Origin of the sequence: Shewanella sp. BJSY2023SW001 (genome assembly GCF_047314685.1) — a bacterium.
GTDB lineage: Bacteria > Pseudomonadota > Gammaproteobacteria > Enterobacterales > Shewanellaceae > Shewanella > Shewanella indica.
This window is the reverse complement of record NZ_JBKORF010000017.1, coordinates 1-41568: the sequence shown is the minus strand read 5'-3', so window position 1 is coordinate 41568 and position 41568 is coordinate 1. Positions and strand designations below refer to the sequence as shown.

The following is a 41568-nucleotide window of genomic DNA, read 5'->3' as shown; positions in this document are numbered from 1 at the left end:
CCCCAGCGACCCGCGACGCAGCGGAAAACCCCTTGTGCTTATGATGCCAATTCGCTATCGCGCCAGACGCTCAGAGTCACATCCATGTGACTCTGACCCAGCTCAACATCCTGTCTCGCGTTCGTGAGCTCGTCGCTAGGCGACACTCGCCCCTTGTTCGACTGAGCTGCGTCAGCATCTGCCGGACAGGAGTCCCAATGCCGTGAAGGGCTGGACGCCCGTGAACGGCCATGCCTCGCTACGCGATTATCATCAACGCCCTGCGGCCGCTTCGAGCGGGAGTTGGTGCAATTCTGCAATCATAGCGTTGCTTGAAATTGCTTATATACCCACTAACATACGCCTATTTCCCTGGCACAAGCGGGACTGTGACCGTCGAAAACAAGGCCGAATTCTGTTCCCGACAAATTCGGCATTTCCTACGTCCATGTAGGTCAGATGTTTTCGTCGAGGCTACAAGGACGTATTAACGCCGAGTCACAGGATCGCCTGTGCATAAGCCTGCGGCAGGCAATGAGAAACATCCATCGCCGGAAACCCGGCAAGCGCCTAATGTGCAACTTTAGGCTGAAAACTATGGTATGGCGTAAAAACAAAGGCAGCGGAATGCTGCCTTTGGGATCAGAAAATTGAGCGGCCAACGGCCAGCCTGAGTTGCTCCAGCGCTGCCGTTCCGGCGAGTGAGTTGCCGCTGCGGTCAAGCTCAGGCGACCAGACACAGATGGACATGTCACCGGGGATCACCGCGATTATGCCACCACCGACTCCACTCTTGCCCGGCATGCCGACCCGGTAGGCAAACTCACCGGCGCCATCATAAAGCCCGGATGTAGCCAAAAGTGCATTGAGTCTGCGGCTCTGCAGCGGTGATATCAGCGCTTTGCCATCCAATGCCTTACCGCCTTGGACCAGATACATCATAGCCCGGGAAAGATCGGCGCAGCTCATTTTCAAGGCGCAGTAATGGAAATAGCTTCGCAGCACAGTATCCACATCATTGTTGAAGTTACCGAAGGACTTCATCAGATAGGCAATGGCAGCATTGCGGGCACTGTGCTGATACTCGGAATCGGCCACCACCTTGTCGTAGCAGATATGCGGATTACCCGCCAAACGGCGAACCACTTCCAGCATTCTGTGCTTGGGCGCTCCGAGGCGACTCTGCAGCAAGTCGGCGATGACCAGTGCCCCGGCATTGATAAAGGGATTACGGGGAATGCCGCGCTCCAACTCCACCTGCACTAAAGAATTAAATGAGTGACCCGACGGCTCTTTGCCTACCCGGCTCCAGATTTCGCTTTCTTCATAGAGTGTCAGCGCCAATGTCAGGCTGAACACTTTGGAAATACTTTGAATGGAAAAAGGCTCTAAATAATCCCCTGCCCCCACTGTGGTGCCGTCGGCCATGGTGATGGCAATCCCCAGCTTGTTGGCATTGACCCGGGCAAGGGCCGGAATATAATCCGCCACCTTACCCTGGCCAATCAGAGGGCGAACCCTGTCGAGCACCTGCTCAAGCAAGGCCTCGTCCGGGATTAGCTCCACCAAATGTCGTACAGCTCAGTGACTTCCAACTCGCTGATTGGCTGAGCTTCCCAGAATGCCTTGACTGCGCTTCTGTCATCTTCGGTGCACTTGCCAATTCTTTGGGTGGCAATAATGCCTTCCCACTCTCTGTGGCCACCACCGTGGAAGCCCAAGCCTCTAGGTTCTATAACTTCATCAATAAAACGGTCGACCAGGGGATCTATCTGTTCCTCCGACACAGAGTCGGCAAAGCGCCAACTAACGTCAAATCCCAACTCCTGGAATTCATCAACACGCAACTTCTTGCGCAAACGACGACTGCGAATAGCCATACTGCTTCTCCCTCAGGTGTAATTACTCTGTACGTTCGAACATCAGATCCCAAACACCGTGACCCAGGCGCTGGCCGCGGGCCTCGAACTTGGTCAACGGACGATAATCCGGCCGTGGCACTACAGTGCCATCGCTGGAAAGGTTGCGATAGCCGGGGGCGGCATTCATCACTTCCAGCATGTGTTCGCTGTAGTTTTCCCAATCGGTAGCCATGTGGAACACACCACCAATTTTCAGTTTACGGCGCACCAACTCGGCAAAGGCCGGCTGCACTATGCGGCGCTTGTGGTGGCGTTTCTTGTGCCATGGGTCGGGAAAAAACAGCTGCAGCCGCGCCAGAGAATTATCGGCAATGGCATGCTCCAGCACTTCCATGGCATCGTGATGGAATACTCTCAGGTTAGTGACTCCGGCTTCGCCGGCATCGGCAAGACAGGCGCCCACACCAGGCTTGTGCACTTCGATACCGATAAAGTTAAGCTCAGGGGCTTCCTTGGCCATGGTCACCAGTGAGGCGCCCATACCAAAACCTATCTCCAGCACTGTATCTGCCTCACGGGCAAAGACGGCGTTCAAATCCAGAGGCTCGGGAGAATAATCCAGCCCCATGCCGCCCCAATGCGCTTCCAAGGCCTGGGCCTGGCCCTTGGTGAGGCGACCCTCACGCAGCACAAAGCTTCTTACTTTGCGCAGATACTTGCCTTCTTCGTTAAACTCGGCCGTTGTGACTTCGCTCATTTTTGCCCCTAGAGAGGTGTGAAAAAGAAGGGCATTATCCAAAGTTCACCATACAGTGCAAGCCCTGATGCTGAAAAAGTATACCAACAATCCACAAGAACGAAATAAGTCAATCATTTGAGGGGATCAATCTCCTTGTTTCGCCCCTTGGCTGCGGCTACACTGCGCCGATGAACAAAACAGCCTCTTTCGCAGAACGTATCGTAAAATGGTACGACTTGAATGGTCGCAAGACTCTGCCATGGCAACAGCAAAAGACCCCATACAAAGTATGGATTTCTGAAATCATGTTGCAGCAGACCCAGGTCGCGACCGTTATCCCCTACTTCCAAAAATTCATTACCCGTTTCCCCGATGTCGTCAGCCTGGCCAATGCCGACATAGACGAAGTGCTGCATCTGTGGACAGGTCTGGGCTATTACGCCCGCGCCCGTAACCTACACAAGGCCGCCATCAAGGTGCGTGATGAGTTCCAAGGCGAGTTTCCAACCGACTTTGACTCGGTACTGGCACTGCCGGGCATTGGACGCTCAACCGCAGGTGCTGTGCTGTCGCTGTCTTTGGGGCAACATCACCCCATATTGGATGGCAATGTCAAACGGGTACTCGCCCGCCACGGCGCCATAGAAGGTTGGCCCGGGCAAAAGGATGTGGAAAACCAACTCTGGCAGCTGACCGAAGCGCTCACGCCCAAGGCCGAGATCCAAAAATACAACCAGGCGATGATGGATATAGGTGCCACCATATGCACCCGCTCCCGCCCCGCCTGTGACCAGTGCCCGGTCGCCCGCGACTGCAAGGCGCAGCTAATGGGGCGCCAGGGCGACTTCCCCGGCAAAAAGCCGAAGAAGGCGATTCCGGCCAAAGAAGCCTGGCTACTAGTGCTGGAACACGATGGCGAGATCTTGCTGCAGCAAAGGCCTCCCGCCGGGATCTGGGGCGGCCTCTGGTGTTTCCCCGAGTTTGGCAACAGACAAAACCTGCAGCAAGCCGCCAAAGCCTTGGGGCTTGCAGAGCACAGCATCACTGAGCTGCCCGGTTTTCGTCACACCTTCAGCCACTTTCACCTGGACGCCCAGCCTATGTTGCTGCGACTAAAGAGCAAAGTAGCCACAGACATGCTGCTGGACCAAGGTCACAGCGCCCAGAGTAAAGACAGGGTAATGGAACCCAAACCCTGTCTCTGGTATAACTTAAACCAACCTTCCCGGGTGGGACTGGCCGCTGCAACAGAGCGGGTATTGGCCAGCCTGGAACCGAGTCTGACCAAGGAGTAAACATGGCACGCACAGTTAACTGCGTCTATCTCAAGAAAGAAGCCGATGGCCTGGATTTCCAACTGTATCCCGGCGAACTCGGCAAGCGCATTTTCGACAACATCAGCAAAGAGGCCTGGGGCCTGTGGCAGAAAAAACAGACCATGCTGATCAACGAAAAGAAACTGAACATGATGAATGTCGATGATCGCAAACTGCTGGAAGAGCAGATGGTCGCCTTCCTGTTCGAAGGTCAGGAAGTACAGATTGAAGGCTATGTGCCACCGGCAGAAGATGAATAAGGCGCTATAGCTGTAGCGCATTGAGCGAAATGAGAAAAGGCCCTTATGGGCCTTTATCTTTTGCTGTCGCGACGAGATTTATCGGCCAGTTCGTGGCGAATTCAGGCACGAACACCATCCAGGGCTCACCGGCGATATACTCAATTAGCAATGAACTTGGGACCTTGCAGCATCTGTGCTTGTTGACCGCACTCTTGGTGCGGTTGTGTGAGATAAATGCCATAAACGAAACCGGGACAATGAACGTGTTGTCATTGTCCCGGTTTCGTTATTTGGCCCGGATTGGAAAGGTTTCGGGGTTAGTCTGATATGGGGCTAAGGCCACTAAGTTGTTCAGCAATAATGCGATCATACTGTTCCCTATCGTTTCGCACTTTTTCAATTTCCATCACTTTATTGGATAAGAACTCAAGCGGCTTAAAAAACTGATCTCCAACTATTCGGTCAGGTAGCGCGACTATTTTTCTCAGTTTCGATGATAGCTCATTTGCAGTAAGTGCTATTTTAGCAAATTCATATTGTCTAGCTTCGTAAAACTCATCAAAATCTGGTCTTTCCGCTCGATGTTCACGGATGCTATCTATTACCAGCAGTGCCTCTCGTATAGTTTCTGGCATCCATAAAATATCTTTCATCACATTTTGCGGCAGGCAGCGCCAATTAACTTCTGAACCAGGTAATTCAAGTTCAGGATAAGGCACTGATGGGCAGTAATCCCCATGCTCATCCTTCATGCCGTTGTCAGAGCATAGTTTAACGGCATTATCAAAAAAACGATCCAACTGCAGCGTTACCACCACAGCCAAATAATACTGTTCTTGTTTCTTCTGGTTGCGCTTACCCCACGTTCCATAGATAAGGTTAAGCACAAAACCAACAATGACGCCAAGCAGCCCAAATAGTTCCTTTTCCATGAAGATGATCCATTTCAATGTTTAAGTGATAGTTTAAACCCGGTTTAAATCATCCACAAAACCACAAACTGATCCATCCGAGTACCTTTGTGGCAGCTCTGATGGCTGAGCTCTTTAGAATGGCTCTGAGAACGTTAGTCTAAAATCCATAATGCTGACTCATTTTTCCCATCACTACAGACAGAAGTGAGCTAAGTGCTGTGTTCAACTATTTTAGCGGTGATCCTGGCCACGCGTTAGACCACGCAACTCGTATATATGTTTAAACATCTGCATCGCAGATGTGATGGGTGAACACACCTTTGAAAAACGATATCAACCACATAGAAGAAGGCATCAAACAGTAGTGCTACATCAAGATATCAGATTTAGAAGCCTTCCTCTCTAAGAAGCTTTAGTCTCACGATATTTCTTGACGGTGATAAAAGTGCTAAAGGCACAGAAAACAACAGGTTTTTTAGTGGACTGGGAATAGCGTACCTTTCCAGCGACAAGCACATGCGCGCCATCAAGCTCTTCATAATCAGACACATGGAAAGAATCCAGAAACTGCTGTTTGATGTCCCTGAATATCTTTATGCTGAGGCCCTTCCTTGAGTCACTTGCATTTAGCCATAAACCATTATCAGTATACTCATCCTTAGCATCAACGATTACCCCCCCAAAACAAACGCTCTCTACCATCTTCCATCTCCGGAGTTACATCATCAAAATGCACTACCAGATTACGGATAGTATCTTGTACTTTTATTCGGTTCGTTGTGGAATATAAGGTCACGGTTTTTTCTGAGCGCTGAAACTCAGGGAACCGCTTTAAATAAGATAATATTTGTCTTAGTGATCTGCTAGCACTTGATTCTCTTGATATAGCTCCACCACGTCCAACAGCTCCACCAGAGGGGGCCACGTCAAAACCTTCGTCAGGAAGCTGAGGAAGCGGGTCATAATCTAACTTTCCGCCCTTTTGCGTATCTAAGTTGATTCCATACTCTGTTACCAAAGGGATAGCATTTGGTGTTTCGGTACTACCGTCGGATTCATCTTCAACTAGAAAATAGGAAGTACGAAACTCGCATTCACCGTTGTGGTGGTGTGAATTAAAATGGGCGGCCTGGTTGCAGAGCGAAACCAGGCAACGTCCCCACAACCAATGCAAATCAAGCTTGTTTTTAAGTTTGCTCTTACATCTGTAGCCAACTCCGAAAACTTTTCAGCGGTGTAGGTTTGTTCGTTTTTTCCGCAAAGCACAACATCCATGTCACTACCTCTGTTCAGAATTTGGTCTGACTCAAAGGTACCAAAAAATTTCAAAAAAAACATCTATTTCAATTCAAGTGTATGCATGAAACATGTCACATTTCAGAATTTAATTGCTTCACATTGAGCATTCTAAAGGATGCCTTATCTAGGTCCTGGATAACCGGTAGTCTCCCCGAAAAATAACCGCAGCCAAAAGTAAAATTTTCTCGTACATTAGACGCAGGAGATTCGACATGAAAAAATCGCGATACACGGATAGTCAGATTATCGCCATTCTCAAGCAAGCTGATGTAGCAACAGTCCGAGGCGGCTAACTGAATCTTCATTATCTGAAACCGGGGGATGAAGCCTTATGTCACTCACTACAGCGAAGGCCACACCTGAATAAGCTCAAGTGTGGCCTGCAAGCTTATAAGAAGCTATTTACTCTGCCGCCGCCCCAGCAGGATAAAGCCCGCAGCCAACAGGGAAGAGATAAGGATATACACGGCTATGGTGGCCGAGGTCCCGGGCGGGATCAGCTTTATCAGCACACTGACCATAAGGCTTAAGTACAGGCTTTCCAGCGCATAATAGAGCGCCGTTGCCAAACCCGCCGAAGCGGAGAAGGCGAGCAGAGCGCCGTTGGCCGAGACTGCACAAGTCAAGGCAATATTGACTCCAATCAGATACATGGGAAGCATAAAGCCAAGCAAGGTAACGCCAAAGAGCCACTCGCACAGATAGAGGATAAGCCCACTGACAAATAGCCCCGCCAGCCCTCGAAACACTGTGCCGCTGATTCCCCAACGCCTAACCAAAGGCTTGACGAACCTGGTGGTCAGTACCATCACAATCGCCACCGAGCCGAACCAGAGGCTGAACTCGAGTTTACTCAGGCTCAAGGTATCCATCAGCACCGAGGGCGAGGTGGAAAAGTAGGCGAAGAAGGTTCCCATTGCCGTTGCATAAGCCAAGGTATAACCGATAAAAGTCTTGGACCCCAGGATGGTGAACAAGCTATTGAAACGAAACGGCTGGGTTTTGGCCGGCCGGGTTTCTGGCCATTTAAACACTGTGTGCACGGCAACCACGGCAGCGAATATTCCCAGGAAGTAAAATATGCCCTGCCAATGCCACTGCTTTTCTATCAAGGCGCCCAGAAACGGAGCCACTGCCGGTACACAAGCCAACACTGAACCCATGATGGCGTAAACGACTACGCCTTCTTCCCTTTCGGCAAATACATCTCTGACCGTGGCAAACGCCGCAACCAATAGTGCAGACGCGCTCAGCGACTGTAACAATCTCAGTCCCAGGAAGTAATCAAAGTTCGGACTTAAGGGAATAGCCAGGCTGGACAATGAGTACAAGACAGCGCCAATAACGACTATCGGCCTTCTGCCAAACTTGTCCGAGAGGGGGCCAAACAGCAATTGCCCAAGGCCTAGGAGTGCCATATACATGGTCAGCGTCAGCTGAACCTGCTCCCTTCCTACCTTGAAACTTGTGCCGATGTCATTCACTGCCGGAAGGTATAAGTCCATCCCCAGTGAAGCAAGCAGATCGAAAGGTACCAGAAGTACCAAAGAGTATAAGAATGAGTAATTCCAGATATTGTTTCTATTCATTTTTGCGTCCAATTATTGCTAAGAATCTATTCAAGCGATAATTGGACTGCCTTCACTGCTCTCTTCATAATCTAACCTCTATTTTGCGGCGCCTTCGCGCCCGCATGACTATAGCGCCATGTTTGAACTCTGCCAAAGAGCAGCAAACCGGCCGGCGCATATTGGCACAAATAATCTTGGTCTGCCACAGCCAAATAGCGAACGCCATGTCAGCTGTTTTCAGGCCGGGCGCACCTCTATCGATAGCGCTTCCTCGGCCGTTGGCGCCTCAAAATAGGCACTCACCTGCCGAAAGACGGTTTCATTGTCGAAGGCTGCCCGCTCCGGGCATTGAACTCTTCTGAGTGCCAGACGCTCGAGACACAACTCATCATCTGCCTCTAAATAGACCAGCAGATGCTGCGCTCCGGCCGCCTCGGCCAGGGCCTTGAATCCATGACGCTGCACTGCGGTATTAGCCGGGAAGTCCAGCACCACATCGACACCGCAACCGAGTAAGGCCTGAATATGTGCGCTCATAACAGGTTTGAGCCGGGCCGAAAACTTGAGATAGTCGCCAAAGTTTTGGATCTCTTGCGAGAAAAGAGCGGCAAGCCACTGATCTTCACTGATACAGACGGCGTGCCGCTCAGAAGCCAACTCTTGCGACAGAGTCGACTTGCCCGCGCCCATCTTGCCGCAGAAAAAGATCAAGGTACCCACTTGATTCATGCCTGTGTCTCCCTTTGAAACTGATAACGATTCTTTACCAATTGCCCCAACAGCAACTGTGATGACACCAGCTTCAAGTTCACAGAACCAGGCAAGGTATCAAATAGCCGGATCCCGCCCCCCAGCAACACAGGCACTGTGGTAATGGTCAGCTCATCGACCAGAGCGGCGGCAATAAAGGAGCGAATAAGAGCGCCGCCATCGAGATAGATGTTGTGGTACCCCTTTGCATGCAAGGTGCCGAGCATTTCAGTTGCCGAGCCGCAAATTAACTCGGCTTTGCCGGCAAAACCCTCCGGTAATTGCTTGAGACTATTGCTGGCAACAAATACAGGTTTATCGTAGGGCCAGGCATCGAAGGCGGCCACCACCTCAAAAGTGTTGCGCCCCATGAGCAGAGCATCGACCGAAGCCATAAACTCGGCAAATCCCAGATCGCTGCCCTCCGGGTTATCTATTGCCGCCAACCAATCAAGCTCACCATTGGGTCCGGCAATAAAACCATCCAGACTCTGGGCCATATACACCCTATTTTTCATCTAACTACTCCTTTAGCTCCGAACTCAATAACAGAAAGCCCTGTCGATTATTTTCCCTAAGACTCAAAACTGAGCCGATATGGCCTGTCGATTGCCTCCCGCAGATCCGCCAGAGAAAATACCCGCTGCAACTCGGCAAACTTTTCGCCACCAAAATAGACCTGCACCACGGGCAGACTGAAGATACTCATCTGGGCAGATAGCTGCTGGCCAGGGCCCTGACAATCGATATAGGCCGCCTGCAATAGTGGATACTCGTCGGCCAACATGGCGCTTATTCTGGGCTTCAACGCCTGACACACGCCGCAATGCTCGCCGCCGAACAGCAACAATACCGCGGGTTGGCTTTCGAGCAGTTGTTTAAGCTGCTCAAGGGTTTCGATATTCAACATGGTTTCAACTCACAACTCACCGGCGGCCCAAGTACCCGGGCTCTATTGTTTATATTGGCGCTCATTGTGCCATATCGGCGCTGACTTTCGGTGACTTTCGGTGACTTTCGCTGCCAGTTTACAAGCCAAAGAAAAAGGCGCCGACGGCGCCTTCTGTAAAAACTATTGTGGGTTACTGTTTAACCCCTTCAACCACCAGATCAAGTTTAACGTGAGTGGAAGCCGGGCCCAGATCGGTAGTAATCTTGTAATCCTTGAGGGCAAACTCGGTAGAGCCGACAAACCCGGCGCGGTAACCACCCCAAGGGTCCTGCCCTTCACCGATAGCCTTGGCATCTATGGTCAGCGGCTTGGTGACCCCATTGAGGGTAAAGTCACCGGTAATCGCCAATTCGCCATTGCCTTTGTCCTCCACCTTAGTGGACTTGAAGCTGGCCTTGGGATACTTGCCGGCATTGATGAAGTCGGCCGAACGCAAGTGCTTGTCCCGCTCGGCATGGTTTGAATCCAGGCTTTGGGTGTTGATGGTCACATTCACCTTGGCATCTGCCGGGTTGGCCTTGTCAAAGCTGAAGCTGCCTTCAAATTCGTTAAAACGCCCGACCACAAAGCTGTAGCCAAGATGGTTGACTCTAAAGTTGATAGAGGCATGGGCGCCCTGGGTATCAATCACATAGTCGGCGGCATTCACGGCGCAAGGCAATAACAGGGCGCTGCCTAGCAAACCGGCAAACAGGGTCTTTTTCATTTTGCTATCCTCTCTTGAGTTTAATCATCCTGACGAGTGTCTGATCTTTGTCGATAAAATGGTGTTTCAGCGCCGCCAAGGCATGCAGCACCACCAGGGCTATCAAGCTATAGGCGGCGTATTTATGTATCGCCCCGGCGATATCGGCCTGATTGTTAAACAGCTCACCGACACCCGGCAGCTCAAACCAGTCAAATACCGCGATACCCCGGCCATCGGCGGTGGAGATCAATATGCCGCTCAACATAATCAGCAGCAGCAACAGGTAGAGTCCCCAATGCGCCAAACGGGCCGCCTTCTGCAGTAAAGGCTTGTCCGGTATCGCCTGTGGCGACGGGCTCAGTAGTTTCCACAACAATCTGACCAAGGTAAGCGCCAACAGCAAAATGCCGATACTCTTGTGCAGATGTGGCCCCTTCTGATACCAGGCACTGTAATAGGTCAAATCAACCATCCAGTAGCCGAGCCCAAACAGGCCTATCACGGCAATAGCCGATAACCAGTGGTTCAAAATGCTGACAAGGCCGTAGCCCTGACGAGTGTTGGCAAGCATTTTCTATCCTTAAGCTATGTCTTAAGCACATCATATGGAAACTAAATGAAAACTAAAATCATTAAATATTGGCTATTTATTTCGAAATTTTAGAAAGAAGGACAAAAGGTGGACTTAAAGAGCCACAGTGCTGCGGGTAACACGGCAGATTGAGGCAAAGATAGTTTGATGCAATGGGCGGCCTGCTGGCTTTTCAAGCGATATCAGTTTGATTTCAGCTCAAAAAGCCCAATTCTGAGCATTAACTGAGCGAACACAGGATTTATGCCGAAAAAGCACTTGCAGGAAAAAATTCAGAACTATATTATACGCGCACTCCGAACGACACGGGCCTCAACCCCCGGTTCGAAGTAGATGACTGACACTCAGTTCAGTTGCCCGAATAGCTCAGTTGGTAGAGCAGCGGATTGAAAATCCGCGTGTCCCTGGTTCGATTCCGGGTTCGGGCACCACAATTTAGCCGGCATAGCTCAGTTGGTAGAGCAACTGACTTGTAATCAGTAGGTCCCGAGTTCGACTCTTGGTGCCGGCACCATGAAACAGCAAAAACGCCACTCACCGAGTGGCGTTTTTGTTTCTGTAACTGTCTACCGGCCCAACTCCTTGTCTCTAATCATTAATCTTCCCCATGTCGTAGTCATATATAGCTTAGAGCCATAGCAGAACCTGGTATTAAAGGCCTGTTCAAACAAACATCATTCGGAGTGCTTGTTTGAACAGGCCTGACGGTGAAGATTGACTCTGGATGCAGAGGCTATCCGCCCCATTGAAAGTCCATTTTCAGGTTCATCGCCAGTTTAAAACCAGGTCAGATTGCCGGTACCCTAAACCTCTGCCCTTGAATTTCCAGCACCACATCTCTTGGACGGATCTCAACAACCTTTAATATTCCTTTGATACTATCGCCCTCCTGCAATTCGGCACCGTCTACATTCAACCAACGCTTGGAAGGCTCTGAAGCGTATACATGGGCACTGATATCAAATTCAGGCACTTGCAGTTGCAGTCCGGCAGGCAAGCCTCCATAGGGAGGCACCTCTTCCTCAGTTTTGGGAATGGGGTCCAATTCAGGAGGCGATACAGGTTTTTCCGCCGAGTGTCGGTGCTCAACATCGGCTAATGCAGCCTGAAACTGAGCCACCAATTCATCCTGGCGGCGACTCTCGGCACTGGATAGTCCCACATCCTCAGCCGCATCATTGACCTGGCGCTTGAGTGACTCGAGCACTTCAAGTCCGCGGCGGTTGGGATTGGCTCCCAGGATAATCGGCTCCTCATCCGCTGCCTGTATCGCTTGCCGCTGATTTGCAAAAGATGAACTGCCAGACTGAACTTGCTCAAACTGCAGCTCTTTGGCCGCTTCAGCCACACTGGCAGCCAGCGTATCATTATGATTAAGCTCAGTACTCGCTAAAGCCTGACTCTGATTGGCTTCGCCCCTTTGGTTTAGATTTGTGCTACTCACAGCTTGGGCATTTTGAGGCTGTGTGCTCTGCGGCTGTATAGTTTGCGATTGGGTTAGTCGAGATTGAACCACTTGAGCCTGAGGTATAGGTTGAGCCAGAGGCAAAGCAACTTTTCCGGCTAAACGCACCTCAGCAGCCCTCTCGGCCGCTTGGTTTGGTTGCTTGTCTCTTTGAGGATTATCTTGTTTCCTGGCTTGCTGCTGGGCACCCTGTGGCGAGGCTTGCGCCTCAACTGAAGATGTCTCGGGAGACTGAATCTTTTTGCTGTTATCCAACATGTGCCAACCCCAAGCCAGCCCCCCTCCTGCCAGTACAGCGACTACCAATACTGCCAGCGGCTTGAAATAGGCTCTGCCAGATGAAGGTTGACGATATTGCGCCCTGGGGGTCAACACAGGATCCAACTGCTCTCCCATTTCCTGCTGTTTGGCCCGGGTCACCGCATCAAGAAGAATAGACATCAGCTCTCTCCCCCCGCATACAATCTGGGCCCTTGATGGCTCAGATACAGGTTGAGCTGAACCAAAGTCTGGCTACCGGCAATACCGTCCGGCTTCAAACCATGACGACGTTGAAACTGTTGCAACGACTGCTCCAACTCGCTGTCAAAATAGCTCATTAATCTGGCTTGGCGCCCATCTACCTGCGCCAGAGTATTTTCCAGCCACTGCACTTGAGCCAAGCCGGCACTGGGGCCTATCGCCTTGAGCGGATCTTTGGGGGCATCCCAGATAATTTCAAAAGTGCCGCTGAAATGACGGTTGAACCAATCAACACTGACCCAAAGTTGCTGTTCATTGAGTTGTAGCAGTAACTGTTCACCATCTTTAGTAACCAAAGTGCCGTAGAAAGGCTGCTGTTGTTCATCTTCCAGATAGACCACAGCCGGATAATTGAGCCGTAGCAAGGAGTTGAGATTACCCTGCTGCTGATAACAGGCAAGCCCCTGCTGCTCAGCGGCCTGACAAGCGCTGATGCCTGAATATGGCACCTTGTCCCAAAGCGCAAACAGCGCCGCGAAGGCAGTATCTATATTGCGGCTCTGATCTATGGCCTGCGTCAGGATCCGTTGTGCCCGGTTGACAGTGGGCTTATCTGCGCCAGCTGGATTGACAGAAGGATGGTTTACAGCAGCTGGATTACCGGAAACCTGAGTCTGCTTGGCATCTGTCCCTGAATGAAGTTGGCGTCCGGACTGATCTTGGGCCACAGCCTTCTCCGGCTGCGCCAGGAAATAGTAACCACCGGCAAATGCCAAAAGCAGCATAGCGGCAGCAGAAGCCGGTAACCAATAATTACGCTGTTTGATTTTCTCTCCCAGCACCTCTTCGGCGGCAGAGGCCACCATCTTGGCATCAATAGGCGTTCGCGACTGACCATAACCCGCCATCAGTGCTCGCTCACACAAGAGGTTGATAAGCCTTGGAATACCACCACTGAATTTATGCAGCGCCCGAATCGCGCCGCGATTGAACAGGGGTTCGCTACGTCCGGCAACCTGCAACCTGTGCTGCACATAGAAACCCACTTCCTCTTCAGTGAGCGGCAACAGATGGTACCGGGCGGTTATACGTTGCGCCAGTTGCCGCAACTCCTGACGCTTGAGCAGTTGCTGCAACTCGGGCTGACCTATGAGGATCACCTGCAACAATTTACGGGTATCAGTTTCCAGATTGGTAAGCAGACGCAGTTGCTCAAGCACTTCGGCCCGCAGATGCTGGGCCTCATCAATGATCAATACAGTGTTACGTCCGGCCTGATGGTTAGCCAGCAGAAAACCACTGATATGATCGGTCAACTGCTTAAGGGTAGGTGCCTCACCATAAGGAATTTTCAACTCATCACAAAGTGTGGCCAGCAGCTCAAGCTCGGTTAGAGATGGATTGAGGATAAAGGCAGTATCCGTGTTATCCGGTAGTTGCCGCAACAAACAACGGGAAACCGTGGTTTTCCCTGTGCCCACTTCGCCCGTCAGCAGCACAAAGCCCCCCGTCTCTCCCAGGCCATAGGTCAAATGCGCCAAGGCTTCCCTATGCCTGTCACTGAGAAACAGGTAACTGGGATTGGGTGCAATTGAAAACGGGTTATCGTTCAGTCCATAAAAGGCCTTGTACATAGGCACTACCATCCTTCTTTGTTAGAGACTGCTCAGTTTAAGGCAAGGTCATAAATTGTAAAACCCCGGCCGCCATTTATGTGATGCACGGGAAAGTCCCCAGCGGCCCGCTCTCATGGTATCCTGAGGCCATTACCAAAGCAGTCGATTATAAGGAATTCACAAGCGTGCAGATTTATCTGGTTGGCGGAGCGGTACGCGATAAGCTATTGGGTTTGCCTGTCAAAGACAGGGATCATCTGGTCGTCGGAGCGACTCCGGAGCAGATGGTCTCACTGGGATACCGGCAGGTGGGCAAGGACTTCCCTGTGTTTCTGCACCCCAAAACCCAAGAGGAATATGCCCTGGCAAGAACCGAGCGCAAGACAGGCTTGGGATACGGCGGTTTTTCCTGTTATGCGGCGCCCGACGTCACTCTGGAAGAAGATCTATTGCGGCGGGACTTGACTATTAATGCCATAGCCCAAAGTGAGGATGGCGAACTGCACGACCCCTACAACGGCCGAAAGGATATCGAAACCAGGGTGCTAAGGCATGTCTCCCCCGCTTTCGTTGAAGACCCGCTACGGGTACTCAGAGTGGCCAGATTTGCCGCCCGCTTTGCGCCTCAAGGTTTCAGTATCGCCCCAGAAACCCTGGCTCTGATGCAGGAAATTGCCGCCGGCCCCGAGCTTGGCGCACTAACGCCGGAGCGGGTATGGCAGGAACTGGATAAGGTGCTCGGCTGCGAGCAGCCCCAGGTGTTCTTTGAAGTTCTACGTCAGGCCAAGGCTTTACAAGCACTGATGCCGGAAATCGACGCCCTGTTCGGCGTACCGCAACCGGCCAAATGGCATCCTGAAATCGATAGCGGCATTCACACACTTATGGTTTTGGAGCAAGCCGCTAGACTGACCCAGGACAAAGCGGTGCGTTTTGCCGCGCTGGTACACGATCTCGGTAAGGCTTTGACCCCGGCCGACATGCTGCCCAAACATCACGGTCACGGCCAGAAAGGTCTGGCACCTATCCGCAATCTGTGTGAGCGGCTCAGAGTGCCTTCTAAGTATCGAGATCTGGCATTGCTGGTCAGCGATCAGCATCAAAATATTCATAATTTGATGGAGCTCAGACCGGAAACCATAGTGAAAATCTTCGATAAAGCCGATTTCTGGCGCAAGCCAGAGCGCCTGGAGCAACTGGCGCTGGCCTGTGAGGCCGATGCCAAAGGCCGCACCGGGCTTGAACAAGCCCCCTACCCTCAGGCGCAGGCGTTGAGGCAGTTTTTTGCGGTGGCAGCGGCGATAGATGTCAAACCCATAGTAGCAGCAGGGCACAAGGGCCCGGCCATCAGGGTAGAACTTGCTCAGCAGCGGATTGCTGCAGTACGTCAAGAAAAGCAACTGTTACTGAATTCCGCCGCTTCCTGAGAGAAAGGCAAGATATTGACAGTGATAATTTCAGTTATGTTAAAAAAATAGCGAAAAAAACTGGCTATTTTCCCAAAGACTTGGCAATTCAATGAGTATTCGATAAGGTAAAGTGGCCTGTGCGTGAATATTCGTAGCAAAATAAATTGACTATGACATAATTAGGCGGTGTCGGCTGTTTTGCAGTCGAGCCATTAAAAATCCAACCTATCTAAAGGGATTTCTTCATGAACAAAAAAGTACTGATGATTGCTGGCGTAGCAATGACTGCTCTGCTGGGTGGCTGTGCCAACACCACTGCTCTGGAAGAAAGCGTTGCTAACCTGGGCAACAAAGTTGATCAATTATCAGCCGAAGTTAGCTCTCTGAAAGCAGAGCAAGGCAAACTGTCTGCTGACGTTAAAGATGCCAAAGCTGCTGCTATGGACGCTCAGTCTGAAGCTAAGCGTGCTAACGACCGCTTGGACAACGTTGCTTCTCGTTACAAGAAGTAATTCAGTCCCGGATCGGCAACACCAAGGTGTTGCCGATTTGCTTTTCGCTGAAGCCTACAATGGCTTCCATTCAGTCCTGTTCAAGATTCCAGCTAACCTTCACTTTTCAGCCTAAATCCAAGGCTCAAACTCAGTTTCGTTTAATCACCAACAAACGGTAATCCAGCTCCAATCCCTTGATGGCCCGTCCGGCAATCGAGCGCTTCTGCTTTTCACCGGCACGCCAAGCATAAGGGGTGGTTTCCAGAAGCGTCAACGCCTGTTCGCCACTGACATCCAGCGAAAAACTCAAGCTCTCGGTTTCCAGCACTGTCAACTCTGCAGGCAGGCTGATACTGAACTCGCGCAGCTTAAGGTCAGCATTCAATTGTTCACGCAACTGCCATAAGTGCCTGGGCCCGGGTGCCAACATCATAAGATGTGCCCCCGGCTTCATCACCCTGGGGATCTCCTTGCCCTTGAGCTGACCATCGAGCAGAGTCACCAGTGAAAACTGCGCATCTGCGAAGGGCAAACGCTTGGCAACACTGAGAAAAACCTGCGCCTCAGGCAATGCCTTGGCTGCAGCGAAGGCAGCATTTTGCGCATCACAGATTAACAGGCGTTGCAGCTCTTCCGGCAGTTGCAGCATCTGCTGCAAAGCGCCGTCTCCGGCGTTGGGGTCAAGTACAGCTTCACAGTTTTCAGCAAGTCTGGTCAGCTTGAGATTGAGCGCCTGATGCAAAGGCGCCATCAACTCAGACTGCAACAAAAAACGCCGGGCCCGCAACGCCTGGCGCGACAAGGCATGTACCGCCGCGCTCTTGGGCTTGGCCAGCAGCCAATAGCCGTCTTCCTGGCGATCGAAGTGATGTTTGTTGGCGCAGTAAAAACCTCTGGATGCCAGATGTTGCCTGAGTTCACTCTGGCAAACAGGGCACTGAAATTGCACTGAATTCATCTTAAGGCCTCACAGAAAAATAAAGCCGCACAGAAGTGCGCCGAGCGCCAAACGATAGATCACGAAAGGCAGCATGCCCATCTTGCTGATGATCTTCAAAAACAGGTGAATACAGGTGAAGGCCGCGACAAAAGAAAGCACCACACCCAAAATCAAGGCTTGCCAGTCAATCACATGCCCGCCTTCGAGCAGATCTTTGCCCATCAGCAGCGCCGCGCCCAGGATCACTGGAATCGACATCAAAAAAGAAAAACGCGCCGCCGCCTCGCGATTAAGCCCCAGCATCAGGGCCGCAGTCATGGTGATCCCCGAGCGACTGGTGCCGGGAATAAGCGCCAATGCCTGGGCAAAACCTATCATCAATGCCTTGCGCCAACCGGTTTGATACTCAGTAAGTTCAAGCCGAGCCATCTTATCTGACCACCAGAGCAGCAAACCGAATACCACAGTAGTAATGGCGATAACACCCGGCCCCCGCAGATAAGTTTCAACCAAATCTTTGGCCATAAAACCAAAGATGACTGCAGGTATGGTAGCCAGAATAATCCACCAGGCGAGTTTACTCTCGGCGCTGTGATTGCCCTTGAATATGCTGCCAAACCAGGCATTCAGCATAGCTATGATTTCAGCACGGAAGTAGAGTACCACAGCGAGTAGTGAGCCTATGTGCACTGCCACATCGAAGGCCAGCCCCTGATCTTCCCAGCCGAGTAACTGAGAGGGTAAAATAAGGTGCGCCGAGCTGGAAATAGGCAAAAATTCAGTCAGGCCCTGGATCAGGGCAAGGATAATGACCTGTAATGTGTCCATAATTGTCCTTAAAAAATCAGGCCGACAGGCCCCAATCGAAAGCGATAGGCCAGAGCTTCTGACTGGCCTTATCATATTCCTGCCACAACTGCTGGTAGCTGAGTTGTGCCAGAGGATGCTTGGTTTGCGGTGCCAGTTCAGCCAGTGGCCAAAGCACAAAAGCGTTGGTCAGGATCTCGGCTCTGGGTAAAACAATAGGCAGCTGACAGACCTTGTCATCGTAGAGCAGTAGATCCAAGTCAAGAGTCCGCGGAGCAAACTTTTTGGCACCCGGGAGCCGACCGTGGCGCAGCTCTATCTGCTTGAAACAGGCCACCACTTCGGCAATACCGAGTGACGTATGAGCGCCCACCACCATATTGAGAAAGTTGCTGCCCTTGAATCCCACTGATTCACTCTCGTAAACCGATGACAACAGCAGCTCGCCAAAAGCAGCGTGCAGCTCGTGGATAGCTGCACGCAGATAACGTTCCGGGTCGATATTGCTGCCCAGACTGATGTAGATATGTGCCATATTGCCGTTAGATACCACGCTCGATTTCAACACCGACCGCTTTGGCCGAAGGAATGGCGCCGGGCTTCATCACCCGCACCTTGACCCAAGGCACTGCAAATTCACTCATCAGGCAATGGGCTATCATTTCGGCGACGGTTTCAATCAGCTCAATAGGCTTTGCGGTAATCAAGTCGGTAAGACGCTTGCTGACGGTTTCATAGCAGAGCGCCTGGCTGTAATCATCGCTGTCTGCAGCGGCTCTGTTATCCCAAGCCATATCCAGATCAATAAGCAGTGTCTGATGTATCTGTTTTTCCCACTCGTAGATCCCAATAACCGTCTCTATCTGTAATTCCCGTATCAGCACTCTGTCCATAAAATCCCCCCTTAGCAACTGCCGGGCCTGAGGTCAGATAAGCTAACGTCAATAAAACCGCTATAATCCGACGCGTTCCGGAGATATTCACGGCAGCCCCTTTCTACCTGGCCCAATCTTAAGTAGGATAAGGCATTGAAGGACAAGATGAACCCGAAATTTCCAACCACCATTAAGTGGTCAAGATTTTCACCTTGGGTTATCCGGGCAAGGGCTGCATTTTTCAATGTGCGCGATAATACCTTAAGACGAGTAAGGAAACCAATTTGAGTACCATGGTACTGACCCCAATGATGATTGTGGCCGCTTACCTGCTCGGCTCTATCTCCAGCGCCGTGCTGGTGTGCCGCCTCAAGGGTCTGCCGGATCCCAGAGGCAAAGGCTCCGGCAACCCAGGCGCGACTAATGTGCTGCGTATCGGTGGCACCTGGGCCGCCGCCATGGTGTTTTTCTTTGATATGCTCAAAGGGGCTCTGCCCGCTTATACCGCTTATCTGATGGGGATAGATGCCGTCTGGCTTGGGGTGATAGCCATTGCCGCCTGCCTTGGACACATATACCCGATTTTCTTCGGTTTCAAGGGCGGCAAAGGCGTAGCCACAGCGCTCGGTGCCATGGCGCCTATAGGTGAAGGCTTGGCGCTGTGTTTGATGGGTACCTGGTTAGTGGTGGTTTTACTGACCCGTTATTCCTCACTGGCGGCCCTGGTTACCGCCCTGCTGGCACCTTTATATACCTGGTGGCTGGATGACAGATTTACCCTGCCGGTGGCCATGCTATCGACACTGATCATTATCCGCCACAAGGATAATATTCGCCGCCTGCTCAAGGGGGAAGAATCCAAAATGTCGCGCTCCAGGCGCACTAAATAGAAGCAATTGCACGGTTGTAACGACTGTCACAAAAACAGCAAAGGCGCCATTGGCGCCTTTTACTTTTCAGGTTACAGAGGATGAGTTAGCTAGGCTCCTTCAGGAAATCGCCTCCAGGGTATCCAGCGGCCAACGCGGCTGCCCTTTCACCGCCAACGTCTCACGCTCGCCGGCCTTGAGGCGCTGCAAGCCTGCGTAGGCTATCATGGCGCCGTTATCTGTGCAGAACTCGCCTCTGGGATAGAAAACCTTGCCGCCACGACTTTGCATCAACTCGGCCAGTGAGCTTCTCAGACGGGTATTGGCACTGACACCACCGGCAATAACCAAGCGCTTAAAGCCGGTTTGCTCCAATGCGCGGCGGCACTTGATAACCATGGTATCGACCACGGCTTCTTCGAATGCCCTGGCGATATTGGCACGGGTCTGCTCATCATCCGGTTCGGCGGCTATGGTATTGGCGGCGTAGGTTTTCAGTCCCGAGAAACTAAAATCCAAACCCGGTCTGTCGGTCATAGGGCGGGGAAACTTATAACCGGACTTTTCCCCTTTGGCGGCGAGTTTAGCCAATCTTGGGCCTCCAGGATAATCCAGCCCCATCAGTTTAGCTGTCTTGTCGAAGGCTTCACCGGCCGCATCATCTATGGATTCACCCAAGACTTCATAGCTGCCTATGCCTTCTACTTTCACCAGCATGGAGTGACCACCGGAAACCAAGAGCGCCACAAAGGGAAACTCAGGTGCATCCTCTTCCAACATGGGCGCCAGCAGATGCCCTTCCATATGGTGGACACCAACAGCGGGTTTATTCCAGGCAAATGCCAGGGAGCGACCAACGCAAGCCCCCACCAAAAGCGCACCTATAAGGCCCGGCCCCTTGGTGTAGGCGATACCGTCGAGATCTTCGATACGGGTATCGGCCTTGGCCAGTGCTTCACGGATCAGTGGCACTATTTTACGCACATGATCCCTTGATGCCAGCTCAGGCACCACACCACCGTAGTCGGCATGCAACTTGACCTGACTGTAAAGTGCATGGGATAACAGCCCCTGCTCTTCGTCGTAAACCGCTATTCCTGTTTCATCACAGGATGTCTCAATACCTAAAACCCGCATCTATGAAATCTTTCCACCTGAAAAGGGGCGCCAATTCTACCCCTAACCAGGAGATTTCTCCAGTTGTAGGCTAAAGTGAATTTACTTTAGGGACTTTACATTCAGTGCCTGTCGGTTTAAAATTCCGCACCATTTTAAATCCACTTGGGTCAAGTGATTGACTCAATACAAACTTACACCTAAGGGGTGATGGCGTATGCCAATTATTAAAGTACGTGAAAACGAACCATTCGACGTAGCTCTGCGTCGTTTCAAGCGCTCTTGTGAAAAAGCCGGTATCCTGGCCGACGTGCGTGCTCGTGAATTCTACGAGAAGCCAACTACTGCTCGTAAGCGTGCAAAAGCTGCTGCAGTTAAGCGTCTGGCCAAGAAGCTTTCTCGCGAAAACGCACGTCGCGTACGTTTATACTAATTCCTTATGAGCCTGATAGATAAGCTGAAAGACCAGATGAAACAAGCCTTGGTGGCCAAAGAGAAGGTCCGCCTGGGTACGATTCGTATGGCATTAGCTGCCATCAAACAGATTGAAGTGGATACCCGCGAAACTCTGAATGATGAGCAGATAATAGCTGTCTTGACCAAAATGGTGAAACAACGCCGTGATGCCATTGCCCAATATGAGGCAGCGGGTCGTCCGGAGTTGGCAGAAGTCGAAGCAGCAGAGATTCAAGTTATTGAAACTTTCCTGCCACAGCCTCTGAGCGAAAGCGAAATCGCTGCGCTGATTGATGCGGCTATCCAAGATAGCGGCGCCAACACTATGGCGGATATGGGCAAAGTAATGGGAGCGTTGAAATCCAAAGTTCAGGGTCGTGCAGACATGGGTGCAATTAGTGCCCAGATCCGTGCCAAACTGCAATAAGCGGGTTTCCACGTATGAACAAGCCGTGCATCTGCGCGGCTTGTTTGTTTACATCGGTCAAGGGTGCATGACTCAGTCTGATGGCTATACCTCGTGATTTTATCAATGAGCTGATTGCTCGCACAGACATAGTTGATCTAATCGATCACAAAGTACCCCTTAAAAAAGCGGGTAAGAATTATTCTGCCTGTTGCCCTTTCCACAGCGAAAAATCACCCTCTTTCACCGTTAGCAGAGATAAACAGTTTTACCATTGCTTCGGCTGTGGTGCCCATGGCAATGCCATCGACTTCATCATGGAGTATGACCGTCTCGAGTTTCTCGATGCCATTGAGGAGCTGGCAAGCCAACTGGGGCTGGAAGTACCGCGGGAGAATAACCCCAATCGTCGTCGTGACGAAGTGCTCAGCCGCGATCTCTATCAGTTGATGGAAGAGGCTAACAGGTATTACCAAAGCCAGCTCAGACAACACCAGGACAAACAGAAGGTGTTGGACTATCTGGCCTTTCGTGGATTATCAGACCAGGTGGTCGAGCGCTTCGGCATAGGCTTTGCCCCCGACGGCTGGGATGGCTTGCTGAGTCGCTACCGCTCACAACAGGAGTCGCAGGACAAACTGTTGACTGCGGGGATGATTATCAGCAACGACAACGGTAAGCGTTATGACCGCTTCCGTGACAGACTGATGTTCCCGATCCGCGATAGACGCGGCCGGGTGATTGCCTTTGGTGGCCGGGTATTGGGAGATGGTACCCCCAAGTACTTGAATTCTCCGGAAACGCCCATATTTCATAAGGGTAACGAGCTTTACGGTCTTTATGAACTGAAGCAGGCTCACAGAGAACCCCGACAAGTGCTGATTGTCGAAGGTTATATGGACGTGGTGGCGCTGGCTCAATTTGGGGTCGATTATGCAGTAGCCTCCCTGGGGACTTCGACCACAGCCGAACAATTTCAGTTGTTGCTGCGCAGCGCCAAAGAAGTGGTTTGCTGTTATGACGGTGACAACGCCGGAAAAGAAGCAGCCTGGCGCGCACTGGAAACCGCCCTGCCACTGCTTAAGCCCGGCGATACAGTGCGCTTTATGTTTTTGCCCCAGGGGGAAGATCCCGACTCCATGGTGCGTAAGACAGGCAAAGAAGCCTTCGAGGCATTGATAGATGAAGCGCAAACACTGACAGGGTTTCTGTTCGATACCCTGACCACTAAATACGGGACAGACAAGGGCAACTTGGCGAAACAGGCCATAGCTCTGATTGAAAAGATTCAAGATACTGTGCTGCAAAATCTATTGCTCGAAGACCTGTCACACAGGCTCGGCATGAACAGCGCAGATGATCTGAAGAAGAAGCTGGGATTCAAGAGCCCCCAAGGGGTGGCTTCTGCCCGGCATAAAGCGCTTAAGGGCCGGGGTACCCCGCTGCGACTCGCCGTCGCCTTGCTGGTACAACACCCACAGTTGGGGCTGAATTTGATCCCCCAACCGGCTCTTAAGCATTTGCAGATGGCCGGCATAGACTTGCTGGTCGAATTACTGGATTTGACTCGCGCCCAGAAGATGAACAGCGCACAACTACTTGAGCAATTCAGGGATACGGACGAATTTTCCGCCCTGAGAAAACTAGCCCAATGGGAGCATCAAGTGGCGGATGAAAACCTGGAGCAAGAGTTCAAAAAATCCCTGGTATGGCTGAACAATCAATACATTGAGCAACGTTACCAGGAATTAAGTCTGAAACAGACCCATACTAAAGAAGAGAAAATACAGCTTAAGAAGCTAATCGCAGCGATGAAAAGCTGCCAATAAGCTCTCTCAATTTATGGGTCCGGTCGCCGGACTAGCACAGGGATGCGCACATGGCTATAATTGACGATTTGTGCGGCAAGAGCCCAAGGCCGCTGCCCATCGTTGTAACAGTTACCCAACTTGGATGATATCTATGGATCAAACTCCGCAGTCGCAACTTAAACTGTTGCTCGCCAAAGGCAAAGAGCAAGGTTACCTAACCTATGCAGAAGTGAATGACCACTTGCCTGCAGATATGGTCGATTCTGACCAGATCGAAGATATTATCCAGATGATAAATGACATGGGTATCCGAGTGTTTGAAGAAGCACCGGATGTCGATGACATTATGATGTCGGAAGACAGCACGGATGAAGATGCCGCCGAAGAAGCCGCAGCAGCTCTGGCCTCAGTCGAGAGCGAGCTGGGCCGCACCACAGACCCAGTGCGTATGTATATGCGTGAAATGGGCACAGTGGAACTGCTGACCCGCGAAGGCGAAATTCAGATCGCCAAGCGTATCGAAGAAGGCATCAACACGGTACAGAGCTCAGTCGCCGAGTACCCACAGGCAATCGCCATGATCCTCGAACAGTTTGATCAGTTCGAGGCCGAAGAGATCCGCCTGTCCGACATTATCTCTGGATTTGTCAATCCCGATGAAGACAATGTAGGCCCAAGCGCCACCCATATTGGCTCAGAGTTATCCGATGAAGACCTGGATGATGAAGATGATATGGACGACGATGACGAAGATGACGACAGCGATTCCGAAGATGAAGGCTCAAAAGGCCCGGATCCGGAAGAAGCCCGTGAGCGTTTCGGCCAACTACGTGCCGTCTATGAAAACTCACTGAAGCTCATCGAACTCAAGGGACGCGATCACCCCGAGTCAGTCGCGGCTCTGTTCCACATCGGCGAAATTTTTAAAGAATTCCGTCTGGTGCCCAAGCAGTTTGACCGTCTGGTCAAGAGCATGCGCAGCATGATGGACAAAGTGCGGGTTCAGGAACGCCTGATCCTCAAGCTTTGTGTTGAACAGGCCAAAATGCCGAAGAAGAACTTTGTTAAGCTCTTCACCGGCAACGAAACCGACATCAGCTGGTTCAACGCTGAGATGAACTCCGGCAAGCCATACGCCGAAGGCCTGAAAATGGTCGAGGAAGACGTGCTGCGTTGCCGCGCCAAGCTGGAAGCCATCGAAGCCGAAACGGGTCTGTCTATCGCCTCAATCAAAGACATCAACCGCCGCATGAGCATAGGTGAAGCCAAGGCTCGCCGTGCCAAGAAGGAAATGGTTGAAGCCAACTTACGTCTGGTTATTTCTATCGCCAAGAAATACACCAACCGTGGCCTGCAGTTCCTGGATCTGATCCAGGAAGGCAACATAGGTCTGATGAAGGCAGTAGACAAGTTTGAATACCGTCGTGGCTATAAGTTTTCTACCTATGCTACCTGGTGGATCCGTCAGGCCATTACCCGCTCCATCGCGGACCAGGCCCGTACCATACGTATCCCGGTACACATGATAGAGACTATCAACAAGCTCAACCGTATCTCGCGGCAGATGCTGCAGGAAATGGGACGCGAGCCTTCTCCGGAAGAACTTGCCGAGCGGATGATGATGCCGGAAGACAAGATCCGCAAAGTGCTGAAAATCGCCAAAGAGCCTATCTCCATGGAGACCCCTATCGGGGACGACGAAGATTCGCATCTGGGGGATTTCATCGAGGATACAACCCTCGAGCTGCCACTGGACAGCGCCACCAGCGAAAGCCTCAAGAGCGCCACTCATGAGGTGCTGGCTGGCCTGACAGCCCGTGAAGCCAAGGTTCTCAGAATGCGTTTTGGTATCGACATGAACACTGACCACACCCTGGAAGAAGTGGGCAAGCAATTCGACGTTACCCGTGAACGTATTCGTCAGATTGAGGCCAAGGCACTGCGTAAGCTGCGTCACCCGAGCCGCTCGGAAATCCTCAAGTCCTTCCTGGACGAGTAAACAAGCTTTTGTACAAAAACCCCGCATCGCGGGGTTTTTTATTGCCTTTAAGACTCAAGTCTGATTAACAGATAACCACTTGAAAGCAATAGCATCAATAATGCGCAAAACACGGGTGACAAGCGCAATTAAACTTCGTATACTCTCTCCCGCTTCTGGTGATGACGATTGCCTTAAGCCGGCCCCTTAGCTCAGTTGGTTAGAGCACACGACTCATAATCGTTAGGTCCCCAGTTCGAGTCTGGGAGGGGCCACCATATTTTTCGAAGGCTTAGCTAACTCAATTTAGCTAAGCCTTTGTTGTTTCTGGGTATGTTTATTTTCTATCACTCAGTTGTGCGAACAAGCCCCATGTGTGCTCTGCATTGGCTTACGGGCCTGGATACAAGACGTGGTTCGCAGCAAATAGCCCTAGTCCTTTGCAAGAAGCACAACACAGCAGGCATTTAGAACGAAGATAAATAATCTGGAGGAAGAAGTCAGCGGAATTTCAACTCAGTATGTTGCTCACCAAGGTTTCTCTGTACTGCTGGAATCTGCCCCTGCCACAAATGTCGCTTCACTTAGAGGGACGACTGGATGCTCACATCGAGCTATGACAGGCTGACACAGAATATTGCCCCCTCCACTGCACTTACTGAATACAACAAAGTCATTATTATTAAACCAAATACCAAGCACCCATCGTTTTCAACAATTTCTTACTCGAGTATCACTTTTAATCAACCACAACAACTTCGCCAGTGATTAACTCTTTATTCACTCAGCTACCCTATGTCTCATAAATTTCCGCCTCCATTGTTAAGCTAAGCAAATTACCACCTTTCGCTTCAATATAACCACCATCAAGGTAATAGCAGAACAATTCTGAGTCACGCATTAGATCGATAAAAACTGGATTGCCATTATCAGTTCCGATCGTAATGCAAGATCTGCATTGTTCAATGGTTAAAGGAGAACTACCGGAAACTTCCAATTGAGTTTTGATGAAGGCATAAAGCTGATTAAAGGTGTTGACAGTGTTTTTATCTATCGTGATTTCATCAATAAGCTCACTCTCCGGGAACAAATAGAACTCACTCCCTCTGTAACAGACAGCTTCAGCCGTATCAATACTATTGAGCCATTCCGCATAATAACTTGGCAATATCACAATTACTCCCCTTCAAAAAACAACATCTAAGCAATGCAAACAATTTTAACGAACAAAATAATGACGCATTGCGATTCAAACTTAATGCCATAGCCAGTTCTTAAACATTTAATCTACTCTCCGGCGAAACTTGATCACTTATCAATTCAACAAGAGATTTAGCAACAAATTTGGCCTCGTCCCAGCCTAAATCACCACAATTAGCGATGTAATAGCCAGAAATTTCTCGCTGTTCAATTTTTGCTACGCAAATATTACCATTTCCATCCATACAAATAGGTATTGAGTTAGGCATATATTTCTTTAACTCGTATATATCCTCACCGAGTATTTCTATGATTGAGAAAAATTGCAGCTCTTTAAAACCAAAAAAGATGTCCGCCCCATTACTGTTCTGCCACCAATCATAAAACTCACTTGGTAAGCTCACACCAAAAGCCCCTTCAAGCTCTCTAATCGATTCTCTACTTACTCCCGGTGGTTTGTTTACGTATTCCATATCGTCCTTTATGCGTCACGCCGACAACAGCTAATCGTAGCGAGGTTAAGCCCAGAATGGGCAATACTAATTAGCATATTATTGTGTTTTTTTTACATATTTCATCAATTTCTTCTAGAACCAAGCTTAGAGAAGAGTTTTGTTCATTTTGCTTGAGTCTTTCTGCCAATGCTTTCTGAAGCGTTAGCAGCTCCTCTTTTCTGCAACGCAAATGCCAGATATCAGCCTTTGATGGTGCTCCCATTATTTTTGATTCTAGTAAGTTTGAAAGCTTAAAATTCCGGTGCAGGATCAGTGCGCCTATTTGTGAAATACTGAAATCTACCATTTGGTCTCTTTAACAAAAATCAAGCTATCCATTATAGAATGACAAATTAATCTTCTTTCTGTCTGCATCCAAGCAGCGCTATATGGTTTAAGCTCTTTGAAATCGAAAGAGAGCCTTGAGTTGTAGAGCTTTGATGAAATCGAACTTATTTCAGTCGTGCTAACCTCTACCTAGGATTCATTGTCCACGTCTTTAAGCTTGGGTTTACTTGTTTTTTCCTTGCTTTTCATCCCGTTTTTTTGAGCTATAAAATACCTCAATGGACTAACCCTCAATTCTGTGATGATCAAAGAGGTAAACCCGAAAGCACTGACTGCAATCAGAAAAACATTCACAAAACTGATGGAAACTAAGGCTCCGTAAAGAGAAATAGAAAATAGAAACGTGTAGATGATACCGAGAGGTAAATCTCTAGTACCAACATCATATTGGCCTTTTGCCCAATCATAGGTAACCGATACCGGGTTGGTTAAGCCTCCTAAACGAATAATTATCGTATTACCTTGAATCTTGATATTGTACCCTTTGCTTTCTAGTTCATTGGCCAGTTCATTCATCAAGAAACTCCTTTTCCCAATTAAGGCATCAAAAAAATCTAGCAACCCACTAAAAGTTTATTTTTCGCTCAAACATTGTTTGGTACTTGAGCATTCTTTGGTCAAAATCTAGTGTTCAACTATTGTTAGATATCCATTTTTCCTTTGAGCTCGGCGAAGACGTGTTAACACCGGGCAGAAGTTGGGCGCTTTAAACGCCGCAAACTCTCCTTTTTCGTATGCGATACCAGTTAACTCTGCTAGTTCAAACAAGACTGCTTCGCTATCAGCAACAAGCTCAGAATACCTCATGACCCAATTCAAACCTACTAACAGCTGTAGGGTAAGCATACGCGGTTTCCAAAGCTATTATCCACTAGGAATACGTATATCATTATGACTTTATTGATGTTTTCAATTTCACCAGCAGATTAACGCGAAAACCGTCGATAACAGGCGCGCTTTTGCGGAGCATTTTGCTGCAAGCATAGCTACCGCACGGATACGAAACTGACTTCGTCCCTGAAGATACCCCAAAACCGCCGAGAGCAGCCCTGGAACTGTGTCAAGACAATATTCCCTATATGGCCTACTACACCAGGAGTTATAATCGCTTGCCATTAAGAGAAAAAGCCTAAAATAAGCGGTTGAATTGTATCTACAATAACCAGATTGGGTGAGCGAAACAATCGCCAATCGGAAGAAATTAAGTAAAAGCGAAAAAAGGGAAAAGCACAACAAACAGGTCTGTCTGCCGACCCAGAGCACATAAGGGACTTGGTCGCACCTTCCTTAGCCTAGGACACCTAAATGATTGGCTATTTGGGATAGTTAGTTGCTCTCTTTTGCGATTCAACTCATGCTTGTTTAGCTTTAGCAATCAGGAATGTGAAGCGGATTACAGCAGTTTGCAGCAAAACACTCTAGGGTAAGTTAACCCTAACAACGAGAGGCAAGCTCTCGGCTTTAAACAGGAATCTCAGATGTCTGATACAGATAAGGCGTTTTTTCAGCGTGCCAGTGAACTCATCGAGTTGGCTAACAAACAGAACCAGAATACTGAAGTCCAGACCGGTGAAGTCAGTGCCTCTTTCATGTATGCCCTGGCTCGTTACAATGCCTGGTTCGGCTCTACCGGTTTTGCCACCAAGGAGCAGATGCAGTCGAAGAAGCAAGAGATGATGGATTACTATATGGAGCGCTACAAGGAGATGCTCGAAGGCTCGATGGACGACTATATCGAGAATTTCGACCACTACCGCGCAACGCAGAAGTAAAGCCGCCATAGTCTTTCAAAATGCCCGGCCAGATGCCGGGCGTTTTATTTTGGAAAAATGGGTTAACTCATGTTTAAAGCCCTTCCCTGGCCTATCGATTTTACCAGCCTCGGATTAGCCCCTAACTCAGATAATCAGTAGCCGCTGATATCTGGGCTCATGTCTAAGCTATTTTCCAGACAATTGCTTGAGTTAATACTTAAGCTTTTATGCCGCTTTGTGGTCTTGCTCCTAAACTGAGTCTTAAAAGAGTGACCCGCTGTCTCGACCCTGAAAGGCTTGAGGCTTATGCTATGACACCTGTTTTGATAGTTAGACAGGTTTTGGCGCAACAGATATCCGGATTAAAACGCGATATGAAACTCTGCTCACGCTACAACCTAAGGAGACACTTGTGACACCCGCAATCGATCTCGCCACCAAGGCGGGGATCTCTTTTACCGTTCACGAATATCACCATGACAAGAATGCCCCTTCCTACGGCGAAGAGGCCGCCAGTGCGCTTGGACTGGATCCCAACAGGGTATTCAAGACTCTACTGGTCAGCAGCGATGAAAAGTCACCGCCACTGGCGGTGGCCCTGGTGCCGGTGAATCATCAACTTAGCTTGAAATGCGTTGCCAAGGCGATTAAAGCCAAGAAGTTGGTGATGGCCAATCCGCAATTGGCGCAGCGTTCATCCGGCTATCTGGTGGGTGGCATCAGCCCTCTGGGGCAGAAAAAGCAGTTACCCACAGTGATAGACGCCAGCGCCCGGGAGTTTGACAGCATCTATGTCAGCGCCGGTCGCCGTGGGCTGGAGATCTGTCTTGCCGCAGAGGACTTGGCCAAGCTCTGCCGCGGCAGTTTTGCGGCGATCAAGAGCTGAATCGTAAGCGGCCAAAGCAAAAGCCCCGCAACTGCGGGGCTTTGTTATATGTGGCTCTGAATACCTTTTACAAGAAGTAAACACTAACTTCTGGCGGTGTAATCACCAACACCCAACCACTTGTAGGTGGTCAGTGCTTCCAGCCCCATGGGGCCTCTGGCATGCAGTTTCTGAGTACTGACAGCCACCTCGGCGCCCAGGCCAAACTGGCCGCCATCGGTGAAACGGGTGCTGGCATTGAGATAAACCGCCGCCGAATTCACCTGGTTCATAAACTCGGTAGCGGCGATGATATCATCCGTGAGGATAGCCTCAGAGTGACCGCTGGAATAGCGGCGAATATGGCCTATGGCCTGCTGGATATCATCGACCACCCGGATCCCCAGATTGAGGGATAACCACTCGGTAGCAAAGCTATCCTCACTGGCGGCGGCCACTTGCTCAGCCCCAAGAATCGCTACAGTCTCAGGGCAGCCTACCAGCTTAACTCCGACATCGACTAAGGCCTTGGCCACCTTGGGCAATGCCTCCTTGGCTATCTGCTTGTGCACCAACAGAGTATCCAGGGCGTTACATACGGTTGGCCGCTGCACCTTGGCATTGAGGATGACAGGAATGCCCTTCTCCAGATCGGCCGCCTTATCCAGATAGAGATGGCAGATGCCGATACCGCCGAGAATAACCGGGATAGTTGCCTGCTCGGCGCAGAGCCGCTGCAGCTTGTCGCCGCCGCGGGGCACTATCATATCCACATATTGATCCAGCTTGAGCAGGCCGGTAACCAGGGTACGATCCGGGTTATCTATAAGCTGCACCGCATCTTCCGGCAAGCCACTGGCTTTAACGCCCTGGCGAATCGCCTTGGCCAGCGCCAGGTTGGATTTCAGGGTTTCCTTGCCGCCACGGAGGATCACCGCATTACCGGTTTTAAGGGCCAGCACGGCGATATCCACAGTCACATTGGGCCTGGCCTCATAGATAACGCCTATCACCCCCAGTGGCACGGCGCGGCGACACAGGCGCAAGCCGTTATCCAACACCCGGCTGTCATACTCGCGGCCAATGGGGTCGGCAAGGGCAATCACATTGTCGATATCGGCTATCACTCCGGCCAAGCGCGACTTATCCAGCAGCAGTCTGTCTATCATGGCCGCGTTGAGACCGGCCTCTTTGGCCGCGGCGACATCCTGCTCATTGGCCGCGAGAATAGCCGCTTCATCGGCCTTGAGAGCGGCAACGATATTGTGCAGCAATTGCTGCTTGGCGGTGCCGGAAAGATTGGCCAGGGCAAAGCTGGCTTCCTTGGCCTTTTGCCCCAGTTGTTGCAGATATTCAGCTGTCATAAAACCACCATGTCGTTGCGGTGCACTATTGCATCACCATAGTCATAGCCGAGCAAGGATTCAATGTTATCTGAATGCTGGCCCGCGATACGTTTGAGGGCCACGGCGCTGTAGCGACAGATCCCCCGCGCCAGTTTACGGCCCTTGGGATCCAATAGTTGCACCGTGGCGCCACGTTCAAACTCGCCCTCGACAGCAATAATCCCCTTGGACAGCAGACTGCGGCCCTTTTCGGTTACCGCCCGCACCGCGCCTTCATCCAAAGTCAGTTTCCCCTTGGCCTTGGGTCCGGCAAGGATCCACTGTTTGCGGCTCTCCAGCGGGGTTTCGATGGCGCAGAAGTGAGTCCCCACTGACTCGCCGGCAACGATTTTTTCTATGGCGTCCGGATGATGGCCCGAGGCGATAACCACCTCGATACCGGCGCGGCGAGCTATGTCGGCCGCCTCCAGCTTGGTAGCCATGCCGCCGGTACCCAAACCGGAAACCGAGCCGCCGGCCAGTTGCCGCAGGCTGTCATCGATATTGACCACTTCGCTGATCAGATGAGCATTGGGATTATGGCGCGGATCGGCATCGAACAAGCCTTTTTGGTCTGTCAGCAGGATCAGCAAGTCGGCATCGCACAAAAGCGCTGCGCGGGCAGACAGGTTGTCGTTGTCCCCTACCTTGATCTCATTGGTGGCAACGGCGTCGTTTTCATTGATGATGGGGATAATATTCTGTTTCAGCAGCGCATTCAGGGTATCTCTGGCGTTGAGATAGCGCTCGCGATCGTGCAGATCCGCCCGGGTCAGCAGCAACTGCCCCACGTGCAGACCATAAATACTGAACAACTGAGCCCAGGCCAGAATCAACTGGCTCTGGCCCACGGCCGCGAGCAACTGTTTGTTGGCCATGGTATCCGGCAACTCCGGATACATCAGGTGCTCGCGCCCGGCGGCAATGGCGCCGGAAGTACACAAAACCACTTCGATACCGGCGCGCATTAAGGTCGCCATCTGCCTGGCCAGCTCGACCATATGGGCCTTGTCCAGGCGCTTGCTGCCGGAGGTAAGCACACTGGTACCCAGTTTTACCACTACCCGGTGGTAGCGTGTGTCACTCAAGTTCATCACTTGTATTTACTTAAAAAAGTCGGGGATAAATCTTATACCCAATCCGTCGCCGGATTCCTAGCGGCAGTCGGCATTCAAGCGGACAAAATCGTTATTTATTGCGATATCTCATACAAAAAGGGCCATACCAAGTATGACCCTTAATAAATGCAGTTTATAAAGCAGATGCTCGCGCTTTAGCCTTAACCGCCGTAGGCAAACTTGAGAATAAACAGCAGCGCCAGTGCCACCACCCCGGCATTGAGATCGCGAAAACGGCCGCAGAGAAGTTTAATCGCCGCAAAGGCGATAAAGCCAAAGGCGATCCCCGTGGCTATTGAGAAGGTCAATGGCATCAGCAGGCAGACCACCACCACAGGGGCGGCTTCGGTCAAATCTTCCCACTCCACATGCACCAGGCCAGACATCATCAGAATCGCCACATAAAAGAGGGTGCCCGCGGTTGCATAAGCAGGCACCATACCGGCCAGCGGCGAGATAAAGAGTGAAGCCAAAAACAGCAGCCCGACCACGACGGCGGTCAAGCCGGTACGGCCACCGGCGCTGACGCCTGAGGTACTCTCGACATAACTTGTGGTGGTCGAAGTACCCAGCATGGCCCCGGCAATAGTGGCAGCGCTGTCGGCGGTCAGGGCGCGATTGAGTCTTGGCAGGCGCCCCTTATCATCCAGGAAACCACCACGCTGCGCCACGGCCACCAAGGTGCCAGAGGTATCGAACAAATCCACAAATAAAAAGGCGAGCACTACGGAAATCATGCTGATCTCCAGCATGCCGGAGAGATCCATCTTCATAAAGGTAGGCGCAATGGAGGGCGGCATGGATACCAGGCCACTATATTGCACATCACCAAAGGCCAGCCCTAGCAGAGTGATGGCCAGAATGCTGAGGATCACCGCCGCCTTATATCCACGCTGAACAAAAGCGATAATCAAGAAGAACCCCAATACCGACATCAGTGCCGGAAATGCGGTGATATCCCCCATACTTACCAGAGTCGCCGGATTGGCAACCACAATACCGGCACTCTTGAGGCCAATGAGCGCCAAAAACAAGCCGATACCTGCGGCAATACCGAGGCGCAGCGACATAGGAATAGAGTTGACCACCCATTCCCGAATTCGTACCAGGGAGAGGATCATAAAGCAGATCCCGGAGAGGAATACGGCGCCAAGCGCGGTTTCCCAGCTGTAACCCATTTCACCCACAACTGTATAGGTAAAAAAGGCGTTGAGACCCATTCCCGGCGCCAGGGCGATGGGATAGTTGGCCAAAAGTCCCATGACCAGACAACCTATCGCCGCCGCGATACAGGTCGCCACAAAGACTGCGCCCTGATCCATACCGGCATCAGCCAGCATTGAGGGGTTAACGAAGATGATGTAAGCCATGGTCAGAAAGGTGGTTAGACCCGCCACAGCTTCCTGCTTCAGAGAGGTTTTGTTTTGTTTTAACTTGAACAGTTTTTCCAACATGGAACCAGGTTCCTTGAATTTGAGTGTAGGGAGGTTTGTGACACTTCTTTAACGAGGTCATCGGCGGCAGATTATAGGGAGTTTGCGCTGATCAGACCAGCACCAGAGTACTTAGTCGGCCTGTGGTATCCATTAATTGCCCACCAGCTCACAATTTATTCACATTTTGCTGCGAACAAAAAAAAGCCTGCTCAAAGAGCAGGCCAAGACATGTATCAAGCACCCAAAAGGGAAAGAGTCTACCGCGCTAGCGGGTAACACCTGGCAACAGAAGCAAAACCTCTATTGCAACTTGAGTCTAAATACACCACAAAGTGGTGAACAAAGGTTGATGGATGATGGAACTACTTAAAGGGGTAGTCAGCCCTTAAAACTCATGGCGAACATGCCGCCGCGCAAAACCTGACAATCAAACCAGGTGTTGCTCCAATAAACTAGGTTGTTTTTGCCTGTGTAAGACATAGCCGATACTCCTAACAAAGTTGTGAAATAAATACTCTAGTGAAGCTTGGCTCGGTTCCCTGGAACTAGAGGTTCTCATATCCGTGGAGACAACTTGTCACTCATTTCCCTGGAGATAGTTATCCATCCTGGATTGACTAGAGGTGGAAGGCGCTTGCCTAACCAACGAGAGCTATTATAGCCATTTGTAATTTTATTACAAGTATCAAGGCTGAAAATTTAAAACACGCCTAAAAATGTAAGCCAATTACATAAACGTTACACAAGATTTACCCATGGCACTTAATGATACACTTCGAAACACAATGAAGAAAAAATACTACCACTTGATTTTAAAGAAATAATAGCAAAACAAACCAAACCAACTTCATTCAGATTAAGTAAAATCTAACGCTGTAATTGACTGTCAGTCAGCGCCCAAATGTTAGTCTCCCAACGGAGGTAAAAGCGTGATCTCAAAGAGGTAAGACCAGTTAAGGTGAATTAGATCACCCGGTTACAGGATTGGCTAAAAATCCGTCTGAAAGTTTTCTGTTGTTTTCAGGGTTCGTAGTGGATGACGATTCAAACAGCTTCAAATCAGCTCTGACCCAACCGCTTGCAGTGGAGAACTTAGACAAGATAGCGCCTAGCAAATGTCGGGGCTAGGTAATGCCAATATAGCGGTCGCCAAATGAACAAAAGCCAACGGACAGAGTACAGGGATAACCCGGCCGACGACATCGACCGGGAGGCGTTGAGGGCTTACTCAGTCATATAGGCAAACAACCCAAGCAGCGGCGCCGCCGTAGGTTTGCCATAGAGGGGGTCACCTTCTGTGGCACTGCCGGCAATATCCAGATGACTATAGGCCATAGGCTGAGCGTCTTTTACCCCGTGTTGTGCCAATCCGGAAGCCTTTAGCAGGAAGGCCGCCGGATACTGGTGCCCTCTGGCGGTAACCGATGAGGGCGCATTATTGGAAGAAAGTAGCTCTGAGGCACCGGAAACATCACGCACCTTGGCAAAATCTTCCTTACGCAAACGGGACAGCTCCAGCCCCTCACCGTAACGCTCGGCGCTGGCTTGCAACCGCTTGGGCAATGCCTGTTGCTCGGCAACGGCGTTGGCTACTATCGCGCTGTAAGATCCATAGGCTCGCACCACATGGCCGGTCAGGGTTGCCACAGAGAACAGCTCGGGCGCCGCACTGCCCTGCGCCTTTAAACGCAGATGGGACAGCAAGTCGGCCAGCACCAAGCGCCCTTCGGCATCGGTATTACCGATCCTGACCCTGACACCCGAATGGGCTGTGATGATTTCGTCCGTGACAAAGGCTTCGCTGCCTATGCTGTTGCGTACCAGCCCCAGTTCGGCCACCACGCGAATGCCTTTGGGCTTGAGTAATGACAAGGTCTTCATCAAACCGGCCACGGCAGCCGCGCCGCCCTTGTCACGGCTCATACCGGCCATGGCGCCGCCCACTTTAAGATCGGCGCCGCCTGTGTCATACACCACACCCTTACCGGCAAAGAAATAACTGTGCTGGATGTCACCTTCGCCGCGGTACTCCAATTTAACGACTCTGGGCTGATGTCTGGCCACGGCAAAAGAGGCTCGCGCCACGGCACTCAGCAAGGGATAGTCCCGCTCCAGAATGTCTCTGTCTTCCACGACCTGCAGCGACAGCCCTGAATCTTTGAAGGCATTGAGGCAGTAATCAGCAAAGGCAGGGGCGCCCATGCGCTCGGGCTCAGTGCCGCAAAGATCTCTGGCAAGGTTGCGGCCGGCTTCAATGGCATTGAGCATGTCGGCATCGGCGCCGTTCAGCACCCCTATAGCTTCTATGCTGTCAAGGGTGGTGCCCGCTTCCCGGGCTTCCAATGGTTGCCATAGTTCCTGCGCCATTGCCAACGCCGCAACCAGATCGGCCTTGGCGTATTCATCGCCCAAGGATACAGGCTTATCGACCCACAGCAGCGGCCTTTTAGCTCCTGCGTCTCGGGCGATGGCGATACCTGCCCTGGCAGCATTGGCAAAGGCGCGCACATCGTCATAATCGCCAAGCGGCGCGACCGGGGCGATAATCAAGCGGCCACCGGCAAGCCCGGGTGCAAACAACAGGGTCGGGCTCTTGCCCACCCGTTTGTCGACTTGAGCTCCGTGGGAGGCCAGTATCACCACCTCTTCGATTGGACACGCCGTCACATCGGCGCTGACCACCAGCAATGCATCCCAGCCTGCCTCACTGAAAATTGCATCCTGGTCAGTAACATCAATAAATTCAACCATGACCCATCCTAATTATTTTTTATTGGCGCCCAGCATTATTCCCTTTCCGGCGCCGGATTACCATTATCTGGCTGGCAAGTTTCGCTGCCACAAATAAACAATTGTCCCAACTGGGTTCTGCGCCCTTACGCCGCTGTGTGATAGACTGGTGACAACTCGCGCTTGGCCCGTTCCAAGCCCGCCAACCAGACGAAAAGATCAGGAGTTTGCTGTGTCCAGTCTCAGCCAATTGCAACCTCAGCCGCTATGGCAGTGGTTTGAACAAATCTGTGCCATTCCTCACCCATCCAAGCATGAAGCCGCGCTCAGCCAGTATATTCAGAGCTGGGCCAAAGACCGTCAGCTTGAAGTTATCGAAGATAAAGTCGGTAACCTGATTATTCGCAAAGATGCCACTCCCGGGATGGAAAACCGCAAACCCGTGGTGATCCAGGCCCATATAGATATGGTGCCGCAGAAAAATGCCGATAAAGAGCATGACTTCGTCAAAGATCCGATCCAGCCCTGGATTGATGGCGACTGGGTCAAGGCCCAGGGCACGACTCTGGGTGCCGATAACGGCATAGGCATGGCATCGGCGCTGGCCATTCTCGGCAGTGACGATATTCCCCACGGGCCGCTGGAAGTGCTGCTGACCATAGATGAAGAAGCGGGTATGACAGGAGCCTTTGGCCTGGAAGCCGGTATGCTTCGCGGTGAAATCCTGATCAACACAGATTCAGAGCAGGAAGGCGAAATCTACATGGGCTGCGCCGGTGGCGTGGATGCCGAGATCGCCCTGCCAATGGTCTGGGAAGCCACAGGCGAGGGTTTCCAGGCATTCAACCTGACGCTCTCCGGACTCAAGGGTGGCCACTCGGGAGTAAATATTCACCTGGGACGCGGTAATGCCAACAAGCTGCTGGCCCGTTTCCTGTTTGAACACAGCGAAAGCCTGCAGCTGGAACTGGCCGAATTCAACGGCGGTTCGCTGCGTAACGCCATTCCCCGTGAAGCCAGTGCCACTATTCTGGTACCGGCCGAACAAGCCACAGCGTTGAGCGAAGCCGTCGCGGCTTTCCAGGCGCTGCTTAGAGAAGAGCTGGCGGTTGCCGATCCGGCCGCTTGCCTGACTCTCACCGAAGTGCCGCTGCCTGCCAAGGTGATGAGCGAGCAGAGTCAGAACACTCTTATCGATCTGCTGCATGCCTGCCCCAACGGTGTCATGCGGATGAGTGACGAGATTGAAGGCGTGACCGAGACCTCACTCAACCTCGGGGTGATCAATACCAGCGAACAGGACGTCAAACTCCTGTGCCTGATCCGCTCCTTAATTGACTCTGGTCGCAACCAGGTTGAAGGCATGCTGATCGCCCTGGCCAACCTGGCCGGTGCCGAGATTGATCTTTCCGGCGCCTACCCAGGCTGGAAGCCAGACAGCCAGTCTCCTGTAATGGCGATTGTGCGCGACACCTATCAGGACATCTACCATAAAGAGCCGGTGATCATGGTGATCCATGCCGGTTTGGAATGTGGCCTGTTCAAGGAGCCCTATCCGGCCATGGATATGGTGTCTATCGGCCCCACCATACGCTTCCCCCACAGCCCGGATGAAATGGTGAATATCACCACAGTGGGCCAATACTGGCAGCTGCTGTTGGCGGTACTGGAACGTATTCCCGAAAAGGCCTGATACCTTGATTAAGGCACTTAAGCCTTGAATAGATAGCGCCAAACGACTTGGCGTGGCAGCCAGGCGACAAGTGAGTGGCTCTCCATCAACATGGGCAAACTATGTGATTGGGGTAAGCGAACCTTGCCAACACAAATGCCACTTCAATAAAGGCATAAAAAAAAAGCCGCACCGGAGCACTCCGGGGCGGCTTTTTGATGCGTAGCGCCTAGCGTTTAGGCTATTCCTCCAGCAAGCTACGCAACATCCAGGCAGTCTTTTCGTGGACTTCCAGCCTGCGGGTCAGCAGATCGGCGCTCGGCTGGTCATTGGCCTTGTCGATAACGGGGAACAGATCTCTGGCGGTGCGGGCCGTGGCCTCCTGGGCTTCAACCAGATGTAATATCATCTCATTGGCAGAGGGCACACCTTCCACTTCCTTGATGGATGCCAGGCGAACAAACTCTTTATAAGTCCCGGGCGCCGGATACCCCAGGGCGCGGATCCGCTCGGCAATTTCATCCAGCGCATTCCACTGCTCTGTGTATTGATCCATAAACATCTGATGCAGGCTGTTGAACTGTGGGCCTTTGACGTTCCAATGGAAATTATGGGTCATCAGATACAGGGTATAACTGTCGGCCAGCAGTGCAGAAAGCCCCGCGACAATTTTTTTACGATCTGCATCATTGATGCCTATATCTATAGTGGGTGCCTTGACTTTCTTGGTTGCCATATACACTCCTTTTGCTTGTTGGCGATAGTCGCACTCAATGGCGACTAAAGATAAATAGCTATAACAGGGTGGAGGCTTGCGCCCCCATAAACTGTGATCTACTACACAGTTTGTCCAGTTAGAGCTTCCCAATGGCTATCTAAATGACTGTTTTGATAAAACCACTCACAACCAGGGGCTGAACCAGAAAAAGACAAAATCTTTTGTCCATTCGCTGGATAATATTTAGCCCCCCCAAAACCTTCAGCTTATGTTCATCAAAGGCGACTTATCCTGAAGCCACTGATGGGGAATTGCATCGCAAGGCCTCAGTTAGCTCACTTGCCAGGCAGGTAACCATACCAGCCTAAAGGAGGCAACCATGAACAAGCTGAAAATCTGGCTGCAGCACAGTGTACTTATCCTGTGTCTGTTTGGCCTGCCAACTACGGCGCTGCAGGCCGCCGAATCCGGCAGTGATATCCGGGATCCCGAGCTGATGCAACTGCTCTCCCCTATCGCTCTCTATCCGGACACCTTGTTGACCCATATGCTAATCGCCTCAACCTATCCACTGGAACTGGTGCAGGCACAGCGCTGGCGCAAACAGCGCAGCCATTGGAGCAATGAACGCCTGATGGCCGAAGCCGAGAACCAGGATTGGGATCCCAGTGTGATGGCGCTTATCGCCTTTCCGGAAGTGTTGAACAAGATGAGCACAGATCTGGACTGGACCGCCCGTTTGGGCGAAGCCTTTATCGCCGATGAAGGCCGGGTGATGGATGGGATTCAAACCCTGAGACAAGCCGCCTGGGATGCCGACTCATTAAATGACCTGGGTAACCTCAACGCCAGACGCGACAAGCGCCAGATAGTGATAGCACCGACCCGCACCGAAATTATCTATGTCCCTTACTACGACAGTCGCCGTGTCTATGGCCACTGGCACTGGAGCAGCTATCCGCCTATCTATTGGGACCCTTTCCCCGGATATGTACGCTACCACTCCAGTCCTTTTTACTGGCGCAGTGCCGGGGTCAGCATTTCATTTAACTTCTTCTTCAGCGCCTTTCATTGGCATGACAGAGTGGTCTGGGTCGATTATCGCCACAAACACTATAATCACTACCGGCCGAGACTGGCCTATAGCCAGGGAGCCCAGCGCTGGAGCCATAACCCGCACCACAGACGTGGCGCCCATTATCGCCATCCAGGGCTGCAACAACGCTACAATAAGGCGGTATACAACAAGCCACACAAGCGTTATGAATCCCAGGCACGCAGCTTCAACCACAGCCAAAGGCTGCATCAGGACAGAAACGAGCAACAAAAGCAGTTGCAGCGAGAGTTAAAGCAGCGCAGAGAGCACAATAGCCGTGAATGGCGCGCCGCTGACAAGAGGGAGAAGATGCATAGGGGCGAGCCACAAAAGGTTCGTCAGCTGTCACAGCAGCCGTCATATAGGAGTGCCAATAGCAGTGCCAACGCCGCCGACAAAACGATGCGGGTTAAACATCAGGCCAGAGACAGACAGTTGCAACAGGCCTCAAACCGGCACACTAACACTACTCATAGACAAGCTGAAAAGCGCCGGCAACACTCTGATAAACAACATCAGCCTCAGAGACACTATCAGCCTCATAGTCAATCGAAGGTGCAGCATCAGCAGCGAGCTCAGCCACAGCGCCATCAGGCTGAGCGACGCCAGCCCCGCCGTGCTCAGGAGCACAGACAACGCTCAGTGCATCAACAAAGAGAGCGTTGAACAAAGAGAGTGCTGAAAAAGCTGAGTTGAAAAAGCCGGGTTAAAAGTAGCACTTGCCCTAAAGTGAAAACGAATGAAAAAGACAGGTCCAGCACTGGCCTAATGCCGTTCACTTAGTGTGAACGGCATTTTTCTTAGGCTTAATGGGATACTTGTTTTTACTCATTTTTAACGCACGTGGATAGGCTCTATCGCGTTTCCCATCAAGCTTGAACTGCCTCGCATTACGCACTATGTCCAAGACATCTCTCGGGACATTTCCGGGCGTTTGAGATGACAGCTGAGTCAGTTTAAAAATGATATAACTCGATGCATCTCTAAAGCTTAATTGGTTCGGATGTAACGACGGTAAGCTTTTAGCCATCAACACCATCTTGTATCTGATGAGGTTATAGGCCAACAGTACCCCCCACAATTCTTGGATAACCAGCTCTGGCAATTGACTGCGTAACGTAAAGCGACTCTCCAGAAGATGCTG

Annotated in this window: 41 protein-coding genes, 3 tRNA genes and 1 pseudogene; 16 read left to right on the top strand and 29 right to left on the bottom strand. The window is 51.3% G+C overall.

The window, feature by feature from the left end:
* Positions 1 to 621: 621 nt before the first annotated feature.
* The 3 genes from glsB to trmB are packed head-to-tail and all read right to left on the bottom strand — an operon-like array spanning position 622 to position 2598.
* Positions 622 to 1536, bottom strand: coding sequence for a glutaminase B (glsB, locus tag ACMHXH_RS03805; protein ID WP_071476916.1), 915 nt, complete (start codon positions 1534 to 1536; stop codon positions 622 to 624).
* Entirely contained in the window at positions 1536 to 1859 is a 324-nt protein-coding gene (locus tag ACMHXH_RS03800; RefSeq protein WP_025009472.1) for a YggL family protein, read from the bottom strand. Before ACMHXH_RS03800 ends, glsB begins: the two co-directional genes overlap by 1 nt.
* Before the next feature lie 22 nt (positions 1860 to 1881).
* Positions 1882 to 2598 carry a tRNA (guanosine(46)-N7)-methyltransferase TrmB gene (gene trmB, locus ACMHXH_RS03795; RefSeq protein ID WP_335912748.1) on the bottom strand — a complete coding sequence of 239 codons (717 nt, stop codon included), beginning with the start codon at positions 2596 to 2598 and terminating at the stop codon, positions 1882 to 1884.
* A 170-nt stretch (positions 2599 to 2768) separates the two neighbouring features.
* Between trmB and mutY the strand changes: the two genes are divergently transcribed.
* Both mutY and ACMHXH_RS03785 read left to right on the top strand, forming a co-directional pair.
* Positions 2769 to 3875, top strand: a complete 1107-nt coding sequence (gene mutY / locus ACMHXH_RS03790; RefSeq protein WP_144361734.1) for an A/G-specific adenine glycosylase — start codon at positions 2769 to 2771, stop codon at positions 3873 to 3875.
* A gap of 2 nt (positions 3876 to 3877) precedes the next feature.
* The gene (locus ACMHXH_RS03785) at positions 3878 to 4156 is read left to right on the top strand and encodes an oxidative damage protection protein (RefSeq protein WP_039034915.1); all 279 of its coding nucleotides are present in this window, start codon (positions 3878 to 3880) and stop codon (positions 4154 to 4156) included.
* 299 nt (positions 4157 to 4455) lie between these two features.
* On the opposite strand, the gene ACMHXH_RS03780 is transcribed toward ACMHXH_RS03785, so the two are convergent.
* The 9 genes from ACMHXH_RS03780 to ACMHXH_RS03740 all read right to left on the bottom strand — a co-directional run bounded on the left by ACMHXH_RS03780 (position 4456) and on the right by ACMHXH_RS03740 (position 10883).
* Positions 4456 to 5070: a hypothetical protein gene (locus ACMHXH_RS03780; protein WP_208146571.1), complete on the bottom strand. Its 615-nt coding sequence runs from the start codon at positions 5068 to 5070 to the stop codon at positions 4456 to 4458.
* A 384-nt stretch (positions 5071 to 5454) separates the two neighbouring features.
* On the bottom strand, positions 5455 to 5754 hold the full coding sequence (locus tag ACMHXH_RS03775; RefSeq protein ID WP_335912744.1) for a hypothetical protein: 300 nt from the start codon (positions 5752 to 5754) through the stop codon (positions 5455 to 5457).
* The gene (locus ACMHXH_RS03770) at positions 5717 to 6226 is read right to left on the bottom strand and encodes a hypothetical protein (RefSeq protein ID WP_335912742.1); all 510 of its coding nucleotides are present in this window, start codon (positions 6224 to 6226) and stop codon (positions 5717 to 5719) included. The genes ACMHXH_RS03775 and ACMHXH_RS03770 overlap by 38 nt, the downstream gene beginning before the upstream one ends.
* Before the next feature lie 523 nt (positions 6227 to 6749).
* Entirely contained in the window at positions 6750 to 7940 is a 1191-nt protein-coding gene (locus ACMHXH_RS03765) for a multidrug effflux MFS transporter (RefSeq protein WP_335912740.1), read from the bottom strand.
* Positions 7941 to 8159: 219 nt separating this feature from the next.
* Positions 8160 to 8651, bottom strand: a complete 492-nt coding sequence (locus ACMHXH_RS03760) for an AAA family ATPase (protein WP_144361736.1) — start codon at positions 8649 to 8651, stop codon at positions 8160 to 8162.
* Positions 8648 to 9190 (bottom strand): dihydrofolate reductase family protein, encoded by a 543-nt coding sequence (locus tag ACMHXH_RS03755; RefSeq protein WP_044733973.1) that lies wholly within the window; start codon positions 9188 to 9190, stop codon positions 8648 to 8650. Before ACMHXH_RS03755 ends, ACMHXH_RS03760 begins: the two co-directional genes overlap by 4 nt.
* A 56-nt stretch (positions 9191 to 9246) precedes the next feature.
* Entirely contained in the window at positions 9247 to 9582 is a 336-nt protein-coding gene (locus ACMHXH_RS03750) for a thioredoxin family protein (RefSeq protein WP_144361737.1), read from the bottom strand.
* Between the two features lie 172 nt (positions 9583 to 9754).
* Complete coding sequence (locus ACMHXH_RS03745) at positions 9755 to 10330, bottom strand: YceI family protein (RefSeq protein ID WP_028779012.1); 576 nt, start codon at positions 10328 to 10330, stop codon at positions 9755 to 9757.
* A 4-nt stretch (positions 10331 to 10334) separates the two neighbouring features.
* Entirely contained in the window at positions 10335 to 10883 is a 549-nt protein-coding gene (locus ACMHXH_RS03740) for a cytochrome b (protein WP_071476904.1), read from the bottom strand.
* Between the two features lie 376 nt (positions 10884 to 11259).
* On the opposite strand from ACMHXH_RS03740, the gene ACMHXH_RS03735 reads away from it, so the two are divergent.
* Both ACMHXH_RS03735 and ACMHXH_RS03730 read left to right on the top strand, forming a co-directional pair.
* Positions 11260 to 11335: transfer RNA gene (locus ACMHXH_RS03735), tRNA-Phe, on the top strand.
* A 7-nt stretch (positions 11336 to 11342) separates the two neighbouring features.
* Positions 11343 to 11418 (top strand) — tRNA-Thr (locus tag ACMHXH_RS03730).
* A 273-nt stretch (positions 11419 to 11691) separates the two neighbouring features.
* On the opposite strand, the gene ACMHXH_RS03725 is transcribed toward ACMHXH_RS03730, so the two are convergent.
* Both ACMHXH_RS03725 and ACMHXH_RS03720 read right to left on the bottom strand, forming a co-directional pair.
* Positions 11692 to 12810, bottom strand: coding sequence for a general secretion pathway protein GspB (locus tag ACMHXH_RS03725; RefSeq protein WP_226684737.1), 1119 nt, complete (start codon positions 12808 to 12810; stop codon positions 11692 to 11694).
* On the bottom strand, positions 12810 to 14465 hold the full coding sequence (locus tag ACMHXH_RS03720) for an ExeA family protein (RefSeq protein WP_335912736.1): 1656 nt from the start codon (positions 14463 to 14465) through the stop codon (positions 12810 to 12812). The genes ACMHXH_RS03725 and ACMHXH_RS03720 overlap by 1 nt, the downstream gene beginning before the upstream one ends.
* A 167-nt stretch (positions 14466 to 14632) precedes the next feature.
* On the opposite strand from ACMHXH_RS03720, the gene ACMHXH_RS03715 reads away from it, so the two are divergent.
* Positions 14633 to 15874 (top strand): multifunctional CCA addition/repair protein, encoded by a 1242-nt coding sequence (locus ACMHXH_RS03715; RefSeq protein WP_413737629.1) that lies wholly within the window; start codon positions 14633 to 14635, stop codon positions 15872 to 15874.
* Positions 15875 to 16101: 227 nt separating this feature from the next.
* Positions 16102 to 16368, top strand: coding sequence for an Lpp/OprI family alanine-zipper lipoprotein (locus ACMHXH_RS03710; RefSeq protein ID WP_025010519.1), 267 nt, complete (start codon positions 16102 to 16104; stop codon positions 16366 to 16368).
* 130 nt (positions 16369 to 16498) lie between these two features.
* Here ACMHXH_RS03710 and ACMHXH_RS03705 read toward each other — a convergent pair whose 3' ends face one another.
* Genes ACMHXH_RS03705 through folB form a run of 4 tightly spaced genes read right to left on the bottom strand, consistent with a single transcriptional unit; the run spans position 16499 to position 18990 of the window.
* Entirely contained in the window at positions 16499 to 17308 is an 810-nt protein-coding gene (locus ACMHXH_RS03705) for a putative RNA methyltransferase (RefSeq protein WP_039034921.1), read from the bottom strand.
* 9 nt (positions 17309 to 17317) lie between these two features.
* Positions 17318 to 18118, bottom strand: coding sequence for an undecaprenyl-diphosphate phosphatase (locus ACMHXH_RS03700; protein WP_319618907.1), 801 nt, complete (start codon positions 18116 to 18118; stop codon positions 17318 to 17320).
* Between the two features lie 16 nt (positions 18119 to 18134).
* Complete coding sequence (gene folK, locus ACMHXH_RS03695; RefSeq protein WP_319619953.1) at positions 18135 to 18632, bottom strand: 2-amino-4-hydroxy-6-hydroxymethyldihydropteridine diphosphokinase; 498 nt, start codon at positions 18630 to 18632, stop codon at positions 18135 to 18137.
* A 7-nt stretch (positions 18633 to 18639) separates the two neighbouring features.
* Complete coding sequence (folB, locus tag ACMHXH_RS03690) at positions 18640 to 18990, bottom strand: dihydroneopterin aldolase (protein WP_039034924.1); 351 nt, start codon at positions 18988 to 18990, stop codon at positions 18640 to 18642.
* Between the two features lie 275 nt (positions 18991 to 19265).
* Between folB and plsY the strand changes: the two genes are divergently transcribed.
* Positions 19266 to 19862 (top strand): glycerol-3-phosphate 1-O-acyltransferase PlsY, encoded by a 597-nt coding sequence (plsY, locus tag ACMHXH_RS03685; RefSeq protein WP_373297541.1) that lies wholly within the window; start codon positions 19266 to 19268, stop codon positions 19860 to 19862.
* Between the two features lie 99 nt (positions 19863 to 19961).
* Here the strand turns inward: plsY and tsaD are convergent, their stop codons facing one another.
* Positions 19962 to 20978 (bottom strand): tRNA (adenosine(37)-N6)-threonylcarbamoyltransferase complex transferase subunit TsaD, encoded by a 1017-nt coding sequence (gene tsaD, locus ACMHXH_RS03680; RefSeq protein ID WP_039034926.1) that lies wholly within the window; start codon positions 20976 to 20978, stop codon positions 19962 to 19964.
* A 196-nt stretch (positions 20979 to 21174) separates the two neighbouring features.
* Between tsaD and rpsU the strand changes: the two genes are divergently transcribed.
* From rpsU to ACMHXH_RS03655, 5 genes are all read left to right on the top strand, one after another.
* Complete coding sequence (rpsU, locus tag ACMHXH_RS03675) at positions 21175 to 21390, top strand: 30S ribosomal protein S21 (RefSeq protein WP_006080725.1); 216 nt, start codon at positions 21175 to 21177, stop codon at positions 21388 to 21390.
* A 6-nt stretch (positions 21391 to 21396) separates the two neighbouring features.
* Positions 21397 to 21840, top strand: coding sequence for a GatB/YqeY domain-containing protein (locus tag ACMHXH_RS03670; RefSeq protein WP_071476911.1), 444 nt, complete (start codon positions 21397 to 21399; stop codon positions 21838 to 21840).
* Positions 21841 to 21920: 80 nt separating this feature from the next.
* Positions 21921 to 23648, top strand: a complete 1728-nt coding sequence (dnaG, locus tag ACMHXH_RS03665; protein ID WP_413737626.1) for a DNA primase — start codon at positions 21921 to 21923, stop codon at positions 23646 to 23648.
* 133 nt (positions 23649 to 23781) lie between these two features.
* Complete coding sequence (gene rpoD, locus ACMHXH_RS03660) at positions 23782 to 25629, top strand: RNA polymerase sigma factor RpoD (RefSeq protein WP_101094736.1); 1848 nt, start codon at positions 23782 to 23784, stop codon at positions 25627 to 25629.
* 180 nt (positions 25630 to 25809) lie between these two features.
* Positions 25810 to 25886: transfer RNA gene (locus tag ACMHXH_RS03655), tRNA-Ile, on the top strand.
* Positions 25887 to 26401: 515 nt separating this feature from the next.
* Here the strand turns inward: ACMHXH_RS03655 and ACMHXH_RS03650 are convergent.
* The 4 genes from ACMHXH_RS03650 to ACMHXH_RS03635 form a co-directional block, all read right to left on the bottom strand.
* Positions 26402 to 26782, bottom strand: a complete 381-nt coding sequence (locus ACMHXH_RS03650) for a hypothetical protein (RefSeq protein WP_071476912.1) — start codon at positions 26780 to 26782, stop codon at positions 26402 to 26404.
* A gap of 100 nt (positions 26783 to 26882) precedes the next feature.
* Positions 26883 to 27281 carry an SMI1/KNR4 family protein gene (locus tag ACMHXH_RS03645; protein WP_039034267.1) on the bottom strand — a complete coding sequence of 133 codons (399 nt, stop codon included), beginning with the start codon at positions 27279 to 27281 and terminating at the stop codon, positions 26883 to 26885.
* A gap of 70 nt (positions 27282 to 27351) precedes the next feature.
* Entirely contained in the window at positions 27352 to 27609 is a 258-nt protein-coding gene (locus tag ACMHXH_RS03640) for a hypothetical protein (RefSeq protein WP_144361748.1), read from the bottom strand.
* Positions 27610 to 27779: 170 nt separating this feature from the next.
* Positions 27780 to 28166: a hypothetical protein gene (locus tag ACMHXH_RS03635; RefSeq protein ID WP_144361749.1), complete on the bottom strand. Its 387-nt coding sequence runs from the start codon at positions 28164 to 28166 to the stop codon at positions 27780 to 27782.
* A 962-nt stretch (positions 28167 to 29128) separates the two neighbouring features.
* Between ACMHXH_RS03635 and ACMHXH_RS03630 the strand changes: the two genes are divergently transcribed.
* Together ACMHXH_RS03630 and ybaK are read left to right on the top strand one after the other, a co-directional pair.
* Positions 29129 to 29422: a DUF3144 domain-containing protein gene (locus tag ACMHXH_RS03630; protein WP_025009906.1), complete on the top strand. Its 294-nt coding sequence runs from the start codon at positions 29129 to 29131 to the stop codon at positions 29420 to 29422.
* A gap of 394 nt (positions 29423 to 29816) precedes the next feature.
* Positions 29817 to 30290 carry a Cys-tRNA(Pro) deacylase gene (ybaK, locus tag ACMHXH_RS03625; RefSeq protein WP_319618910.1) on the top strand — a complete coding sequence of 158 codons (474 nt, stop codon included), beginning with the start codon at positions 29817 to 29819 and terminating at the stop codon, positions 30288 to 30290.
* Positions 30291 to 30373: 83 nt separating this feature from the next.
* On the opposite strand, the gene ACMHXH_RS03620 is transcribed toward ybaK, so the two are convergent.
* The 4 genes from ACMHXH_RS03620 to ACMHXH_RS03605 all read right to left on the bottom strand — a co-directional run bounded on the left by ACMHXH_RS03620 (position 30374) and on the right by ACMHXH_RS03605 (position 36959).
* On the bottom strand, positions 30374 to 31633 hold the full coding sequence (locus ACMHXH_RS03620) for a glutamate-5-semialdehyde dehydrogenase (RefSeq protein ID WP_071475483.1): 1260 nt from the start codon (positions 31631 to 31633) through the stop codon (positions 30374 to 30376).
* Positions 31630 to 32748: a glutamate 5-kinase gene (gene proB / locus ACMHXH_RS03615; RefSeq protein ID WP_413737634.1), complete on the bottom strand. Its 1119-nt coding sequence runs from the start codon at positions 32746 to 32748 to the stop codon at positions 31630 to 31632. The genes ACMHXH_RS03620 and proB overlap by 4 nt, the downstream gene beginning before the upstream one ends.
* 185 nt (positions 32749 to 32933) lie before the next feature.
* On the bottom strand, positions 32934 to 34226 hold the full coding sequence (locus ACMHXH_RS03610) for an NCS2 family permease (protein ID WP_335912731.1): 1293 nt from the start codon (positions 34224 to 34226) through the stop codon (positions 32934 to 32936).
* A 1206-nt stretch (positions 34227 to 35432) separates the two neighbouring features.
* On the bottom strand, positions 35433 to 36959 hold the full coding sequence (locus ACMHXH_RS03605; protein ID WP_319618911.1) for a leucyl aminopeptidase family protein: 1527 nt from the start codon (positions 36957 to 36959) through the stop codon (positions 35433 to 35435).
* 211 nt (positions 36960 to 37170) lie between these two features.
* Between ACMHXH_RS03605 and ACMHXH_RS03600 the strand changes: the two genes are divergently transcribed.
* Complete coding sequence (locus ACMHXH_RS03600; RefSeq protein WP_319618912.1) at positions 37171 to 38631, top strand: aminoacyl-histidine dipeptidase; 1461 nt, start codon at positions 37171 to 37173, stop codon at positions 38629 to 38631.
* 220 nt (positions 38632 to 38851) lie between these two features.
* Here the strand turns inward: ACMHXH_RS03600 and ACMHXH_RS03595 are convergent, their stop codons facing one another.
* Complete coding sequence (locus ACMHXH_RS03595; protein ID WP_039034276.1) at positions 38852 to 39346, bottom strand: Dps family protein; 495 nt, start codon at positions 39344 to 39346, stop codon at positions 38852 to 38854.
* Between the two features lie 361 nt (positions 39347 to 39707).
* Between ACMHXH_RS03595 and ACMHXH_RS03590 the strand changes: the two genes are divergently transcribed.
* Positions 39708 to 41090 carry a DUF3300 domain-containing protein gene (locus tag ACMHXH_RS03590; protein ID WP_335912730.1) on the top strand — a complete coding sequence of 461 codons (1383 nt, stop codon included), beginning with the start codon at positions 39708 to 39710 and terminating at the stop codon, positions 41088 to 41090.
* A gap of 109 nt (positions 41091 to 41199) precedes the next feature.
* On the opposite strand, the pseudogene ACMHXH_RS03585 reads toward ACMHXH_RS03590, so the two are convergent.
* A pseudogene (locus ACMHXH_RS03585) lies at positions 41200 to 41568 on the bottom strand (IS4 family transposase); the annotation flags it as partial.

Coding starts and splice junctions, on each gene's coding strand:
- ACMHXH_RS03710 (WP_025010519.1), top strand. CDS start 16,102: ATGAACAAAAAAGTACTGATGATTGCTGGCGTAGCAATGACTGCTCTG.
- ACMHXH_RS03610 (WP_335912731.1), bottom strand. CDS start 34,226: ATGTTGGAAAAACTGTTCAAGTTAAAACAAAACAAAACCTCTCTGAAG.
- ACMHXH_RS03750 (WP_144361737.1), bottom strand. CDS start 9,582: ATGTTGAATATCGAAACCCTTGAGCAGCTTAAACAACTGCTCGAAAGC.
- ACMHXH_RS03590 (WP_335912730.1), top strand. CDS start 39,708: ATGAACAAGCTGAAAATCTGGCTGCAGCACAGTGTACTTATCCTGTGT.
- ACMHXH_RS03595 (WP_039034276.1), bottom strand. CDS start 39,346: ATGGCAACCAAGAAAGTCAAGGCACCCACTATAGATATAGGCATCAAT.
- ACMHXH_RS03800 (WP_025009472.1), bottom strand. CDS start 1,859: ATGGCTATTCGCAGTCGTCGTTTGCGCAAGAAGTTGCGTGTTGATGAA.
- folB (WP_039034924.1), bottom strand. CDS start 18,990: ATGGACAGAGTGCTGATACGGGAATTACAGATAGAGACGGTTATTGGG.
- rpsU (WP_006080725.1), top strand. CDS start 21,175: ATGCCAATTATTAAAGTACGTGAAAACGAACCATTCGACGTAGCTCTG.
- ACMHXH_RS03785 (WP_039034915.1), top strand. CDS start 3,878: ATGGCACGCACAGTTAACTGCGTCTATCTCAAGAAAGAAGCCGATGGC.
- ACMHXH_RS03775 (WP_335912744.1), bottom strand. CDS start 5,754: ATGGTAGAGAGCGTTTGTTTTGGGGGGGTAATCGTTGATGCTAAGGAT.
- ACMHXH_RS03620 (WP_071475483.1), bottom strand. CDS start 31,633: ATGACAGCTGAATATCTGCAACAACTGGGGCAAAAGGCCAAGGAAGCC.
- trmB (WP_335912748.1), bottom strand. CDS start 2,598: ATGAGCGAAGTCACAACGGCCGAGTTTAACGAAGAAGGCAAGTATCTG.
- ACMHXH_RS03605 (WP_319618911.1), bottom strand. CDS start 36,959: ATGGTTGAATTTATTGATGTTACTGACCAGGATGCAATTTTCAGTGAG.
- plsY (WP_373297541.1), top strand. CDS start 19,266: ATGGTACTGACCCCAATGATGATTGTGGCCGCTTACCTGCTCGGCTCT.
- ACMHXH_RS03740 (WP_071476904.1), bottom strand. CDS start 10,883: ATGCTTGCCAACACTCGTCAGGGCTACGGCCTTGTCAGCATTTTGAAC.
- ACMHXH_RS03755 (WP_044733973.1), bottom strand. CDS start 9,190: ATGAAAAATAGGGTGTATATGGCCCAGAGTCTGGATGGTTTTATTGCC.
- ACMHXH_RS03635 (WP_144361749.1), bottom strand. CDS start 28,166: ATGAATGAACTGGCCAATGAACTAGAAAGCAAAGGGTACAATATCAAG.
- ACMHXH_RS03745 (WP_028779012.1), bottom strand. CDS start 10,330: ATGAAAAAGACCCTGTTTGCCGGTTTGCTAGGCAGCGCCCTGTTATTG.
- ACMHXH_RS03780 (WP_208146571.1), bottom strand. CDS start 5,070: ATGGAAAAGGAACTATTTGGGCTGCTTGGCGTCATTGTTGGTTTTGTG.
- tsaD (WP_039034926.1), bottom strand. CDS start 20,978: ATGCGGGTTTTAGGTATTGAGACATCCTGTGATGAAACAGGAATAGCG.
- ACMHXH_RS03720 (WP_335912736.1), bottom strand. CDS start 14,465: ATGTACAAGGCCTTTTATGGACTGAACGATAACCCGTTTTCAATTGCA.
- ACMHXH_RS03760 (WP_144361736.1), bottom strand. CDS start 8,651: ATGAATCAAGTGGGTACCTTGATCTTTTTCTGCGGCAAGATGGGCGCG.
- rpoD (WP_101094736.1), top strand. CDS start 23,782: ATGGATCAAACTCCGCAGTCGCAACTTAAACTGTTGCTCGCCAAAGGC.
- proB (WP_413737634.1), bottom strand. CDS start 32,748: ATGAACTTGAGTGACACACGCTACCACCGGGTAGTGGTAAAACTGGGT.
- folK (WP_319619953.1), bottom strand. CDS start 18,632: ATGGCACATATCTACATCAGTCTGGGCAGCAATATCGACCCGGAACGT.
- mutY (WP_144361734.1), top strand. CDS start 2,769: ATGAACAAAACAGCCTCTTTCGCAGAACGTATCGTAAAATGGTACGAC.
- ACMHXH_RS03670 (WP_071476911.1), top strand. CDS start 21,397: ATGAGCCTGATAGATAAGCTGAAAGACCAGATGAAACAAGCCTTGGTG.
- ACMHXH_RS03700 (WP_319618907.1), bottom strand. CDS start 18,118: ATGGACACATTACAGGTCATTATCCTTGCCCTGATCCAGGGCCTGACT.
- ACMHXH_RS03645 (WP_039034267.1), bottom strand. CDS start 27,281: ATGGAATACGTAAACAAACCACCGGGAGTAAGTAGAGAATCGATTAGA.
- ACMHXH_RS03640 (WP_144361748.1), bottom strand. CDS start 27,609: ATGGTAGATTTCAGTATTTCACAAATAGGCGCACTGATCCTGCACCGG.
- ACMHXH_RS03725 (WP_226684737.1), bottom strand. CDS start 12,810: ATGTCTATTCTTCTTGATGCGGTGACCCGGGCCAAACAGCAGGAAATG.
- ACMHXH_RS03765 (WP_335912740.1), bottom strand. CDS start 7,940: ATGAATAGAAACAATATCTGGAATTACTCATTCTTATACTCTTTGGTA.
- ACMHXH_RS03705 (WP_039034921.1), bottom strand. CDS start 17,308: ATGAATTCAGTGCAATTTCAGTGCCCTGTTTGCCAGAGTGAACTCAGG.
- ACMHXH_RS03630 (WP_025009906.1), top strand. CDS start 29,129: ATGTCTGATACAGATAAGGCGTTTTTTCAGCGTGCCAGTGAACTCATC.
- dnaG (WP_413737626.1), top strand. CDS start 21,921: ATGGCTATACCTCGTGATTTTATCAATGAGCTGATTGCTCGCACAGAC.